Below are 56,517 nucleotides of genomic sequence, written 5' to 3' on the forward strand. Positions count from 1 at the left end.
GTATTCAGTTACCCGCGTTATTATGACAGGCCATACTATTATTACGACGGTATGTACTATTACGGCGGTGTGTATCGTGACGGATATTATATCTATAAGGGAAAAAGATTTAGAAATGGACACTACTACCATAATGGATACAGATACCATCATAGAAACCGTTATCGTGCACACGTAGGTAAGTATGGATACTATCAAAATAGAAGGCAATACGAAAACCGTCACAGATACAGATAGCGGATCAGCTTGCTTATAGTAGTAAGTAGGTTGGGTTAGATAGGATGTTTTATCTTAGATATGGCAGGGGGAAGGTTGTTTTCGTTGGTAGTCTAAACAACAATGTTTTCTAATAAAAGGAGGAAGAATAAAAAACCGCCATACCTAAGATATGTCTGAATTGTAACTAAATAAGATAAAATTAGTCTTAATTAAAAAATTATATATTTAATTTGTACAAATTATTTTTCCCAACCTAGCAAACCAGCCAGTTCTCCATCTTGAAGATCTCCTCTGTAGCAGGCATACCTTTCCATCCGTTCGACTCCAGATACATCAGTTTATTTCCAAAATACCCCACAATGTACTTCTCTTTATAGATAGGGAATGTGCCTGAATGCAGCATGGCAAAAATATCTTCATAGTTTCTGGCTGTCTCATAATAGGAAAAATCAAAACTGTGCAAAGCGATGAGGGCTGTCTGAAGCATTTCATTTTTATGCATCGCAGGGCTGAGCACATAGTAAGAGGGGTAGGGTACAGCCGGATCATCCAGAAGGTCAGAGATGTAGAGTCTTTCTTTTTTATTTTTATACATAGCGGTATTGTAAAATATTTTATAGGTATTCGCTAAAAATATGTCATATTGACATATTTATCAGGGAGGCGGCAACAGGCAGACTACCAGGAGCTTCCGCCTCCACCGCCGCCGCCACCTCCGGAGAAACCGCCACCACCCGAAAATCCGCCACCGCCGGTAGCACTTTTTGAAGGTATGGTGGATGCCGCGCTCATCGAAGAGGGGAAACGGGCGATATTGGAAATGTTTCCAAGGTACCAATGCGGTGCAGCAACATGAAGCATGTCATAAAAAGAGAGCCAGTGGTCTGTTTCGTCAAAAAGAACAGCATAGGGAAGCAGCTTCTCCAGATAGAGAGGGTCCATGGCCAAACGTCTCTTGATCTCATCTTCTTTGACCCGTCCGATAAACATTTTCAGACCTAAAAGATGGGTAGATGCATAGGCGCCTTTTTGGGTGAACTTTCCTATCTTTCTATAGGTAAAGACCAAGGCGGCAGCCAGGACGATCAGCACCCCCAGGGGACCTGCGATCAATTCATAGAGGCTGATACCTGCTTTCTGCACCGAAAGCAGCGGCATCGTACCGGCCAGACCGAAGATCAACCCGGTTATTTTTGCAAGCCAGTTTCTTTTCAGTGTCATCATGTTGAGGCCTACAGCGCCAAAAACAAGAGGAAAGAGAAGAAGGAAAATGACCGCTTCTCCGAACTTCATATAGAGGCTGTAAAGCACCAGTCCGACCACTGGAAGCAGCAGCAGGATACTCTTGGTCAAAAAATGCCTACGTACCCTTTGCGGGTTTTCAACCATGTAGCCGTCTGCGACAGACCACTTGTAAAGATGGGTATTGATATACTCAAACCCCTGCTGCAGTGCGGAAGCCTTTGATTCTGAACCTGCTGTCATGACAAAACGGTCTCTGCCTTTGAAGAGTACATGGTCAAGCAGGTACTTTTGATCCATTCTCAGACCTTCTGTATGTTTCTCTTTGCGTATCAAGACAGGATCAAGTGCTTTGGTGCTTTGGTCTATCTCGAGATAGCCCAACTGTGCCAGCTCCAGGACGGCTGCCGCAAAGTCTTTCGTATCGGCAAATTTATCCAGTACGAGCCCCGACTCCAGCACACTCAACCCTTTGGGAGCTTCGTACTGCACGGCGATGGAGCGTTTGTCTATAAAGCCGGTATTTTTTTTATATACATCAAGAAAGTAGAGTAAAAAACCGACCAAGGCAAACCAGTGAACGTGACCGATAATCCTCTGGAGGAACGATGGAGTGACATTCTCAAGTCCGTTTTGGTCCAGGATGTCCGCAGGGTAGGCCATCTCAACGGTGGCACCTTCATAGGGCGCAAGCTTTGCGATGCCGACCTGCAGGTGTCTCGGATCGATCCAGCTGCTTGCTGCAGAAGAATGTACGGTACCATAACGACCTGTATAGGTTGAAAGCGTGATATCCTGTTGGATCAATGAGTCAGGCAGGAAAAAGTTTGCCTCAACATTCTCTATGGGTATCTGCCATCCTGTGCCGATGATGTTCCAACGGACGGCATCGCTGTCTTCATCTTGTGCGGCTGGAAGCACACCTTTTTTGACGCGGTAGGCAATCGTATAGCGATGCTTCCCCGTCACATAGGTGGACGCCGAGCCGATCTTCAGACGTATGACATCGCCTGCTTGTGTGGAAGCCATAGTGGTCTGCTGCCACGGGACCATGCCGTCGTCCAGCTGTACAGAAAATGCATAGAGACCCAGGTCTTTTACGACGCCTTCTCTTTGGATGGTATAGGGAATATCGCGAAGAATACCGTGCTTGCTGTTTCCTTCAAAGTCATAGGTGATAGACTCCACGATAGCAAGTTCGCCGCTCTGTTCGACGGTCACATCTATCTTGTAGTGTGAGATCTTTTCTGCCAAGGCAGATGCGCCAAACCCTAAAAAGAGCAGGGGGATGAGAAGCAGTCTAAGCATACAACTAGAGGTTTATCTTTGGCATCTTTTTTGCGGCTTCCGCTTCACTTGCATCCAGTTCGAAATACTCACGTCCGGTGAAATTGAATTTGCGGGCCACATAGAGGTCCGGGAAGGATTCAAGTCTGTAATTATAGTCGCGCACGATGGCATTATAGTAGCGCCTTGCATTCTGGATGGCATCTTCAATACCCGATAGCTCATTTTGCAGTTTGATGAACGTGGTATCCGCCTTGAGATCAGGGTAGGCTTCTGCCAGTGCGAAAAGTTTGCCCAATGCACCGGAGATCATATTGGCAGCGGCTGCCTTTTCATCCATACTCTCTGCACTTAAGCCCTGTTGACGTGCCTGTATCACTTTTTCAAGTGTTTCTGCTTCATACTCTTTATACCCTTTGACCGTATCGACCAGTGCGGGGATCAGATCATAACGGCGCTTGAGCTGTACATCTATATCTGACCACGCTGCATCGATCCCTGTCCGCAACGATATGAACCTGTTATAGATGACCACCAGATAGGCCGCGACCGCTACAATGATCAGCAGAACGATATTTCCAAAACTCATGCTTTCCCCTTTGGTATGTGATGTTAAATTATAACAGAATAGTTGTTTTTTATTCTTCCAGACTCTCTTTATCTTCTTTGAGCACATAGATAAAGGTGTCTACGTCCATTTCATCGAATCGTTCCACCGTTACTTCGGTCCGTACAAACTCCTCTCCCTCAAACTCATCCAGGTATTCCCAGTGGTCATCGAGATTGCGCGAGTAGAACAAAAAACCGTGTACCGTATCGCCATGGGGATCGAGTTTGATCCCCGGATAGCCCATAGAGGCTGACCACCCCGCACCGATAAGATTTCCCTTTACCGTTGCAGGAACGAACTTACCGACGATATTTTCCAGTACATGCCCGTTGGGACAATTTGGCATAAGCGTACCATAGACAAAAAGTGTTTCCATCTGATAACCTTTATTGGGGTGCTGTTCAGTGAGAGAATTCTAGCATAGATTTAATTTGGAAGGCTCTTCTATCTATCTCATAAAGTAAAATTGACTACAATACAGCAAACACCTAAAGGAAACCTATGGCTTATGATCTACAGGATAAACTTGTCATTGCGATCTCTTCCCGTGCGCTCTTCAGCCTTGAAGAAGAAAACAGTATCTTTGACAAAGAGGGGCTCGAAGCCTATTATGACTATCAGCTCTCCCGTCTTGAGGATCCCCTGGCCAAAGGCTCTGCCTTCCGGTTCGTACAGAACCTGCTTGCCATCAACAAAAAATTCGATAACAAACTGATAGAGGTGATCATCCTCTCACGTAACAATGCGGCAACGGGGCTGCGTATAGGGCGTTCCATAGAACACTACAACCTGGACATAGAACGCACCGGATGGACCGCGGGGACTCCTGTTGCACGTTACCTGGATGCCTTTAAGGTGGACCTCTTCCTTTCTGCGCACGCACCAGACGTGGAAGAAGCGATAAACTCGGGTGTTGCTGCTGCCACCATACTGCCCCACACCCCCATCACTTCGGAAGAGAGCGACATGGTCAAGATAGCCTTCGACGGTGACGCCGTCATCTTTGGTGACGAGAGTGAAAAAGTGTATCAGGAAAAGGGGCTGGAAGCGTTCATCGAACACGAACGGGAAAACGCGAAACATCCGCTGAGCCAGGGCCCGTTCTTCAAGTTCCTCAAAACCATTTCGGAGATACAGGACAAATTTCCGATGGAAAGGTCACCCATACGCACCGCACTGGTGACCGCGAGAAACTTCTCTACCCATGAAAGGGTGCTCGGGACACTGGAAGGGTGGGGTGTGCGTGTGGATGAAGCCTTTTTCCAAGGAGGTGTACAGAAATACGAAGTGGTCAAAGCCTTCGGTGCGGACATCTTTTTTGATGACCAGGATACCCACCTGGTACATACTTCCAAAGAGACCCCTTCGGCAAAAGTGCCTTACAGGTGCTAGCTAAGAACCCACGATTATTTTTGGGATCTCTTGGCATAAAAATCCGCTTTGAATGCCGCAAAACGGTTTTCCAGTATCGCTTCTCTCATCTGTGACATCAGATCGAGGTAATAGTAGAGGTTATGGATCGTCGCCAGCCTGAAGTAGGTGATCTCTCTTGCACGGAAGAGGTGACGCAGGTAGGAGCGCGAATAGGTCTGGCAGACCATACAGCCGCACTCAGGATCGACAGGCCCTGCGTCCGTTGTATACTCAGCCTTCTTGATGTTCATTTTCCCAAAACTTGTAAAGAGTGTGCCGTTACGCGCATTTCTTGTAGGCATCACACAGTCGAACATGTCTATCCCGCGTGAAACGTTCTCTACCAGGTCTTCCGGCGTGCCCACACCCATAAGGTAGCGGGGTTTGTCTTCGGGCATGAACTGGGTGGTCCACTCTACCGTGTCATACATATCCTGGTTGGCCTCACCGACACTCAGCCCGCCGATGGCAAAACCGTCATAATCCATCCTGCAGAGCTCTTTGGCTGATTTCTCACGAAACACCTTGTCTGTACCACCCTGAATGATGGCAAAGATATTTTGGTCGACACCGATACCTTTTTTCTGATTCTCCCGATGATAGTCGATGGACTCCTGTGCCCAGCGTGTCGTACGCTCGATACTGGCCTTGATACGCTCCTGTGTCGCGGGTAAAGCAACGAGGTCGTCGAGTATCATCATGATATCCGATCCCAGGTTGTTTTGGATGTCGATGACCTTTTTGGGGGTAAAATAGTGTTTGCTTCCGTCCAGGTGGCTTTGGAAGGTGATACCGCCTTCATCTATCTTGACATTGTCAGAGAGGGAAAAAGCCTGAAATCCTCCGCTGTCGGTGAGAAAACTTTTGGGGTATTTGGTAAATCCGTGCAGTTTTCCCATCGTTTTGATCGTTTCATCTCCCGGACGGATATAGAGATGATAGGTATTTCCCAGGATGATCTCCGGCTTGATGAAGGTGGCAAGGTCTGTGGCATCGAGCGACTTGACGGCGCCTACTGTCCCCACAGGCATGAACACGGGTGTTCGTATCGTAGAGTGGGCGGTTTGTATGGTGCAGGCTCTCGCTTTGCCATCGGTTTTATCTATCTGAAATTCCATTGTGTTATAATTCCCCCAAAAATAATTGGGAAATTATACCTAAAAACGATACAAGGCATCTATTGAAAAATATACTTATTCTAGCCAGCGGCAGTATTGCAAAACATTTTATAGTCTGGGTGAGTAAAAACCGGGTTGCAGAAAACCAGTACTATGTGACCAGCTATAAAAAAGATACCATGCCTGAAAAGATCGGTACCAATATCAGAATAATAGATGCAGACCCTACCAGTTTCTCAAAACTGAGCCAAATTATGGAAAACACAACATTTTCTGATGTGTTTATCGTGATGGAGGATCGGGAAGATGCACACTATGTACTGAAGAACCTGGCACTGATGAAGATCAAAATACGTATCGTACTTGTCAATCAGTGGGATGATCCGAAGATCGGAAAAGATATGGACAACGTGGCCATCATAAACAGCAACGAGCTTATAGCGGCCCATCTCTATGACCATCTTCCCAATGTGCCGCTGGTAGCACAGAATGTCGGACTTGGCGCAGGAGAGATCATGGAGGTACATGTGCCATTTGGAAGCGCGTACGCCTACAGGCACATCGGTTCCATACTTCAGCGAAAATGGAAGATCGCTGCCCTGTATCGCAAGAGAAAACAGATACTTCCTACGAATGAAACCATGATACGGCCTAACGATACTCTGCTGATCCTGGGAAAACCTATGGTACTTGACGGTGTGTATAAAACCATCAATAAAAGGCTGGGGCTTTTCCCCGAACCGTTCGGTAAGAACATTTATCTTATTTTGGATTTCAGGCATGATCAGAAGAATGCACTGCTCTATCTCAAAGAGAGTATCTATCTGGTTGAAAAGTTGGATAATAAAAGACTGGTGGTCCGTGTTCTGTTCCCTAATGATTTCGAATTGCTGGATCAGCTTAAAACGTACGAATCAGAAAATGTGACCATCTCTATCTGCTATAAGGAAGAGGATACTACAGCACTGATAGAGTATGATATCCATGAGCATAATGTCGGACTGGTGATGAACAGTATTCCTACCTTTGAATCAGGTGAGCTGAAAGAGACCCTGTACCATATGAAAAAACTGGTCTTCCTTTTTGGTGAAAATCTGCTCTACAATATCAAAAGTACTGTGGTACTGATGGATGAGAATGAAAAAATGGAGTCCATCTCCTCATCTGCCTTTGATATTTCCGAGACCCTGGGTCTAGAGATGACCCTGGGGAACTTTGACCCGGAAGGTGACCTTGAGAGTAAACATATGATCATTGAGCATTATGAGACCCTGGCAGAGATCTTCAACACAGAGCTAAAGATCGAACAAAGGGTCTCCAACCCGATACGTGAACTTTCCAGGATGAAGAACGTGCTTCAGATCGCACCGTTTGAAAAAGATCTCAATACAGAGAGCTTTAAGAAGCTGATATCCAGCAAGATACAGGACTTCCTTCTTACGACACAAAAGCACCCGAAACTGCTCGTTCCCTTTGCCGTAGTCTAGCCCTCTTCGGGAGTATACACGCATTTAGGCCAAGGTTAAAAGATACTTAATGTCAAATAAGATAAAATAAAGCATTTAATAACGCAAGGTTTTACTAGATGATCGTTCCTATCGAATTAGCGCAGGCCCAGAACATTACTTATGACATCACGATTGATACATTACCCCAACTGACTTTTGATACCAATGTGGTGGTGGTCACCAACCCGACCGTAGCGGGATATCATCTGGAAACACTGCTTTCGCACCTGAAGGCTGCGCAGCTCCATGTGGTCACGATACCGGACGGAGAAGCATACAAAACCCTGGAAACGGTAGAAAATATACTGAATAAATGTTTTGAATACAAGCTTGACAGAAAATCCCTGCTGATCGCTTTCGGCGGGGGTGTGATAGGCGATATGACCGGGTTTGCCGCAAGCCTCTATCAAAGAGGTATTGACTTCATCCAGATACCTACCACACTGCTCAGCCAGGTCGATGCCTCTGTGGGTGGGAAAACCGGTGTGAACAACAAATACGGCAAAAATCTGATAGGGGCCTTTTACCAGCCCAAAGCCGTCTATATCGATCCGGCATTCTTGAAGACACTGCCTCCGAGAGAGTTCGCTGCAGGGATCGCGGAGATAGTCAAAATGGCTGTGATGTTTGACAGATCCTATTTCAGGTTCCTGCAGACTGCAGACCTTCACGATACGGAAACACTCAAAGAGGTGATCAGGAAATCTGTGGAACTCAAAGCATGGGTCGTCAACCAGGATGAAAAGGAAGCCGGCATACGTGCGGTGCTCAACTACGGGCATACCTTTGGACACGTCGTTGAAAATGAGACCAATTACACTACCTACCTGCATGGTGAAGCGGTAGCCATAGGCATGGTAATGGCCAATGCACTGGCTGTGGAACTGGGGCTGTTCACTGCAGAAGAGGCGCAGGAGGTGAAAGCACTTTTAGAAAAGTCCTCTTTGCCTACGGAGTACGTGATCAAAGACGTGGACGATTTTTATGATCACTTCTTTTTAGACAAGAAGTCTGCCAGAGGGAGTATTAAATTTATTCTGCCCAATGGTCTGGGTGATCATAAGATGGTGTCGGATATTGATGAAAGTACGGTCAAAAAAGTACTTCGAAGTTTTGGAGAGGGCAAATGAACTTCAAACATATCATTTTAGTTTTTTCACTTCTTTCGGCAAGCGGGGCCTTTGCTGAACCGACCGTTGTAAATACCGCGGTGAATGCAACGGTGGTAGAGGAAAATGAGACCAAAGAGGGGGATGCAAACACAACTGCTCTGGATATGGCAAAGATCAATCCGCTTCTTCTTCAAAAAGAAACGTTGGAAAAAGAACTGGGCGACAACAACATCTGGTCAAAGATCTACAGCAACTACCATATCTACCAAGAGCTGGAAAAACAGAAAGATGCCATAGAAGCAACGATCAGCCGTTTGGAAAAACTGAAAAAACGTACGAAAGAGCAAGAAGAAGAGCTGGAAAGTGCCAGAAACACGCATATTACGATCCTTGGTAAACTGCAACTGCTGCATGAGTATGAAAAGGATCCTTTCAAAAAGTTCCTGACGCCTCCGGTCATTGATGAGGTACCGAATGTGGAAAGTCCTTTTTCTGTCATCAGTGCTGTTTCCTATAGAGAAAAACTGCAGTCAGACATGAACGAGTATAACAGCAGGTTTGACTCGCTGCGCTCCATTATGGAAAAATTGAGGGAGAAACAGGTTATTCTCAATGAACTGCTCATATTGGACCCTCTTAACGAAGCCTACAGGAAAGAACTGATAGAGGTGGAGGACCAGATCAAGACATTCATCCCTGTCATGGAGATATTCAAAACCACCCAAAATGTCTATAGTAAAAAGATCGATGAGATCGAACTCGACCTGAAGAACAGCATTAAAAAAGAAATGGAAAGAACGATGGTCATCGGAGCGATCATTCTCCTCTTTCTCTTTCTTCTGTTCTTTATTAAACATTTTGTCAAAAAATATATGTCAGAGGATGAACGCTTTTATGCCATCAACAAAGCGCTCAACATCTCTTTTGTCACGATTCTGATCTTGACCCTGCTCCTTGCCTATATCGAAAATGTAAGTTATCTTGTTACCATTCTCGGTTTTGCCTCAGCGGGTATTGCCATTGCGATGAAAGACTGGTTCATGTCTCTTATGGGATGGGCGACCATTGTACTCGGAGGTGCCATCCATGTAGGTGACAGGGTCCGTTTTGTACGGGAAGGTGTGGAGTATGTAGGGGATATCGTGGATATTTCCATGCTTCGTATGACGATGCATGAAGATATCAACCTCACTTCCTATATGACCAACCGAAGAGCAGGGCGTATGATCTTCATCCCGAACAACTTCATCTTTACGGATATGATCGCCAACTACTCTCATGCGGGACTGAAAACCGTATGGGACGGGATAGACTTTGTCATTACGTTTGATTCTGATGCCCAGAAAGCCACACTGATCGCCAAGGAGATCACGAAAAAATACTCAAAAGGGTATACGGACATCACAAGAAAACAGCTCAACAAACTTCGAAGCAAGTACGGAATGAGAAATACGAACGTTGAGCCTCGTATCTTTACCCACATAGAACCCTATGGTCTGAAAATATCCGCATGGTATCTTACGAACTCGTACGCGACCATGACGCTCAGAAGTACGATATCCATTGAGATCATTTCGCGTATCCAGGCTGAAGAAGGCATACATCTTGCTTTCCCTACGCAGTCTATCTATATGGATAAGGACGTACCTAAACCGGTACCGAATCTGGAAGAAATGCCGCCAGAAGGGACATCACTCTAATGCAAAAAAAAGTCTATTTTAAAACGTTCGGATGCCGTACCAACCAGTTTGACACACAGGTGATGATGTCCAAGCTTGAAGACTATGAGCTGACGGACAACGAATTGAACTCGGATTATATAGTGGTGAACTCCTGTACGGTCACCAACGGTGCAGACTCTTCTGTACGCAACTACATCGCCTCTATGAAACGTAAGAACCCGAATGCCAAAGTGATCCTGGCGGGTTGCGGGTCGCATTCAAAAGGCGAGGCCTTGTTCGAAGATAAAAAAGTATTTGGTGTGATCGGGCATTCAGAAAAAGAGAACATCAATGCGGTACTCAAACATGAGCAGCCTTTTTACGAAATAGGCGACCTGGAGCACATAGATTCCACCATCGTTGAAGAGTTCGTAGGGAAAAGCCGCGCGTTCATCAAGATCCAGGAGGGGTGTGACTTCAGATGTTCTTACTGCATCATTCCGTCCGTACGCGGTAATGCACGTTCTCATAGAGAAGAGACCATACTCGAGCAGATCACCAAACTGGCCGCAAACGGATTTGGCGAGTTCATCCTGACAGGAACCAACGTGGGAAGCTATGGCAGGGACCACGATACCTCCATGGCCAAACTCCTTAAAAAAATGAGTATGATCCGCGGAGTGAGACGCATACGTATTGGAAGCATGGAGCCTATACAGATCGATGATGAGTTCATGGAGCTGCTCAGTGAGCCGTGGATGGCAAGACACCTCCATATAGCCCTGCAGCATACGAGTGACAAAATGCTCAAACTGATGAACAGACGAAATGAATACAGGACCGACCTGGAACTTTTCAGAAAGATCGCGGACCATGGTTATGCGTTGGGGACCGACTATATCGTAGGGCATCCCGGTGAAGATGAGAAGGAGTGGGCCGAGGCGATAGCAAGGGTCAAAGAGCTGCCGCTGACACACGTCCATGCTTTTTCCTACTCCAAACGTGACAATACCCCATCGGCAACGATGAAACCTGAGGTCAGAGGCAACATAGCCAAAGAACGCCATCGAGAGCTTACCGATATCATCAAAGCGAAGAACTTCGCATTCAGACGGGAACATGCAGAGAACCTTGAAGTGCTGCTTGAGAGCGGTACAGATGGTATCTATCATGGATTTGACCAGTATTTTAACAAAGTCTCTGTCAACAGTGATGAGGACCTGAGTTCGAACTGGGTCATTCTAAATAATGTGGAGGTATCCCATGAAGGCAATAAAGCAAAACTTTAGCTACGCATCTCTCAATACCAAAAATATAAAGGTCATTGCCGGACTGCTTGTCGCGCTGATCCTCCTTTTGGCATTTGCAACCCTGAGGGATACCGATACCTTCATCACGCATGATCAGGCCAATAAACTCTACACGGAAGACAAGATCCAAAAAGTGATCGTAGACGGAGAGCTGATACGGCTGAAGACCGCAGCAGAAAGTTACAAGATCTATAAAGATGCGATCAATACCACAGCATTTTTCACTAAATATCCTGTAGAAGTACGTGAAGACAAAAGCTATATTTACGATCTCTTTTCCCTGTTCATCGTCATCGGGGCATTTGCATTTTTCTACAGGGTTATGCAGAAGAACAGGCTGCAGCAGCTACAGCAGATAAGATCGGTCAGCAAAGAAAATGGTGCACACAAAGAGGAACCTGTACAGGCACTCACTTCCAATGTCACCTTCGCAGATGTAGCGGGGATCAAAGATGTGAAAGAGGAGCTTGAAGAGATCATCGATTTCCTGAAAGAACCGCAAAAATACCGTGATCTGGATATCCGTCTGCCCAAAGGGGTACTGCTCGTAGGCCCTCCCGGTGTAGGTAAGACACTCATATCAAAAGCGGTAGCGGGAGAAGCAGGGGTGCCGTTCTTTTACCAAAGCGGTGCCTCTTTTGTCCATATCTACGTGGGTATGGGTGCGAAAAGGGTTTCAGAACTCTTTAAAAAGGCCAAACAGATGGCACCGAGCATTATTTTCATTGATGAGATAGATGCGGTAGGTAAAAGCCGTGGCGAGTTCAGGAATGATGAAAGAGAAGCTACACTGAATCAGCTGCTTACGGAGATGGACGGGTTTGAAGAGAGTTCCGGTGTCATCGTGATCGGTGCGACAAACAAGATAGAGATGCTGGATGAAGCACTGCTCAGAGCAGGACGTTTTGACAGGCGTATACATATTTCACTGCCTGACCTGGAAGACAGGGCCAAAACCCTCGAACTCTATCTTGCCAATAAACCCAATGAAGTGGATGTCAACCATGTGGCACGTATGACGGTAGGTTTCAACTCTGCCGCACTCGATACGCTCACCAATGAAGCGGCCATCTATGCGATGAGAGAAGGGCGAAGCGTCGTGGAGACCTCCGATTTTGAAGCGGTGAAAGAGAAAGTGCTGCTGGGAAAACGCAAGATACTCTCTTTCACGGAAGAGGAAAGAGAGATCCAGGCGGTCTATCAAGGTGCGAAGGCGCTGATCGCTACGTGGCTGGATGTGGAGTTTGAAAAAATAGGTATTGTCAATACCAGACTCCTGAACCAGGAACATGAGCTGCTCTCCAAGAGCCAGCTGCTTGCACGCATCAAGGTCTACCTTGCGGGGAGCATCGCAACAAAAATGCATTACAATGAACAGTTCACCAATTCGAGTATAGACATTGCCCAGGCAAAAGAGATAGTCAGAAAAGTGGTCTACGAGTATGGTATGAGCGACAACTTCATCGTCACCCCTCAGCAGGAAGAGGAACTTTTACGCAAATCGGTCTCAGAAGTGACAAACCTTTTACAAACACTGGACAAAGCACTCAGCGAGATCTCCGGTTTTCTCTTGGCCCACGAGAACATTACGGCAGAAGAGTGCAGGGTCATTTTGCGAAAGATATTTTAGCCATGAAATACTTTAACGGATTCTCCCTTCAGGGAGAAGAAACACTCTTTGCACCGTATTTTATAGAGAGCGACTACTGTGTTGCAGGCTTTTCCTACGGGGCGCAGCAGGCATTTGAGTATGCCTATCATGCGAACAAGCGTATAGACAGAGTGATCCTTCTCTCTCCGGCTTTTTTTCAAACAGAAAAACCAAGCTTTGTCCGTACCCAGCTGCGCTACTTTGATGCAGGGCAGGAGGCCTATATCAAACAGTTCCTGGCCAATGCCGCTTACCCTTCCAGTATGGACCTTTCGGAGTATTTGAAGGTGGGTACCAAAGATGAGCTTGAAGCACTGCTTTCTTATACCTGGGATGAGAAGAAGATACAGGAAGTGCTCGACAGAGGCACGACGATAGAGGTCTTCCTTGGAGAAAAGGACAAGATCATAGATGCACAGCAGGCATTTGAGTTCTTCAAGCCCCTGACAACGACCTATTTCATGAAGGGTGTAGGGCATATACTGCAGGCTGAAATGGTTGTAAGCATTTCACAGAAACACTACCCCAAAAACATCCACTGAGCATCTTCACTGCTTCCGCATGTCTCCTCCTGTCTCATCTGTTTCCGTATAGAATAAACATATCATCATGTGTAAAAAGCCAAAAACAGGGTTTGATTCCGTTATAATTATCAAAACGTGAAGGGGACATTAAAAAATGAAAAAGATCTATCGTTGCCTGATTGTAGCTTTTTGGCTGATCAATTCAGGATTCGCTTCAAGCGTCAATCCCGCACCTGCAGTTTCGATCTCGAATGAGAATCTCAGAAATGATGTACTGCACTTTGCCCGTTCGATCGTCCGATCCCATTTTTCAGGCACACCCGTTTCTTCCCCGGGAGCGATCGCGCTTGAAGGCAACTGGACCGTATCTGTCACACCCTATTTGCATGGAGTGGCGAGCTGTACAGGCTTTGGAAAAAGTCCCATGCTTCACCAGGCAGTTAAAAATGCGGTTCAAAACCTCATAGCAGCTCGCGGCTATACGCATTTGAGTGAAAAGGATCTAAGGGATGCAAGATTCATGATCTCTTTTTCCCGCTCCGGGTCCCAGGAATATTCCCTGATCGAATACAGGGGTGAAGCCAAGGAGCTTATCAATGATGTAGTGGCCATTCAGCATCTGGACAAGGATATCATCTACAGCAAGATCAGGGATGCCAAAGAGTATCTTCTGCGTGCAATGGACAAAAACACCTATGGGTTCCATAAACTCTATAGTGCTATCAGCGGTACTTTTGACAATAGGGTCATCACCACCTACACTTCATCCAGTCTCTACAGCCTCTTAAAACTCAATGATCTGGAGAGGGATGAAAGGATCGTCGAACGTATTCCATTTATCGCCGATTTTATCTTGTCCATGCAGGTGCAGAAAGGAGAGCACAAGGGGGCATTTCACTACTCCCTCTCACTGGAAACAGGGGAAAAAGACCATAGATTTGTTGTCGGAACAGTATCGAAAACCATATTTACCTTATTGGAACTCTATGCACGGACGGAAGATAAAAGATATTTGGATTCCGCAGTATTGGCCGCTGACTGGCTGCTTGGCATGAGAAACCCTGATGGTACCGTGATCAGTCAGGTTAAGATCCAAAACGGAGAAGAGGTGTTCGACAGAAGATACTCAACCCTCTATACAGGAGAGGTGCTATCGGCCTTTTCAAGGATGTATGCGGCCACATCGGATGAACGCTATTACAAGGCCGCTGAAATACTGGCCGATCACTTTCTTAAAAGAGCGGAGCATGACGGATATTTTTTAAAAGATGATTATCGGACACCCACAGATTCGGTACCGACAAGCTGGGGTGTGATGAGCCTTCTTGATTTCTACAAGATCAGCGAAAATGAAGTGTACAAAGAAGTGTTGCTGAAGTGCCTCAACGAGATTCTGAAACGGCAGCATACTAATTCGAATGATCTGTATAATTATGGCAGGATCGGAACCGGGCAGCATACTAGCGGGATCGGATGGATCAATGAAGTCACTTCGGAAGTGTATCTTTTGTGCAAGAAAGAGAACTGGAAAGGTTGCATGGCATACGAAGAGCCTATGATGAAAATGATGCGCTGGCTGATACAGAACACCTATTCCGAAGCAAACACCTATTTTTTGAAACAACCCAAGAAAGCCATTGGCGGGCTTATCAGGAGCAATACAAAAGAGGAAGTAAGGACAGACGCCGTCTGCCATGGCGTCAATGGCTATATAAACCTGTTCAAGAGCAGCATCAGGTAATTTCATGCAGAATAAATGACCTTATCCTGATCCGGCAACCGTTGAAAATAGATTTTGATTCCGTTGTCAGGATCTATACATCTCGTCTGCTTTCAGAAAACACTACGTGGTTTCCTGATAGTATACTAAATAGCGATCAGCGCTCCCTTTAGATCACAGTACAAAAAATGATATAGGAAATGTTGATCTTAATTTGATATACACTTGGAGAATAGATCATGGATTTCAAAATGGATCATATTGTTATCAATGCTGTAGACATTAATACTTCTCTCCATTTCTATACGGAAATTCTCGAATTACATGGCGAACGTATAGAGGAGTTTCATAATGAGCAAGTGCCATTCCCATCTGTTCGCTTAACGAAAGACACCATCATCGACCTTTTCCCTAAAAAACTTTGGGAAAAGACAAATCCAGAAAATGTTTGCCGTCCAAACCTTAATCATTTTTGTCTTTCTACAAGTAAAAGAAATTGGGAATTGCTACAGGAAAAACTTAAAAAAAATGGAGTATCCATTGACGATGGTCCTGCTAAACGCTGGGGTGCACACGGTTCAGGTATGTCTATCTATTTTAGAGACCCTGATGAAAATGTGATTGAAGTTCGTTACTATGAAAATGAGGAGATTGATCGTCCCGGTATGCTCAGTTCGTAGTATGACATATAAGAATGTATTTGTTTTCTTGTTCCACTTCTCTGTAGGCGGTATAATAAGACAAAGAGCATATTAAAAGGATATTTAATGCCAGCTAAACCTATCATTATATGGCTCTACCTCTTGAACGCAGCAGTTCTTATTACGCACGAGATCGACTCTGCTTACTGGAATGAGTGGGAACTGTTCGGGATGCCTGGTGGCATCCAGTTTTTCCTTATTCTTAATTTACTATTGGTAGTGTTAGTATTTTATGGTCATCAGGCACTCATCCAGGGACGCGCAGTTGGCTTTGTTTTTTCTTGGCTATTGGTGGCTGGAGGACTATTCGCCGTAACGATACACTCATATTTTCTGTTGCAAGCCAGTGAAGTCTTCCGCTCACCTGTCTCACTTGGACTACTTGCCGCTACGTTTTTGCTTTCTTTGGCGCAAGCGTTTGCACTCTTTACGAGACAAAAGATGCCTTCTATGCCTTTTCGTCCCAAGACACCGTATCTGACGACGGACGGTATCATAGAGTTGTATGAGGGAGAGACATTCAAAGGTATTGTACTTATAGAGCGCAGCCATGATCCCAAAGGGCTCGCACTGCCGGGCGGTTTTGTGGATGTGGGTGAGCGTGTGGAAGAGGCTATGGTACGGGAGATGCAGGAGGAGACGAACCTGGAGGTCGAGATCAGCAGGCTGCTGGGTGTCTATTCCGATCCCAAGCGCGACCCGAGGTTCCACACGGCGAGTGTGGTCTTTGTGGCACAGGCACAGGGGGAGCCCAAAGGCGGAGATGATGCAAAAACGGCAAAGCTTTACGCATTGGACGAGATACCGATGGACAAGCTCGTCTTTGACCACGGTGCTATTTTGCAAGAGTATCTGTCCCAGCGTGCTGCGGACAGCTAAAGGCATCTCTTTTGGAAAGTAGTTATGATCTGCTGCATGCCCTTAAGAAGTTGGGCTATCTCAAAACGGCCAGGGATCCGTTATGGTGGCCCAACAGCGGTACCTTTGAGGTCATCGTCGGTGCGATCCTGACCCAGCAGACAAAATGGGAGAGGGTAGAAGCGTCTCTGGCAAACCTGAAAGAGGCCGGCCTGATGTCACTGGAAGCGCTCAGCCAAGCCGAGACCGGGCAGATCTCCAGTGCTATCAAGCCGAGCGGTTTTTACAATACCAAAGCCCAGAGGCTTCAAAGACTTTGTCAAAACATGCTCGATGAGTTCCATACCTTTGAGAGGTTCCAAGAGGAAGTGACACGGGAGTGGCTGCTTGGACAGAAAGGGATAGGGATGGAGAGTGCGGATTCGATCCTTTGTTATGGCTGCGGACGGGAGGTCCTGGTGATCGACAGCTATACGGCCAGACTGCTGGAGGCATTCGGCTACCATTTTGAGAGCTATATGGAGATACAGGAGTGGATGCAAGAGGGTATCGAAGCAAACTTTGATAAAATAACCCAACTGTTCGGCAGTGAATTGACACTGCATACGCTCTATGCACGTTTTCACGGAATGATCGTGGAGTATGCCAAGGAGCATATACGGGGTAAAGATGTCAATACAGACATACTCAAAAAGCAACTGGAAGGATAACACATGACCAACATCGTCATCACGGGATGCAGTACAGGCATCGGACTTGAAACGGCTAAGTATCTCAACGATACATTCATCAAGGTCTATCCTACTGCAAGAGACCCCAAAGATGTAGAGAGCCTGAAAGCGCTGGGGTTCGAAGATGCCATGCAGCTGGATGTGACCAGGCCGGAAACGATCACTGCAGTGATCGAAAGGGTATTGGAGCTGGATGGACGTATAGATGTCTGGTTCAACAATGCAGGCTACGGACAGCCCGGCGCGGTAGAAGACATTACCACAGATATACTGCGCGAACAGTTTGAAACCAATGTGTTCGGACTGCATGAGTGTACCAGACAGATCATCCCCGTGATGAGAGCGCAGGGGCACGGGAAGATCATTCAGCACAGTTCTGTACTCGGCATTATCTCCCTTTTCGGGCGCGGTGCCTACAATGCAAGCAAATACGCCATAGAGGGGCTGACAGACACCCTCAGGCTGGAATTGAAAGATACGGGCATCTATCCCGTACTTCTCAATACCGGACCCATCAAGAGCCATTTCAGGCAGACCGCAGTTGAAAAGCTTGAAGAGAACGTCGATATCGAACATTCTGTATTTAAAGAGAAATACCTCCGCAGTCTCAAAGAGAGAACACAAAAGAAAGTACCTTTTAAAGAGGGGCCAGATGCGGTTGCAGCTGTGGTCCACAAGATCATTTTGGCAGATCAGCCAAAACCTCGTTACTATATCACGAAAGCGACCTACCTGCTGGGATACTTCAAACGGATCTTGAGTACCTCTTACCTGGACAGGCTCTTGACGAAGATCGAGTAGTACCAGGCAGGATCACCAAAAAACTGTATTAAAAGAGTTTTGCTATAATCTGCGGAATAAAACAATAGGATAGTATATGGATAAGATAAAAATAGGTGTTGTCACCACAAGCGACAGGGCTTCACAGGGGATCTATGAAGATATCTCCGGTGTAGCCATTATGGATACCATGAAAGAGTATTTGCTGAATGAGTGTGAATATGAATACCGATGTATCCCGGATGAGCAAAGCCTTATCGAGACCACGCTCATAGAGCTTGCACGGGAAAGAAAGTGTGACCTGATAGTCACAACGGGCGGGACAGGTCCTGCGAAGAGGGATGTGACCACCGAAGCAACGGAAAATGTCTGCCAGAAACTGCTTCCGGGGTTCGGCGAACAGATGAGAGCGGTCAGTCTGCAGTACGTACCGACCGCCATACTTTCGCGTCAGACTGCAGGTATCTGCCACAATTCACTGGTCATCAACCTTCCCGGAAAGCCAAAGTCCATCCGTGAATGTTTGGATGCGGTCTTCCCAGCCGTGCCATACTGCATAGACCTGATAGGCGGAAGCTACATGGAAGCGAATGAAGAAGTGATCAAGGTCTTCAGACCTAAGGCAAAGTAAGCAGAACAAGGACATACTAATTAATATGAATGTAGATTTTATAGAAGCAAAGATCAATGAGATCATCAAAGAGCTCGAAAAAGAAGTGATGGATGTTCTGATGGACGAGAGTCTTGACAAGAAGCAGACCAACCTTCATATGAAGCCGCTTACTTCCACCAAAAAGATACTCAACAATGCGCTTGAGAGTATCAAAATGGTTGATAAACTGGGCAGAGAAGAGTTGGAGAAGAAGTAAGATGACCAACGCCGCCATCTTGACGATCTTTATCGTAAGTGTCATTTTGTTCTTCTGGGGTGCACAGAAAGCTGCAAAAACACAAAAAAAGATCTATCTGCTGGCCTTCATACCTTTTTTACTTCTTATCGCAGGAATGTTCCTGCTTTGAACCCTCTACCGCTGATCTCCACGTTAACATACGTGCCAGGTCATGCCGGATCTACTCTCTGGTGGAGGTCATGCCTGCAACCAGCCATGACTCCATACCTCCACGGTACCAGCTGATCTTTTCTGCAGGGTAACCGATCTCAAGCAGTGCCTGTATCATCGCTACTGACTGGCTGCACCATGGACCGTTGCAAAAAATGACAACGGTTTTTACGTGGGAAAAATCATGTGTCCCGTCCTTCTTTCTCTTCACACCCAGCATTTTCAAGGAACGTTCGAACTCAAATTCAAAACTTTTGCGCTCTTTAAAATGGTGAAAAGGCATATTGACCGCTCCGGGAATGGTACGGTAGTCATACCACTCCTGCTTTCGGCCATCAATGAGCATCATCGAATCATCGTTCTGCATCTGTTTCATAAAGGCAAGCACTTCCAGCTCACCATACGTCATGATATCTTCATGTAACTGTATGGGAAGCAGTTTTCCTACCGTATGTACATATGTGGACTTGCATGCTTCGGGCACTTTGGGATTGGCATAGTTCCCTGTCCATACCGTGGTATTGTCTATGGATACCTTTTTACATTCGGGAGGAATGTCCCTTTTGACCACAACAGTCTTGGTCTTGCCGTTTGCATCGACGGTCTCTACTGTGACACCTTCATATTCGAAACCTGTACGTGCCAGTACTATGGCAGAAGCTAAAAGAAAAGAGAAAGTGATATTGGTTGGTAACATAGCTTATCCTTTGTTTCGAGGGTTTTGCTATAGTATCATGTGGTTTGTAGAAAGTATGTGTAGCAGGAAAAAAGGGATCATCATTGCACTCTTTCCCGGTAAAAACCGGGAAAGTATCACTCTAGCCTCCCTGCCAAGTATCCGCTGGCAAAAGACCACTGCAGGTTATAGCCGCCGCAGGGACCGTCAAGGTTCATGACCTCTCCGCAGAAGTAGAGCCCTTTGATTTTCCTGCTTTGCATGGTGTAGGGATCGATCTCTTTGAGATGTATGCCCCCGCGGGTGATCATCGCCATCTTGAAACCGTCGTGCCCGTTGATGGTAAGCGGTGTCCATACCAGAAGTTTGATGAGTCTGTCTCTTGCGGCTCCCGACTGTTTGCCCAGTGTCAGGGCAGGGTCAGCCTCTGCGAGTTTGCAGAGTTCCAGACTTACAGACTCGGGAAGCAGGGTTTGAAGCAGCTGCAGTGTGTTTCGGTGGGGATCTTTGGCCAGTTCCTGCTTGAAATGGTCACGTATCTGCTCTTCGTTCATCCCTTTGGTAAAGTTCGCAAGTATGGGCACTTCATCAAATTTACTCAGCAGCGGGGTGATCTCCCTGGAAAAATCAAGGACCACAGGACCGCGTATGCCGTCTTTGGTGAAGATGAGATCCCCTTTGGCGGAAAGTTTTTTATATTTTTTCATATCAACATGCATGGAGACCTTTGCGATGGTATCTGCCCTGCAGTTTTTCACCCAGCTCTCTTTGGTCTTGAGCGGCATCATGGCAGGGTAGAGGTCAGTGACCTTATGTCCTACGGACTCAGCCATAGGGTAGCCGTCTCCTTCCGCTCCGAGCATAGGGTAGCCCATCCCTCCGGTGGCGATCACAACGGCATCGGCATGAAAGGTATCGGTCCGTGTCTGAACACCCGTAACCTTTATGCCGTCATGTGTTAACGTTTCTGCTTTTTGAGCACACAGGACCTTTACGCCGAGACGCTGCATCTCTTTTTCCATGGCATTGATGATAGTGGTGGAACTGTGTGTCACGGGAAAAACCCGGTAGCCGTCAGGTGCATGGCTCTCCACACCTATCTCCTTGAAAAATGCCATCAGCGCTTTGTGGTCCAGGGCTTCCAGTGCAGGGGTCATAAAACGGCCGTCCCGTCCGAAGCGGGCCATGAAATCTTCGTTTGAAAGTGTGTTGGTGAGGTTGCAGCGCCCGCCGCCGGTAGCTTTGAGCTTTGCGCCTATCTTGGAGAGTTTTTCCAGAAGCAGTACAGACTTGCCTGCACGTGCAGCAGTGATGGCAGCCATCATGCCAGCCGCTCCGGAACCCACTACTATGAGATCATACTTTGACACACGAGATCCCTTCGTTAAAAATAATCAACATCATAGCGAAAAATCGCATAAATCCCTCATCAGTTTCACACACAATACACATTTAAAGAGTATAATGAATTCAGTTTTTTTCTTGAAAAGAACAAACCCAATCCACAAAGGAATACGTATGAAAAGTTTATTGATGGTCGGACTATTGGCTACAGCGGTCTGGGCTGCGGACTATTCTCAAATGAGTACAGATGAGATGATGAAGATGCGAGGAAGTGTTCCTGCAGAGGACAGACCTGCTTTTCGTGCAGAGATGCAAAAGCGTATGCAGAGCATGAGTGATGAAGAGTGGCAAAACTATATGGGTCGAAGCATGTCAGGCAAGAGAAGCTCTTGTATGACAAAGCAGCCGACCTTTGAGGAGTATGATTTTAACAATGACGGCAAGATCACCGAAAGCGAATTGAATGAAGCGCGCGAAAAACGTATGGCTCAAAAGAAGGCCGAGGGGAAAATGCTGAGACATGCAAAAAATGCTCCTGCCTTTGCCGATATGGACAAGAACAAAGACGCGTCACTGGACCGTGAAGAGTTCCGTCTGCATCAGGAAGAAGAGATGAAAAAATGGACCAAAAGAGCTGGCGCATGCGGTTGTCCGAGTAAAGGTAAGAAACAAGGTATGGGAAAAAATGCACCCAGCTTTGCTGATATTGACACGGACAAGGACGGAGTCATAAGCCAGGAAGAGTTCCGTATACACCAAACGGAGAGAAAGAGCAACTGCCCAACAGGGAATTGTCCCTAATTTCTGAACCCAGAAGTGCACCCTGTTTTGTCCTTGCAGGGCAAGGGTGTACGCTTCACACCTCTTATCCCCTTCAATCCACATACTTTACACACACAGGTTATAGAATAGGGTAATTTTCTGATCAGGTCTGATCATAGAAAATAAACCAATAGATAGGAGAAAGCCATGAAAAAATTAATGATTGTGGCGCTGTTCGCCACGGGTGTGTGGGCAGCAGATCAACCTGCATGGGTTGCAGATAAACCTACGTTTTCAGAATTTGATCTAAACAAAGATGGCAAGATCATTAAAAGTGAACTGGATGAAGCAAGAGAAATACGTATGAAGAAGCGGGCGGATGAAGGCAGAATGCTGAGAAATGCAGGAGAGGCTCACTCGTTTAACCAGATCGATGTCAACAAAGACGGAGCTATCAGTGAAGAAGAGTTTCTTTTACATCAGAAAATGCATCATAACCAAGGCTGTGTCACTTTTGGTTGAAAGACAAAAGAAGCCGCAGATGAAGTTTGCTCCTCTATACAACATTCCCGCGAATGCGGGCATGTTGTAAGGTCCAATGCAACCCCCATTTTAACCAACTATGCTAAAATACCTCAAGATAAACCCGATAGTAATTTAATACTAAATAATATAATATTCCAGACAGGGAGTTCCTTTTTGCTGTTCAGCACACAATCCATGCAAGATATCATTATCGTACTCAGTGAAAAGGCAAAGGCATGCAAAGCGGGAGAACACTTCAGTTTTGAGATAGTTGATCCTGACCTTGGAGAGGGGTATGCAGGTGAGACCATAGAGATAGAGGGTACAAGCTACCTCTGTCGCAGCTACAAGTCATGGACCGACCTGGCGGAACTCCTACTATGCAAAATGATGACCCCTGAAAAAGGCAGCTATCCTTTGGTGACCATGCGCTTTAAGAAACTGGAAACACAAAGCTCTTTCCACACACGATCAGAGGGGATGAAAGAGGAAAAATATGGTACAGCTTCCCATTTTTCTCAGATACGCAAGATGGAGGAACCCGCTTTTCTTTACTACTACACCCAGGCCTTGAAGAATGCCAAACTCAACCAGAGAAGACGTATCCTGAACCTTGGCATCAACAAAGGGGATGAGTTTGCTGTGATCAAAAATACCCTGGACGAAGAGAGCTACGAAAAGACGGAACTGGTAGGTGTGGACCATTCCGGAACGGCTATCGCGTATGCCGAAGAGCGTTTTCCGGAAGCGCATGTACATTTTTATGTGCACGACATCAATGACCTTGAGAGTTTGAACCTCGGAAGGTTTGATCTGCTGATAAGCATCGGTACACTGCAAAGCCCGGGTATCCATTTCAAACCGTTCTTCATGTCACTGGTCCAGAACTGTCTGGAAAATGACGCTGCAGTGATCCTGGGCTTTCCCAACTCCAGATGGGTGGGGGGAGAGATGCTATACGGTGCGAAGGCGCCAAATTATGCCATGTCCGAAATGTCGCTGCTTTTTAATGATGTCATGTTCTGTAAAAAATATTTGCAGCAGAAGAAGTACCGGGTCACACTGACAGGAAAGCAGTACATTTTTTTAACTGCCACAAAGATTATTTGAGTAGAATTAAACATAGCACAAACACACAAAGGTATCGATATGAAATTAAAACTATGCATTACATCTTTACTCTGTACAGCAGGTATCTATGCGTCACAGGCCCATGGTACGCAGGCGCTAAGTGAAACACAAGAAGGCATCAAGTACATCAAGATGCTTGGCGGCACACTGAAGAGTCAGCTCAAATCACAGCTTCAGGCGGATCCAAGCGGCATGAGTGCCATCGGATTTTGTACCGCGGAGGCACAGCGTATCACTGACGAGGTCAATACACAGCTTCCGGACCACGCGAAAGTAAGAAGAACGTCGCTCAGGACAAGAAACAGCATCAACAAGCCTGATGCGAAAGATATCGAGGTGATGAAAGAGATCGAAGCGTCGTTCAGGAACAAAAGCGCGGCAGCCACGATGATCACAAAAGTGGAGACCGAAGAAGGCACACGCTACTATAAACCATTGATCGCAGAAGCAGCCTGTCTAAAGTGTCATGGAGAGAACATCTCACCTGAGATACAGACAGCGATCCAGACATCCTATCCCGAGGATAATGCAACGCAATACACATTGGGTGCCTTCAGAGGTGTCATCGTCTCTGAGATCAAAAAACGTTGATCTGCTAGCTATGCCAAGGTGCCGCTTTATCAAAGCGTCACCTTGGCATCTAGAGGCAGCCCTAGATCGAGTCACCCAGGTGCATCGCGGTCTCGGCATCCCATCTGGCGACATGCAGCACGAGCCAGCTTTTAAAATCGCCCTCCAAAAAGTCTTTTACCGCTTCAGGATCTTTGTTCTTTTCCCAGTTCTCATGCAGCTCTTTGACTTTTTTTCGCATAGAGTCATGTTCGGACTTATGTATCTGTGCCGCATAGAACTTGCTCTCCTCCATCATCTCTTCTTCTGTTGAGAAATGGTCTTCGATATCATAGAGCAGCACAGGGAAGAGCTCCTCGATCCTCTCCATATCTTTTGCCAAAACCGCATCATGAAAATCGTTTACGATCTCGATCTCTTCCGAATGCAGCATATTCATCATCGGATTTGCAACCTGTTGTACATCTGTTGGTTTGATAAGCATGATTCCTCCTTATAATATATGATTATAGCTTGAAATCTTTCAAGTTGTATTGATAAAAGTCAATCGATGTTTTTTTAGCGCATTGCCTCTCCTCAAGCAGCTACTGCTTTGTTTTTTGATACTCCTGAATGAACTCTTTTGCATTATCGCCTCTTAAAAACTCTGCAAGACCTATGAGACCATCTACAAGATATCTTGTATTGTAGCCCTTGAGCTTTAAAAAGGTGCGTGCCATGATCGCTCTGTCTTTGTGGGGACATGCCGTTACGATAAGTTTGGAGCGGTCAAGCTCATGGTAGCGCTTGGGAAGCTCATTGAGAGGAATGTTGATAGAAGCTGGCATATGCCATGCCTCATACTCTTCCTTGAAACGTATATCCACCAGCTGTGCCGTACCTTCTTCAAGCATTACCGTAAGCTCGACACTGTTGATCTTCATCTCTTTTCGCTCTTCATAGTCAAAGGCACTTAAGTAGCTCTCATGACTGAGTACCTGTGTTTCGGCAAACAGGGTGATACAGCTACCCAGCAGCAGTAAAACGGTTTTTTTCATTTTAGTCTCCTTTTTTTGTACACATACTGGTGCAATGTTGGTCTATAGCAGTCCCAGAAGCGCTACCAGCAAGACAGGAGGCGTGATGACCAGCCCGACCTTCATATATTCTCCCCAGCCTATCTTTACCCCTTTTTGAGCGAGAACATGCAGCCAGAGCAGGGTAGCAAGCGAACCGATAGGCGTCATTTTGGGTCCCAGGTTCGAGCCCAGGATATTGGCATAGACCAGTGCTTCATTCCCGACATACCCCACATGGTCGATCGCGATATCCATGATCATGATCGTCGGCATATTGTTCATCACGGAACTGATGAATGCGGATAAAAAACCGGTTCCTATCACTGCCACAGCCGTTCCCTGTGTGTTGAGACCGGTGATCCATGAGGCGATCACCTCTGTCAGGCCGGCATTTTTCAGTCCGTAGACCACGACATAGAGCCCGATACTGAACCACACCACCTGCCACGGTGCAGCTTTGATGGTCATGATGGGCTTTGTTGCTTTGAAATGTGTCGCGATAGCCAGAAAGATCAGCGCTCCGCCTAACGCAAAAACGGAAACAGGAAGATTGTAAAGGTCACCGACAAAGTAGCCGATCATCAGGAGCGCCAAAAAGAACCAGGAGAGCTTGAACATCGTTTGGTTCTTGATGACCGAAGAGGCTTCGGGCAGCGCAGTGACATCGACCTTTAAAGGGATGTCTTTTCGGAAATAGATCCACAGCACGGCAATGGAAGCGAAGATCGACAATAGGTTGGGTAAAAACATATTTTTTGCATATTCGACAAAACCGATATCAAAATATCCGACTGTGACGATATTGGTCAGGTTGGAAATGACCAGGGGATTGGATGCACTGTCGCCTATAAACCCTCCCGCCATCAAAAAGGCGAAAATAGCCAGCGGATCCATTTTGAGGTATTTCATCTTTGCAAGCAGGATAGGGGTGAGGATCAGTGCCGCACCGTCATTGGCAAAGAATGCCGCAACCAGCGCTCCCAAAAGAAGGATATAGACGAACATCCTGTTGCCGCTGCCTTTAGAGAGCTTTGCCATCTTTATCGCTGCCCACTCAAAAAAACCTATCTGGTCCAGTACCATCGAAAGAATGATGATCCCGATGAATGCCAGGGTCGCATCCCATACAATGTCAATCACTGTAAAAACATCCGTATAGCTGACCACACCGGCTATCAGTGCGATGATCGCTCCTATCACTGCCGTGGTACCGATCTGAAGTCCTTTAGGCTGCCATATCACAAAGATCAGGGTGACCAAAAAGACCGAAACTGCTAAAAACATACTAAACTCCCAATGAACAAATTTGTAGAACTATAGCGAAAATCAAATAAATATATAAAGATATCTTGATTTAATGATGAAAACCTGCTACAATTTTCTAAATTTTAAAGAGATGGAGAACATTATGAAGAGGTTGCATATACATATTTCAGTAGAGGATCTGGAGAAAAGTATAAAGTTTTATACGGCGCTTTTTGGCATGGAGCCTACAAAACGCAAAGAGGATTATGCACAATGGCTCGTAAATGATCCTGCTGTAAATATGGCGATATCTTCCGGCAGGGATAAAAAAGGTCTGAACCATTTAGGTCTGCAGGTGGACAGTGACGAAGCAGTACAGGAGCTTGAAGATAGACTTCAGGCTGCCGGTGTTTCAGGAGAAAAACAAAAAGAGGCCGTATGCTGCTATGCAAGATCCAACAAGTATTGGGTGCAGGATCCTGAAGGTATTATCTGGGAAAATTACCACACGATGGAGCAGGTAGAGGTTTTTGGAGGAGACAGCTTTACCGGGGGGACCGGATGCTGCGAACCCTCTTTCAGTGCAAAGGGACAGTGGTCAACAGATAAAAGCTGCTAGATCATGGATATTTTCTTAAAAAGTGTTGCGGCACTGAATGACGAAACCAGAGTAAAGATCCTGCGTTTTCTTGATACCTACGGGGAAACCTGCGTATGTGACATGCAGTCATCTTTCGATATGCTGCAGTCGCGCCTCTCACGTCACCTTAAGATCCTGAAGGATGCAGGATTTTTACGGGTGGAGCGTAAAGGGACCTGGGCCTATTACTCCATCAGAACACCCTTGGACCGCTTTCGCAGTGAAGCATTGGAAGAGATCCGTTGTCTGGATATCGAACTTCCTGCTTTGAACAAAATATCACAAACCGGGGGATGTAAAGTATGAAAAAAAATGTATTGATCTTATGTACGGGAAACAGCTGCCGTTCCATCATGGCAGAGGCACTGATCAATGCCAAGCTTGGTGACTGTGTCGTTGCCCAGAGTTCAGGTGTCAAAGCAAGCGGCAAAGTAAACCCGCATGCCCAGGCACTGTTGGAGTCAAAAGGCTACTGGAGAGATGACTATCACTCAAAGGTCATCGAAACCGTGCTGGATACGCCATTTGATCTTGTCGTCACCGTATGCGACCATGCCAATGAGACATGCCCTATGTTCCCTAAAGCGGTAAAGACGATACACGTAGGGTTTGAAGATCCGAGCGGCAAGGCAGTAGAAGAGTATGAAAAGACGCTCGATCTGATCGAAAAAGAGCTGCTGCCTGTCATCAAAGAGGAGCTTTGCTGAATTTGGTATGAAGTCTGATGAATAGATAAAAAGACCAAGTGGTCAAAAAGTATCTTTGATGCCATTCTCCTTGGGAAAATAGCTTAAAAACCTTGATTTCATCTTTAAGTGTTACAATACTTCAAAATGGTTGGATCTCTTTGATGATTCAGAGGGTTCCGTCTATTGGCATATGGCTGTAATACGAATATTTGAAGGATCTCCATGGAATACCTCACTGAATTTTTCACCGCACTGATAGAGCTGAGCAATGCGATGGCTCCCTACATACTTTTCGGTCTGCTTTTTGCGGGTATTTTGCATGAATTCGTACCAGATACCCTTGTCACCAGACATTTAGGCAAAAGCAATATATTCTCTGTCATCAAAGCCACACTCTTCGGCATCCCTCTGCCTGTGTGTTCATGCGGGGTGATCCCTTTGGCGACAAGCATCAAAAAGAGCGGGGCCAGCAAAGGCTCGACGCTTTCATTCCTGATCTCTACACCGATCACGGGAGTAGACTCCATTTTGGCGACCTACGGGATATTTGGATGGGTATTTACCATTTACCGCGTGATCACCTCCATGATCATAGCGATGGTGTCAGGTATTTTGGCCAACCTTTTTGATAAAGAGGAAAGAGTTGAAACACCAGCATTTTCAGCAGTGAAAGCTTCCACTGCCTTCTCTCCTGCTTTTTCCATGCAGAAAAAAGAAGAAACAGGTGAAAGCTGCTGCAGCACCGCAGCTTCATGCTGTGCAACAGAAGCAAAAAGCTTTTGGCTCACCAGTGCTTTACGCTATGCGTTCGTTACCCTCTTGGGTGACATTGCCAAGCCGCTTTTATGGGGATTGATCATCGGTGCCTTGATCACGGTAGCGATCCCCCAAAGTTTCAGTGAAATCCTGATCGAGTATTCGTGGCTCTCCTATCTTATCGTGATAGCCATTGCGGTGCCGATGTATGTCTGTGCGACGGCCTCTTTGCCTATCGCTGCGGGACTGATGCTTTCTGGGGTGAGTGCAGGGGCGGCCTTTGTATTTCTCTCTGCAGGCCCGGCAACCAATACGGTGACGATAGGCGTGGTGAAGAAAATGCTTGGAACACGCTCGCTTGCTATCTATCTGGGGAGTATCGTGGTGGGAAGCATCGTGTTCGGATTGGGACTGGATTACATTTTTTCCGCCTCTGAGATCGATCCTGCCTCGTTGGTCCATATGCATGAAGAAGCAGGCGTTGTGGCGATAGTGAGTTCTGTGATACTGTGGGGGCTTGTGGGGTATCTGCTGCTTAGACGAAAAGCCTAAACAAGAACGACAAAGGGTTTAAAGTCCGATAGTTGTACCCATGGAGACACTTCCATGGACACCTGTTTCGCTGTCCGCATACAATCCAGTCGCAGCCGCCTCATTTCCTGATACAGCTACTCCGCCTATACCTACACCGACCCTGGGAGTGCAGGCTGATAATACAAGCATTAGAAGCATAGACAGACCAAAGATTTTCATATCAGTTTCCTTTATTGAAAAGCAAAAAAATACCCAGCGACACAGCGGATACGATAATGATAGAGGCTCCGGAGGTCAGATCATAGGTATAGGAGAACCACAGCCCACCAAGAGTAAAGAGTGTCGCTATGGCTCCGGAAAGGAACATCATCGAAAAAAGAGAAGTGGAAAGTTTCTCCGCGATATAAACAGGGATGGTAAGCATGGCGATGACCAGAATGAGTCCGACGACCTTGATGGCGATGACGACCGTCAGTGCAGAGAGTATCAGTATCAGTGTATAGAAAAATCTTACATTGACATTGCGCAGCGCTGCGTACTCGCTGTCATACGAGACGGCGAGTATATCTCTGTACCAGAAGGTGATGACAAAGAGTATCAGGGCCAGCAGGAACCCCATGAAGTAGAGGTCTTCGGTCGTTACCGCCAAAATGGAGCCAAAAAGGTAGCTCATAAGGTCGACATTGTATCCGGGTGTAAGGTCCACGAAGATCACCCCGATGGCCATCCCGACAGCCCAGATAAGTCCGATAAAGGTATCGATACGGTGACGTTTCTTCAGGGTAAGTGCCGCTATCAGCAGGGCAGCCCCCACGGCAAATATCGACGCACCCAGGAAGATCGGAAGTCCGAAAAAGACTGCAAGACCGATCCCGCCGTAAGAGGTATGGGCAATGCCTCCTGCCAAAAATACCATGCGGTTCACTACGATCAGCGATCCGATGATACCGGCAGCAAAACTGACAAGCAAGCCTGCAAGAAGGGCATGCTGCATAAATTCGAACTGTAAGGCTTCGATCATTTCACCGCCCTCCATTTGACCGTTTCTTCCTCTTCACAGGTATTGCAGTTCTCGGCACTGAGCATTTGAAGCAGTTCCACTTCACAGAAATGCTCATCCTCATCGTGGGTATGGAACGTATGTTTCTTGTCAGATATATCGTGGTAAGCGAGTATTTTATTGACATGGGCCGCTTTGTTCGCATATTGCAGGATGACCGATATATCATGACTGACCACAATGACCGTGATGTTCCGATTCAGTACTTTCAGCAGTTCATAGATCTCTTTCTGTCCCGTCTGGTCGATGCTGGAGGTCGGTTCATCGAGTATCAGTATCTTCGGGTGGGCACAGAGCGCACGTGCGATCATCACCCTTTGGCGCTGCCCGCCTGAGAGTGCACCTATCTTTGTCTGTGCAAACTGCTCCATTCCTACCTGTGCAAGGGCACCCATGGCACAGTTCATTTCATCTTTGCCATAGCCAAAGAGAGGTCTTTTCCCTTCTACATGCCCCATCATCACCACTTCGATGACCTTGATAGGGAAATCCGTATTGATGTTGGTGTTCTGAGGCACATAGCCTATATAGGAAAGACTTTTGGACGGTTCTTTACCCAGTACAGAGATGCTGCCTTTTTTAACTCTGTACATACCCAGGATAAGTTTTATCAGGGTCGATTTGCCTCCGCCGTTGGGACCGATGATCGCTAAAAAATCTTTTTCCTCTACGGTCAGATTAATGTCTTCCAGGATCATCTGCTTGTCGTAAGCAAATGAAAGATCTTTTACCTCTATGACAGACATGCTAGTTTTTGCCTGCTATGGCATTGGCAATGTTTATCAGGTTTTCAGACCAGTTCGGCGCCAGCGGGCTCACTTTTACCACAGGGATCTGCAGCTCTTTGGCGATGACCGTGGCCGTAGTGTCTGAAAACTCCGGCTGTGTAAAGATGGCTTTGACCTTCTCTTCTTTTGCCTCTTTCAGCAAGTGTATCAGTTCTTTGGGTTTAGGCTCTTTCCCTTCCACCTCCACAGCTATCTGTGTGAGATGATAGGCTTTGGCAAAGTATCCCCAGGAGGGGTGGAATACCATAAAACTTTCTCCGTCGGCTACAGAAGAGAGGATATGTTTGATCTTTCTGTCTGTTTCATCGACGGAAGCCAAAAAGAGCTCCAGATTTTTTTGATAGTACGCTTTGTTCTCCGGGTCTTTTTGTATCAGGGCTTTATAGATATTCTCTGCGATGATCTTCACGTTCGCGGGAGCGGTCCAGATATGCGGATCTTCTCCCTTATGGTCATGCGCATGTGCATCTTCACCATGATGTGCCTCATCCGCATCTTCTTCATGATGTTCTTCTTCCCCGTGATGCTCCTCATGCTCTGCTTTGGACTCCTCACAGTGTTGTACCTGCATCTGCATTTTGGTAATGTGGTCTGCAAGATCGATGACCTGCATTCTCGGATTCAGGTCTTGGAACTTGGGCAGCCAAACCGCTTCGAACTCTACATCGATAGCAAAGTAGAGATCCGCCTTGGTGATGTCCACCATCTGAGAGGGCTTTGGTTCATAGTTATGCGGTGAGTTTCCGGGCTGTACCATCAGCGATACATTGACCTTGTCGCCTCCGATGGCCTTGACAAATGTCTGTTCAGGCAGGATGCTGACCACAGCGTTGATGTTTGAGAAGACATAGCCGGTTGTTAGTAAGAAGATAAGTGTAATTTTTTTCATGCAGATATTATAGCGCAAGTGTAATGATAGATGGACTATGTATCCTAAATATTTTTTATCATCAACAGGTAGTACAGATCGTATCTGGAGCGTGATGGACCGTGTTAAAAGGATACGCCCACTCCATCATCTTCAGAAAGTATGATCTCGCTTTCATTGAAGACGATGGATGTCTTGGCCGGATGAGATGCCAGGAGGCTTACTGCATCGAGGTCAAGCATCGTGATGACATCCGCTTTGGCGGAAGCCACATGAACACCGGCAGCAACAGAAATGGGACCTTCCAGCATGCAGCCTATCATGCATTTGACCCCGAATTCCTTGGAAAGATCGGCCAGTTCCAGTGCCTGTGTGATACCTGCGGTTTTTGCGAGTTTGATGTTGACATAGTCTACGGCCTGCATCTCAAGGACTCTTCTGGCATCTTTGACCGAAAAGATCGACTCATCCGCAAGCAGGGGAGTCTGCACCCTCTCTTTGATGTATTTGAGCCCCTCTATGTCCTCTGCGGGGACAGGCTGTTCTATGAACTCGGCGATGATGCCCTGTTTTTCCAGAGCATGCAGGAGTGTGACGCTCTCTTTGGCTGTCCATCCCTGATTGGCATCAAGCCTCAAGGCTATATGGGGATCCAGTGCATGGTGGATGGCGACGACACGTTCTATATCTTTTTTTGGGTCATCGCCTATTTTGATCTTCAGCGTGTCATAGCCAAGTCTCACGGCATTCAGGCTGTCTGAGATCATCTTGTCTATGGCACCCATACTGATCGTGATGTCGGTGCGGAACGCTCTTTTTGCCCCGCCCAGCATTTGATAAAGAGGCTGTTTGGCAGCCTTGGCCTTCAGGTCGTAGAGGGCTATTTCCAGTGCGGATTTGGCGGTGGTGTTTTTAAGGATCCGGGCATGTATATTATTTAATATAGTATCGAACTCCCCGATCTCAAGACCCAGGATGAAAGGCTTGAGATATTCGATGGCAGAGATCATGGACCCCATGGTCTCACCTGTGATGACAGGGGTAGGTGCACCTTCACCGTACCCTACAGAACCATCATCGCATTCGATGATCACCACAAGGTCTTCAAGAGTATCTACACGCCGCAAAGAGGTGATGAAAGGAGTTTTAAGCGGGGCTTTTAAGGTGGCGGTTCGTATGTTGGCTATTTTCATATTGTATTGTATCTAAAGATCTTTATTTATATTGATATTTGTACGATCTATAAAGCTTTCTATTTCTTTGCAGACACGCTCAAAATGTTCATGCAATATCCAATGTGAGGCATCACTGATATGTACTGACTTGAAGGTACCGGTAAAAAATATCTCCATATTGTCAGTGAGACGTCGATCCAACGGTGGATCTTGGTCACCCCAGAGCAACAGGGAAGGAACAGGAATTTTTCCGAATTGTTTCCTGCCCATAGCAGCACGCACTACGCCCATACCGAATTCTCCGAATGTATTGGCACGGTAGTAGTTTATGCTGCTTGTCAGTGCTCCTGGCTTTCTTAATGCAGCCTTGTAATGCTCAATGTCTTCGTTACTGAAGGCATCTTTTTTTCTTGCCCATGAACGGAAGTTGTGTTCCAGCCATGCGAAGTTGCAGCAGCGCATCGCCCATTCCGGAAGCAGCGGAAGTTGAAAAAAATAAATATACCAGGATCTAAGCATCTGCCTGAGATTGAGGAGGGGATTTTTTCGTATATTAGCAGCATAGCTGCCACGGTGCGGTGAGTTGATAACGATGGCTGCATCGATCTTTTCAGAGTAGTGTTCCGCAAGTTCCCATACAACCGAACCGCCCCAATCATGTCCGACAACGATGGCTTTTTCATACCCGAAATGATGTATAAGCTCCAGTACATCGTTCATCAGATATTTCATTTCATAGGATGATCTTGCATGGGGTTTGTCAGAATCGTTAAATCCACGCATATCAGGCGCGACGACATGAAAACCCTCTTTTGAAAAATGGCTGAGATAGGGCTTCCAGACATACCAATATTGGGAAAATCCATGCAGGAAGATCATCAATCCTTTTGGATTGTCGGGTTTTTCTTCCATATAGTGTATGCGGAGATCTTTTTCATACGAAGTTTTTGATGAGATGGTCAGAAATGATCGTTGCATAGAATCCTCTCAAGTGTGTATCAGCCCTGCAATATATTCAATGAACATCATATCTCAAATATTGTACAAAATCAAAATCAGCGGACCACTTTTGTATCTGTTTATTGATAAAAGTCTGTCAAGATGACATACTATTGCCTTGGGTTAACGTCTGCTATGAAACTCCTGCGATCATCTCCAACACTTTTCCCACCATCAGACCGCCAAAGGTCCCTACGATGTATCCCATCATCGCCATCAGTACACCTATGGGGATGAGCGCCTTTGAGTAGGCAGAGGCGAGGATAGGGGCAGAGGCTACGCCGCCTATATTGGCTAAAGAGGCGACACCCAGAGAGAAGAGGTCCAGCCTGAAGAGTCTGGCAAAGAGTACCATGATGGCTAGATGGATCGCTATGATGACAAATCCGGCCAGGATGTAGAGCGGTGCCTCTGTCAGTTCTGTAAAGTTCGCACGTGAAGCGATCAGCGCAACGATGAGATAGAGCATCATGTTCCCCAGCAGCGCGCTTCCCGACAGTTTTGCCAAAGGGGTCATCGCAAAGAGTATTCCTGCAAGCGTCGCAAGGATGACGACCCAGGTGGTAGCGGTGAGAAAGGATGTCACAGGGAGATAGTCTGCGCCATACTGTGCCAAACGGGAGATGATCAGGGCGGAGATGAGCAGAAGGAAGAGGGAAACAAAACTTAGGGGCTTTTGATGCCTTTCTTTCAGTGCCAGCCTTTTGCCCACCTCGTCTATGACCGAAGTATCGGCTCTGCTCCAGAGATTGAATGTGTTGGCAAAAGGAACAAGAGCCAAAAGTATCATCACCCAGATGGCGTAGTCTATGGAGTCTATCAGCAGGGTATACCCCATGGCAGAGTCGGGCAGGTCCAGCGCGCCCTGTATCGCGACCATATTTCCGGTACCGCCCATCCAAGAGCCTGAAAGTGCGGTAAAAGGCTTCCATGCACCGGGTTCAAAATAGCTGTGGAAGAGGGTAAACATGCCGATGAAACCTATGGCAATGCTCAATGATGCCAGAAAGAAGGTCAGCAGCATTCTCTTACCGAGTTTCAAGATCTCCCGCATATCGGCAGAGAGCAGCATCAGGAAGATCATCGCAGGTAGGAGGTTGGATTTCAGCAAGGTGTAGGCAGCGTTCACCGGCTCGCTTTTTTGCCATACACCCAAGGTGGACATCAGCATGACAGCAAAATAGAGGATGACAATGGCAGGCAGGTACTTGAAAAGTTTCGCCTGTGTCCGTTTTTCCAGAAAGACGATAGCCAACGCGGTCAAGGCCAGTACAGTGACATACAGTGCTCCGTTCTCTATCATCCTCTTCCTTGATATTATATAATATATTAATTGCCCATATGGGGGTATTATAGCGTATTACAAGAGATAAGAAAGAGGATTGTTAAAAATCGATTAACCAACATTTTTTATAATTTTTTTCAAAAAATGACTGACAGAATTTTACACTAAGGAGCAGAGCATGTTCAGCAAAAAAATATCTTTTTTGATCCTGCCTCTACTGGCAGTGAGCGCACTTCAGGCTGAAGATCCTTTTTCGGCGGATCCGTTCGGAGATGAGATCTTTAAAGAGATGTATCAGATGCAAAAGGAAATGGATAAGATCTTTGAGCGTATGCATCAACGGATGGAAGAACGTACGAAGCAGTGGAACTATCCGCCAGGAACGCGTCTGATACCCGATGACAGAGGTCTAAACCGGAGCACACTGGTCGATAAGGGTACCTACTATGAATACAATACGCAGATTCCCGAAGGCAAAAATAACCAGATCGATATTTCGATAGAAGAGGGAATATTGCATTTCAAAGCAAAGGTGGACAGGGTAAACCAAACAGAGCAGGCAGATAGAAAAACGCAGCAGCGTTTCGTCAGTATGGTACAGCGCAGTGAGACCCTGCCCGAGGATGCAGACCCGAGCAGTTTAAAAAGTGAATATCAAAACGGTGTGCTTGTCCTGACACTGCAGAAAAAGAAGCATCTTAAATATCCTGCTTTGAAAGAAGAGAAGCAAGAGGTATCCCCGCCAGTGCAGAAGGTACCTGAAAAAGAGGAAACAAAAGAGACCAATGGGAAAAAAGAGAACAATCGAACGAAAGTGGTGGTACCGCACACCAGTTCACATGTCTAGGAGAGTAATCCAAGCCCCAACGCACGTATCTCTTCATATTTGTGAAACTGAAAGGTCTTGTACGCTTTGGTTTCTGGCTCTATGAGGTATATTTGATCCTGCAGATGGGAGAGGTTCGTTTTCGTCTGGTTATAAATTAGCAGCCTGATGGATTTTTCAAACATTTCCAGCACATTGACCGTTTTGAAAAAGTTGTCCGGCAAGGAACTGTCGAAAGCATTTTTCCCCTGGACATCGACGGCAAGAATGGTATCGAACGTGGCCTCAGTGACACCCAGATTTTCACAAAGAAAGCCATCACCATAGGTGTCTGCGCTGATCGTATGTTCCTTGAATATGCCCGGTATCGCCATCGTACAGAGCAAGGCCTCTGTGATGGTGACATCATCGGAGGCGTCAAATACTTTTTTATCACCGTTATGCAGGTTGGTGGCGATCAGTTTGAGCGGTATGTCCGTCTCTTTCATTTTTCTGTCCTGGAAGATACCATCGAATATTTTGGCCACCTTTGCATTGTCTATCACCGCATTGCCCGAGAAAGAGAACTTGACCCAGCTAAAAACATCCGCAAAACGTTTGATATGCCCGTAGATCTCTTTTTCTTTCATCCCTATGGACAGACAGGCACCGATGATGCCTCCCATACTGGTACCGACGATCTCGTCAGGTACCAGGTGGGCTTTCTCAAGATCATGCAGCACACCCAAATGCGCAATGCCCAGTGCACCGCCGCCTGAGAGCACCAGTGTGAAATTTTTGTCTTGTAATTCCTTGATCATGAAAGCATTATAACGTAACTCTTTTTGACATGCGTGTGATTTTTCGTTTCCCATTTATGTTATAATCAATGTAGAAAGTATTGTGACAGAGGAGTTTCCCATCGACGTGACGCCTTTACAATTCATAAGTACCTACTTTTTGGTCATCCTTACGGGTATTTTTGTCTTCTCTGCCTTGAGCCATATGCTCTATCAGAAACGCTCCCCCACCAGCATGATCTCATGGATGCTGGCCATTTTCCTTTTTCCTTTCGTAGTCGCGCCGCTCTATTTTATCATCGGTATACGCAAACGTGAATCGAAACACAAAAAAGGGTATGTCACGTTTGGCCAGGTTCCTGAACATCTTCCTTTTCAGCTGGATGATCCCCATCATGCTTTTCAGAATATTTTGAATAAGAACGGTATTCCTTTGGCAACGAAAGGAAATACCTTTGAACTGATCACTGACGATACCGAAGCCTACCATCGCATACTCAAGGAGATCGATGATGCAAAGCAGAGTATCTATATCTGCACCTATATCTTTGAGTTCGACCGAACGACCAAAGAGATCCTCGATGCTTTAACGAAGCGGTCCAGAGAGGGAGTTAAAGTGAGACTGCTTATGGACCTCGTAGGTTCTTTTGGCGCAAATATGAACCCACAAGGTTTCAAGGCATTGAAAGAAGCAGGGGGAGAAGTGGCATTTTTTACCCCCATTTTAAAAAGGCCGTTCCAAAACTATATCAATCTCAGAAATCACCGGAAGATCTATCTTTTTGATCATGATACCGTGCTAAGCGGGGGCATGAATCTCAGTAATGACTATATGGGAGAGAAAGACGGTAGCAAACGCTGGCAGGACCTTTTGTACTGTCTGAAAGGGCCTTCGGTAGATCATTTTTATCACATTTTCCACAATGACTGGGGCTATGCAAGCAAAGAAGAAGATAAAGATGCCCATCGGTACACTGGTGCCTATGAAGGTGAAAGCGTAGTGCAGGTGGTCCCTTCAGGACCGGATATTCCCAGTGATGCACTCTATGAAGCGCTTTTAAATGCCATCTATAACGCCAAAGAGCGTATCTGGATCGTCACTCCTTATTTCGTACCGGATGAAAATATCATACAGGCACTGGTGATCGCACAGCATAAAGGTGTGGATGTGAAGTTGATCACGCCAAAAGATTCGGATCATCTCCTGGCAGATATGGTAAGAAGTTCCTATATGCGCGAACTCGATGAGATGGGTGCCGATGTCGTTCTGTATGAAGGAGAAATGCTGCATGCCAAAGCCATACTCTTTGATGACATAGGAGGCATGGTAGGGTCGGTCAATCTCGATAACCGCAGTCTTTTCCTTAACTATGAAGTGGTAAGCTTTGTCTATTCTTCTGAGTTCATAGAGAGCATTGAAGGGTGGATGAACACCTTGATGCAGGATTCAAGCAGGGGGATGCAAAAGCCTTCCAAGGGCCGTGAAGCGCTGGAAAATATCCTGAAAGTCTTTGCCCCTTTACTCTGATGTTCGTACCTTCCATCCTTCAGCACCGTTCCTGTCGTCTGAGCTGCAGCCTCTTTGTGCCTGATACCTTTGGCGTGCTTTGCTGGAATGTCTACAAGCAAAATACAAAACATCCGGGTTTTCAGCCTTTCCTGCAAAGACTGACCAAAGAACAGCAGATCGATTTCTTGCTTTTTCAGGAAGCCAACTTCAGAGAGGACCAGCACTTCATACTGCCTGATTTCTCTTTTGATGCTGCCGCCAATTTGGAAATCCGCGGAGAGTTCTACGGTGTCCTGTCTGCAAGCAGGGTAGAGTCCAAAAGCGCGCAGGCGTATCTTTCTGAAGGAAGAGAGAGTCTGATCGGTCCTCACAAGAGTCTGCTGTTAAGCACGTACCATTTTGAAGATGGAGGCACGCTCCTGATACTCAATATCCATGCGATCAATTTCCGGGAGAACAAACACTACTACAGAGAACTCGAACGCTTTTTGGAATTGATAAAGGACCATGAGGGGCCGATGATCATCGCGGGCGATTTCAACAGCTGGAATAAAAGACGCCTGCGAAGGCTGCATGAGGTCAGAGAAGCGTTAGGACTCACTTCGGTACCGTTCGAGCAGATAGACAAGGTAAAGTCCTTTATGGGGAACCATCTGGATTTCATCTTTTACCGCGGTGTCGAACTGATGAACTTTTCTTTGCATAAATACCATAAGGTCTCTGACCACCATCCGCTGGTTGCAGAGTTCAGGAAGATAGGTTAAGTTCTACTTCTTGCCTTTTGCGGGTTTTTTATTGGCAGAAGGGTGTGTGTTCTGTCCCCTTCTTTTCTGTATTTTCTGTTTATGGTAGTCAAACCCGCCTTTTCTTTCGATCAGTGATTTTTTCTTTGGCTGTTTTTGCCTTGGCTGTGTGTCTGTCAGCTCAAATCCCGGATAGATCTCCCGTTTGATATTGAGCTTCAGGTCTCTCTCCATCTTTGAAAAAACATTGTAGTCTTTGGTGGTCAGAAGAGAGATGACCGAGCCTTTGTGGTTGGCCCTGCCGGTTCTTCCTACACGGTGGGTAAAGTCGTCTGTACCTTCAGGCATGTCGTAGTTGATGACCATGGCAAGCTCTTTGATGTCTATGCCGCGTGCTGCGATATCCGTAGCGACCAACACCTGTGTCTTTCCGCTCTTTAAGAGTGCCAGGGATTTTGCTCTGGCCCCTCTGGTGAGGTCCCCATGTATGATGGAGGTACGTATGTGATGGTCTTTGAGGTATTCATAGATATGGTTGGCAGATTCTTTGCTGCTGGCAAACAAAAGCACCTGCTCCATATCCATATCCTGAATGAGTCTGACCAGCAGTTCCGCTTTCCTCTTTTTGTCCACTTTATAGGCACGGTGTGCGATGAAGTCGACCACATCCCGTCTCTGGCTCACTTCAACGACAGCAGCATCGCGCATGAACTCTTTGCCGAGCTTTTTGATATTCTGTGAAATGGTCGCAGAGAACATCATCATTTGTCTGGGTTGTTTGCAGTGCTTGAGTATCGTCTTGATCTCATCCAGGAAGCCAAGGTCCAGCATGGTGTCGGCTTCATCCAGTATGACCGTGTTGATATGTTCCAGGTTGATCTTTTTGTCCTCTATGAAACTTTGCAAACGGCCGGGCGTTGCCACAACGATGTCTGCGCCTTGCGAAAGCCGGGAGAGCTGGGTACTTTTGGGTATGCCGCCCAGTATCTTTACATTGGTGATGTCCAGGTATCTGCTGAGTTCACTGATCGTTCTTGAAACCTGATCCACCAGTTCGATGGTAGGCACGATGATCAGCGCTCTTAGGACCTTCTGGTCCTTTTTAACGATCTTGTTCAGTTTGTTGAGCAGGGGAAGTACATAGGCAGCGGTCTTCCCTGTCCCGGACTTGGATGCGCCCAGCAGGTCCACACCTTTGAGTGCCAGGGGTATCACTTTATTTTGTATGGCAGTGGTCTGTTCGTACTTCGCGTGCTTGACGGCTTTTAAAATATCAGGGTGTAAATTGAGTTGTTCAAATGATTTGATGGTAGTTCCTTTGGTGCAAACGCTTCCCGGGCAAAGCCCAAAAAATGACGCTAATGCGGTGTTACCTTCAGCAGGCAACTATACGATTGATCGTATTTGATGCATATTTGTACGTATTATAGCGTATTAGTTCAAAAGCGTGTAAAAATCTTCGGGAGCATCACTTTCAAAGCGCATGGGTTTTTGAGTGACAGGGTGGATAATGGTCAGCTTTTTTGCATGCAGTCCCATTCTCTCCCCCTTGGTTCCATAGCGTTCATCTCCGATGATGCTGTGTCCCAGCCAGGCCAAATGGGCACGTATCTGATGCTGTCTCCCCGTTTCTATGCTAACCTCCAACAGGGACCTGTCAGGAGTGGTTTGTTTCACGCTGTAATGTGTCACGGCATGTTTGGCCTCAGGATGCCTGCCTACATGCATACGGTACTCTTTCTCATCCGGTCTCAACGGCTGATCAATGGTACCTGTTGTTTCTTTCGGACACCCTTCTACTATCGCCAGGTAGACCTTCTCGGAGATACTCCATTTGTCCATCACCGCTTCTCTCATTGCTTTGGAGGTGGCAAAAAGCAGAACACCCGATGTCTCTCTATCGAGCCTGTGCACAGGCCACAGCTTCACATCCTTTTTCCCGCGTGAGAGTTGATTTCTGAGTAGGGCAAGCGCATGCTGTTTGTTCTCTGTGGCGTTGGCCACAGACAAAAGACCCGAGGGTTTATGGATAGCGATGAGATCTTTGTCCTGGTAGAGGATCTCTAATTTTTGTATGGTTTGTGCCTGCGTGGAAGTTTTTTGGATGACACCCACTTCCACCATGTCCCCCGGTCGCAAAAGGAGATCATGTTTGGTAGTGATCTCGCCATTCACGCGGATACTGGAGCCCTGCAAACGTTGTTTGATGGTTTTTTTGGACCAGCCTTGAAGATGTGCAAAAAGAAACTCAAGAAGCTTGCTTTGGTCTTTTACTGTGAATTTCTCTGCCATAGGCCGGTCCCTTTTTTGTGGAGTGATCTTGCTGTGTTGCTTTGAGAGACATGCTTTCATCTCTTCTGACCCGTTGACAGTAGAAATCATCTAATTATTGGTGCCATTATACCATAGGTAGGAGTCGGACGTCTACCTTCTCTTACGCCCTCTATATCCCCCGTACGTTGCTGATCCCGATCCTCTTTTGTTTTGAACATGGCACTCATCACAAATGGAGAATCTGTAGGAAAAGTCCAGTACTTTTCCGCATCTTCGGCATTTTTTGGTGAAGTGTCCCTGTCTGAGCGAGTTTTCTATGAACTGGTTCAACCTCGCTCTGGCTGCGATGGCTTTCTCCGTATCTTCAAAAATGTCCGGAAATTTGAAGGAGAGCCACAGATAGAGGGAGATCTCTCTTACTCTGTCCTCGGCATTGAGCAGCATGTCGTTCGTCTGTGCAAATGCAGGGAGGTCGCGGGGAGGGATGTAGAGTACTTTCCCACCTGCTTCGATCTGGCGGATGTAACGGTGAAATACCGATTCTATGTAAGGGGACGAAATACTTGCCGGTGCACAGGAGAGATAAAAACGCGTTTTAAGGTCCAGATCATATTCGCTGACGATCGCGGCGATCTCAAGCATCGCATCAATGTTCGCTGCGACAAAAGGACCTTCAAACTCCATGTTCTCTGCAAAAAAGGCAAGGATCTCGAGTATATTTTCTGTTTCGAGTATCTCTCCTATCAGCATGACATGGTCCAGACTTGCCATTACAGAGACAGGGAGTTTGATGTCAGGTAGCGGAGCGTCAAAGGCAGCGGCGATGGTGGTCAGTGCATTTTCATCCAAAGCGCCTACATATCCTTTTTCCTCAAAACCGTAACGTCCTGCCCGTCCTGAGATCTGCTGTACTTCCGTAGGAAGCAGTTCGCGTCTGCGCAAGCCGTCAAATTTGTTGTCTTTGGAGAAGAGCAGGGTCCTGATGGGAAGGTTCAGTCCCATGGCTATGGCATCTGTGGCAACGAGTATCTGGCTTTCACCTTCCCTAAAACGCCTTGCTTCCTCACGTCTGACCTCGGGAGAGAGGTTGCCGTAAACCACTGAAACAGAGTACTTTTCGCTGAGCTGCTGTTTCAGGGAGAGCACGTCACGTCTGGAAAATGCCACGAGCGCCGTCTGCGGTTTGATCTGTTTCAATGAGGTAGGGGTGTCTAACATGACCAGTTCATTTTTACGCTCGAAGTGGATGACCTCCAGCTCTTCTCCCAGATAGTCACAGAGCTCTTCTATGGCATGCAGCGCATCCCTGGAACCTGTGAGTATCACTTTTTTTGCCGGTACACCTATCAGTGCGTTCGCCCACGCCCAGCCTCTGTCCCTGTCACTGATCATCTGGATCTCGTCTATGACACAGACATCAACATCCACAGAAGTATTCATCATCTCTATCGTAGAAGAGATATGGGTGGATTCTTCGTCTATGATCTCTTCCTCTCCCGTGATCAGAGAGACGCCTACGCCGGCACTTTTAAGGTTTTCATACCCCTCCAGTGCAAGAAGACGCAGTGGTGCGAGGTAGTAGCCTGTTTCGGCAGCTTCCAAAGCTTTAAGCGCAGCATAGGTTTTTCCTGAGTTCGTCGGACCGACATGGAAGATTATCTTGCGTTTGAGCTCACGCGCAAGAGGGAAAAGGTTCTTAAAGTCACGGATGGTCTTGGCCAGAAGCTCTTCACGCTTCTGCTTCTCAAGCAGGGGTCTGATGTATTCTCCAAAATGGAAGAGTATGCGCCGTTTACTTTTTTCTTTAAATTTCAGTACCCTCGAAGAACGTATCTGCGGCTCGATAAAACGAACGATGAACTCATAGAAGGTCTCTTCGTCTATATCGAGCTTGCTGCTCTCTTCGTGCATTTCATAGAGCACATCCTCTATGGCGACCCTGAAGTGCTCGAGCAGGTCATCATTGACCCTGTTGATATCTTCTTTGACAGGAGGTTCCTCTCCTCTCCATATGAGATTGTAAATGAAAGGTTTTTCGTACGAAACCGAGGTCATATAATAGAGGGTCGTACCAAAAAGCTCATGGTTCTTCTCCTTCTCTATCATGATATGGTCCGTACTTTCAAACACCTCGTATTTGTCACTGATGCCGGTCAGTATTCTTTCGATAGTGTCAAACGCAATGGGCGCATGGAAGAGCAGTGATTCCGGAGGCATGCTTCGAAGGGAGGCATTGATCTCTTCCTCACTGAGATAGGGGTGTTCGGTCTCTTTGATATGGCTGAGAAAATGTTCGATCTCTGCGGCTTTCTTTTCGATGGTCTGCGCTTTGATGTCCTGGAGTCTGCTGACGATCTCTTCGTCGTTCAAATGCCACAGTTCATCCATCGGCAGGGTACTGGTGGTACATAGAAGCAGTTTATTGAAGTCGAAGCTGTTGAGCGCGAACGTGAAACTGTGGTAAAACTCCATTTCATTCAGCGAATTAAATTCCACATCCAATGACTTCTCCAGGCTCTGGAGCTTCTCTTTCATACGTAGGTAGGCAAGCTTGTTGAGGACCTTCTCTTCGGTGATCTTGGCACTTTTCACATCTATAAATGCTTCGAGCAGCAGATTTTCCTCATGCTTGCTGTAGGGGACATCCCCCAGGAGCTGAAGGATCTTTTCCACTTTATCCAAAGGGCGTTTATGGATATCCCCGCTGTAAGGAATGGCTTTATAGCTCTTTGTAAGGTACGAGACTATCATTTCTCTCGATCTGGCTTCGCCTTCGCTCCATACACGTCTGAGTGCACGTACCATCTCTTCTCTGGTGTGTGAGGGAAGGGTGATCTCCAGCAGCATGATAAGCTCTATCAGTTTATCCTCGTCCAGCGTGTCCACTCCTTCGTCAAAGGGCAGTCCGTTAAAATAGTTTCGTATTTTGTTGTTGAGTTTTATAAGGTATTTTTTCTTTTTCTTTGCCATAATATTTTGCTGTTCTTTATCTTTTTCTTTAGTATAGCATGAAAAATCGTTCCTTGTCTCTAGTCGATGGTTAAAATATCGACGAGTTCCACCCCATCACACTCTTTTTTGAGACGTTTGTGCTTACGCGCATCCTCTTCCGCCAGTACCACCAGGTCTGCAAAATCATTTTTGCTGACGGTCATTTCATACACGACCTTGCTTGTTTTCATATAAACCTCTGTATCCTCTTTGCAAGAGAGAGCAAGGTTTCTGAGTCCCTTGGCAAACTCGCTCTTAATGGTCTTTTGCACTTTGTCATTCGCCAGTATATCAGCCAGACTCAGCGTTTCATTGACATCATTTTTACACATGACCGTGTACATCACTTTTATCATACCGTCCACCATTCACTCCTTCTTTGTATAGGTGTATCATAGTCTATTATATAGAAAGTCGCTAAAAAGATGTCATATTGTCATATTTTCCGCTCAGTAGGGTGATCAAGTGATGATGTGATATGTGTTATAAAGATGATAGATGGTATCCCCACGAGGACTCGAACCTCGAGCTAGGCCTTAGGAGGGCCCTGCTTTATCCTGTTAAGCGATGAGGACGCAGTAGTAATAGTTACGGAAGTCTAACATGAAATAGATAAATCTATCTAAGGGAAATGCTGAAGAAGCATTTCCCGGGGAGGTTTTGTATATTTTACTGCAGTACGTTTGACTTGATGACCATCAGCTTGTCTTTGCTCATCTCTTCCATAGAGTAGGGGATACCTCCCAGACCAAGCCCTGAAGCTTTGGCCCCGCCAAACGGCATCCAGTCCACTCTGAACGCCGTATGGTCATTGACCATCACAGTGGTGCCGTTCAGACGTCTGACAGCGTGAAGCGCCATATCTATGTTTTTGGTGAAGACAGAAGCCTGGAATGAGACTTCGAGGCTGTTTGCGGCGTCAAAAGCCTCTTCGACATCTTTATAGCTGTAGATGCATGCCACCGGCCCGAAGACCTCTTTGGTGCTTACCTTGGCATCTTTCGGAGGATTGAGCAGGATCGTTGCCGCATAACAGCTCTCTCCTATTTTTTCACCCCCACATAGCAGCGTAGCACCGCCATCTACCGCTTCTTTTACCCAGGTATCTATGCGGTCCACTTCCTTATGGCTGATGATCGGCCCGATCTCTGTCTTCGGATCGAGCGGATCACCCACCACCATCTTTTGGGCTGCAGCACTGAGACGTTCGGTAACCTCTTCAGCGATGCTCTCATGCACATAGATACGCTGCACCGAAACACACACCTGCCCCGCATGGTAAAATGCACCTTTGGCCAAGGCAGGGATGAGATCATCAATATCCGCATCCGGCTCGACGATGACAGGTGCCACCCCTCCATGTTCCAGCCCGACACGTGTACCCGGAGATACCTTTGAGTTCAGATACCAGCCTACCGGGGCCGAACCGATAAAGGTCAGGTAGTCTATCTTCTCATGGGTCGCGAGGTATTCGCTCTCAGGTATTTCGCCTATGAGGACCTGGCACCATGCCTTGGGAAGACCTGCTTCATACAGAATATCCACAAAGTTCAGTGTCGACATCGGGGTCAGCAGAGAGGGTTTGATGATCACCGGCGAGCCAACCGCAATGGCAGGCACCGTTTGGTGTACACAGAGATTTAAAGGATGGTTGAAAGCAGAAATAGCCGCTACGACACCGATAGGCTCTTTCATCGTGTAGGCCATGCGGTTCGCAGAACTTTTGGTATGTCCCATGGCTATCTCTTTACCTTCAAACACCCCCATGTGCTCTATGGCAAGTTTGACCCCGTTAATGGCACGCTCTACTTCAACCTTTGAATCCATATACGGTTTCCCGCCTTCGCTGGCAGCAATCCTGGTCAACTCTTCGATACGTGAGGTCATGATCTCCACGGTTCTTTCCAGGATAGCGACACGTTCGTATTTGGGAAGCCATTTGCTTTGGTCCTCATACACTTCCCGAGCAAGGTCGAGTGCCGCATCAACATCCTGTTTGCTCATCAGTGTCAGGTCTTGTAAATGACGCCCGTCATAAGGCGATGTAACAGTAATAGTTTCCATGATTATCCTCCAAATTTAAATTGAACCTTCTGTATAACCCAAAGGTCTATACCAGACAGGCTTTGTTCTTCAGCAGTTCGGTCAAGATGGCATGGTTCAGCGAATAGTCCACTGCCAGATCGATCAGGTGAACCCCTTTTGAGTCCAACACTTTACCCAAAATTTCAATAAACTCTTCAGTGGATCCCGGACGATGACCGTTGGCACCGTACGATCTTGCATAGCTGATAAAGTCCGGGTTGTTATATTCCAGGCCGTAGTCATCGAACCCCATACCTTCCTGTTTCCATCTGATCATGCCGTAAGCGCTGTCATTTAAAATAATGACCACGAGATCCAGACCCAGGCGAACTGCCGTTTCAAGCTCCTGGGAATTCATCATAAAGCCGCCGTCACCACACACGCTCAGGACCTTTTTTTCAGGGTGTACGAGTTTGGCAGCGATAGCAGAAGGAAGTCCTGCACCCATCGTGGCCAGTGCATTATCCAGGAGCAGGGTGTTGGGTTCATAGCACTTATAGTTTCGTGAAAACCAGATCTTGTATATGCCGTTGTCGAGTGTAACAATACCGTCTTTAGGCATAAGATCACGAACGCATTTGACCGCACGCTGCGGCAGAATGGGAAAGCGGTCATCTTTGAAATACTTGGTGATATGCGATCGTGTTTCCTCGATGACACGTTTGTAGTATTCAAAGTCCCAGTGCTCAGGCACTACAAGTTCTCTGTGCAGGGCAGTGATCGTGCCGGCGATATCACCGACCAGGTCCATCTGGGGAAAATAGGTCGCATCGACGTTGGAACTGCCGAAGTTGATGTGTATCACCTTTGTACCGCCTTTTTTCATAAAAAACGGCGGTTTTTCGACCACATCATGACCGATGTTAATGATCAGGTCCGCTCTGTCAATGGCACAGTGCAGGTAGTCATTCTCTGACAGCGCAGCGGTCCCCAGACATAAAGGATGGAACTCGTTGATGACACCTTTACCCATTTGTGTAGTGAAGAAGGGAATGCCCGAGCTGTCTATAAAGTCTTGCAGGGAAGTGCAGATCCGTGTCCTGTTCGCACCGGCACCTATCAGGATCAGCGGCCGTTGCGCACTTTGGATCATCTCTAAAGCTGCATCAATGCTTGCTTTGGAAGGTATGGGGTAGCGTACCCTCTGCACTTCAAAGATGTAGGTATCGCACGTTTCTCTGGCAATATCCTCAGGCAGTTCTATATGGACAGCACCGGGACGCTCCTCCTGTGCCAGCTTGAAGCTTTCGCGTACCATGGAAGGGATGTTGTTCCCGTTTTGGACCGTTTTGGTGTATTTGGTAAGCGGCCTCATCATCTGCACGGTATGAATGATCTGGAAACGGCCCTGTTTGCTTTTTTTGATCGGTTTTTGTCCCGTGATCATCAGCATGGGCATCCCGCCGAGATTGGCATAGGCAGCTGGGGTGACCAGGTTGGTGGCCCCGGGTCCGAGCGTTGACATGCAGACGCCGACCTTGCCCGTAAGCCGTCCATAGGTAGCAGCCATAAAACCGGCTCCCTGTTCATGGCGTGTCAGGATGAGTTGAATGGAAGAGTTCTTTAAAGAGTTCAACAGGTCCAGGTTCTCTTCTCCGGGGATACCGAAGATATATTCTACCCCTTCATTTTCCAATGCTTTCACAAACAGGTCCGATGCTTTTATATCCGATGATTCTTTATCAAATGATTTCATGGGCTACCCTTTCGTTTGAAACTGTTTCACCTGCAGCGCAGGCCGGATCTCTACTCATGCACTTGTTTACTACATAGTTGCAGTATATCAAATAACTTTGTTTTTTTCAAAATAGTCCTCCAAAAGGTAACAGAGACAGTCCTGGACGATAATTCTCTTATCCAGTGTGATCATGGCCGGCATCAGAGGCTTCTTCAGAGAGATGGCACCGTTCACGTTACGGATCAGTGCATCGGTGACATCCGTACCGTCTTCCAACGTCGCGACAATAGGTTTGTCCAGCGTAGTATGTGCAAAGACTTCAGAGGTTTCCAGTCTGGTAAAGTTGTGACGGTCAAAATGGTCTACCAGAGTGAGATCAAAGTTTCCCTCCTCCCCCTCAAATCCGAAATGCACATTGTCTGCGATCTTCAGTACCGCACTGTTCTTCACCAGCTGGAGGTCATGGGAAGGCAAAGGTCTCTCCGGAAAATGATCCATATGCATCAGGTCATCGATCAGTGCTACGGCCTTTTCTATGCCAAGCTGGTTTCCCGGGGTGGAACACTCCAGTGTAATGGCGGGGCAGATTGTATCAAATGCCATGGTCGAAACCCCTTTGGGGGTATGAAACACCATCGCGATATGGTTAAAGAAACTGCTTAGGTATTTGTTCTTTTCATTGACTACGGAGATACAGCCGTAGGGAGGGTTCTTGCCTGTATTGTTATGTAGGTCGATCGCTGCAAAGAGTCCATCCTCCGTGATCTTCTCCATCACTTCGGAGATCAGTTTTGACGTAGGTGCGTCCGGCTCAGATGTTCCCGGCCAGGCACGGTTGAAGTCAAGTTCATCATCTAGCCTACGAAGTCCCTTAGATGCCGCTTCCACATTGCCTACAAACATCCACATTGACCTTGGAAGTGCATATCCCTGTGTCTCTTTGTACTTTTTGAGTATCTCCTGCATGATGATGAGGCCGCTATACTCATTTCCATGCAGTAAAACAGATACAAAGAGTGCAGGATTTTTTTCGCCTTTTAAATGCACCAGAGTGGGAGTGTCAAACACTTTTTTGATATCTCGGTAAGAAATATCCAAAAACGCATCGGGAATATCGTGTCGTAGGGTTAAACGGTTCATTTAGAGGCTCCACTTGTGTACGGGAATATTTTGTGCAGCATAATTCATGTAATCCTCCATCAGATCAGGGATACTATGATACTTTTTAAAATGTGCAAGCTGCCATGCTGCGCCATTTTGTTTGGTCAAAGTTCTCTGTTCGATGATATCGAGGTACTTCTCGGTATGCTCAATGCCGAATGAATCAAGGCCCAGTTTTGTAAGTCTCAGCCCTTCCGTAAGGATCCACTCCTTTAATGAGGTCTTTTCTCTGTGTATCGGTTCATGGAATTCGCTTCCCAATCCTCTTTTGGCTACCGTGTAAAAATCATTTTTCAGTGTTTCAAACGGTATATGTGTAAGGTTGATCTTTGATCCCACCAGCCCTTGGATCAGACCAATGAAAAACCACAGGTTGGCTTGTGTATCTATCAGGCTCGGTCCGGAGGGGAGGGCACGAAGCTCCAGTCTCAGTGTGTACTTCCCCTCTTTCTCCCTACCTAAAATAGGGCGTATCCATCTCCATATCGTACCGTTATGGAGATTGAAATGATGCAGGTCGCTTACAGGGGACTCTTTTACATCGGCAAAAATAATTTTAAATGCGTTGTTCTGCTCAAAGAGATCCATCCAGGAATCTATATAATCATGGGCAAAATGGACCCTTTTTTCATCACCCTGTTCTCTTCTGCGTTTATTCCTTGTGTCGACAGATTGTTCAAAGATAGCGATACGCGATTCATGCCAGGCTCTTTTGCCCAGGACCAAAGGGGAATTTGCGGCAAACCCTAGCAGTACCACAGAGGCATGCAGCGCAGCATGATAATACTCCACAGCTTGATCAAAAGGAATTTGAAGGTGGATCTGCAGGGAGGTACCCAGCGCTTCGAACATCACATCATCTTTTTGCAGTGAAACTTCATCCTCCCCATGAAACAGAATTTTTACGTTCTCATGCCGCAACTTTTTGATACGCTGAGATACGACGGTATACCTGTGCATATCTGACTGGTAGAGCGCTTTGTTAAAGTGTTCATGTTTCAGACTGGGAAGTACACCGAAAAGTCCGAGTTTGGCATTGAATTTTTTTGCAGACGCTTCTGCCTCTTTCCAAAGGGAAAGGAGATCCTTTTCCAGCTTCTCAGGGGCTCCATCTTCAAGCTCAAACACATTTCCATTGATCTCCAGGTCATATTTTGCAAGCTCATTGGTAAAAAGAGGGGAGTCCAGATCATCCAGTATCTGCTTGTTGATAGGGTTGGGCAGATTGCTATCGGTAAGTATACATACTTCCAGTTCATAGCCTACACGGAATACGTTCGAAAAAAGATCTGCGCCTTTTTCAAACAATCTTTTGACATACATGTTCTCATTCGACAATGCCTTTTCAAAGGCTTTAAAGTCCTGTTCTGTAAACGTTCGGTCGCTTATCTCACTGCCCATGGGAACCCTTAGTCTGTATGATCTTCTATATAGTATAACAAAAACATCCAAATAGTATTTAAACAGATACAAGAGGTTCACGCTCGCTTCATACTTGTTTTTTATAATAGCCATATAAACAAAAAGGATGACTACCATGAGTATAACTATCAATCCATCTACTGAACTATTGACAGAAGAACAAAAAGAGATGCTTTACTTCATCTATCAAGGGAAGAAAGCGGCCAGAGATATCTTTATCACATTTGCTGATATCTATAAAGATGAAAACCGTTTTACACTGATACAGTTTTCCAGACAAAGACATATGGATTGTGCCAAAGAGCTATGCGAGATCTATGGCGTTTCAACCACACAGATCGATGAAGCACGTATAGGAGAACTTGAGTCTCCGGTACTGCAGACAGTGTATGATGTATGTATAGAAAAAGGAAAAAGATCGATCGACGATGCACTGGAGGTAGCTGCTTTCATACAGGATGCCGAGATCCAGGGGCTTGAGCATGCTTCTATCGGTATGCCGGAGCATGTGGTGAGCGTGTATGAAAAATTGAAACAACGTGATCTTAGACAGTTAGGTACCTTCCAGGCAGCGCTTTCAGACGCTGCCTAAATGGTTGGGTGTGGGTGTAACATCATTTAAATTTACACTCATCACGGTCTAATACACAGTTGTAGTCACAATCCTCTTTCTCTACTTGAATGGTCGTATGTGCAATGTTGAAATGGTGATGGAGATGCTCCTGTATCTCTTCCAGAAAACGGTTGTCTATCGTGTCACTGGAGCTCACAAGATGCACCGTTAATGCCGTTTCTGTGGTGCTCAGTGCCCAGACATGGAGGTCATGCAGATCTGATACATCTTTGAGACCCTTGAGGTAGTCCTGGATATGTTGAATGTCTATCCCCTGAGGTACGGCATCGATGGAGAGATCTATGGAGTCCCGAAGAAGATCCCAGGTGCTGACCAGAATAACGACGACGATAAAAAGACTGATCACTGGGTCCAGCCAGAGCCAGCCGGTCACCATAATGGCCAACCCCGCAAGCACCACACCCAAGGAGATGGCTGCATCCGCCGCCATATGCAAATAGGCTGCCCGAAGATTAAGATCATGTTTCTGACCCTTCACAAACAGCAGGGCCGTCGCAGTATTGATAACGACCCCGATGCCGGCCACGACAATGATGATAACGCCATCTACAGGCTTCGGTGAGGAGAGCCTTTCTATGGATTCCCAGGCAATACCACCCAGTGCTACAAAAAGCAGGACCGATGAGACCAAAGAAGCCATAATGGTCACTTTTCTCAGCCCGTAGGTCCGTTTGCGTGTAGGGTACTTTGTCGCCAGATAGCTTGCACCCCATGCAAGCATCAGGCTCATGACATCGCTCAGGTTGTGTCCCGCATCTGCGATCAGTGCCAGAGAGTCCGCAGCCAGTCCATACCCTGCCTCGATGATGACAAAAACGACATTGAGGGCAATACCAATGGCAAAAGATCGGTTAGTGTTGTTGACCTCATGGTGGTGATGGCTGTGCGTATGGGACATCTTGCTTTTCCTGATCTAACGAGTTCTTGGTATTATAATATCCTGATATATTTAATCTAACGTATTATGCGTATTATTACGCTATAATATCAAACAATTTAAGCGTACATCGGTCAACGACTTCTATTTACCCTGACAGCAGGGAACAATACCCTTGGGGTACTACAAAAAAATTAAAACAATCAACTTAGCCTAAGACCGACCTCAATATCCATCGATGGTAGGCTCGTTCATAAGGGTTAAAACATGTCATTTACAAATCTGGGGCTATCTGAACCTCTATTAAAAGCGATCAAAGAGCAGGGCTACGATACGCCTACACCCATACAGCAAAAAGCCATTCCTGTCGTGATAGAAGGAAAAGATGTACTCGCCGCGGCGCAGACGGGTACCGGGAAAACGGCAGGATTTACGCTTCCGTTGCTGGAGAGGCTCTCCCGAACAAAACCAAAGATGCAGAAAAAACAGATCCGCGCTTTGGTGCTTACCCCTACACGCGAACTTGCAGCCCAGGTTGCTGAGAGTGTCAAAACATATGGGAAAAATCTTCCTTACAGTTCTACCGTGATCTTCGGCGGGGTCGGCATCAACCCTCAGCTGGCGGCTATCCGCAAGGGTGTGGATATCGTTATCGCTACACCGGGAAGGCTGCTTGATATCGCGGGCCAAAAAGGCATTGATTTTTCTGCCCTTGAGTGTCTCATCCTGGATGAGGCGGACCGTATGCTGGACATGGGGTTCATCCATGACATCAAGAAACTGATGAAGCTCATGCCCCAAAAGAGACAGACACTGCTTTTTTCGGCCACTTTCTCACCGGAGATCAAAGCCCTGGCAGAAGGGCTTCTGAACGATCCTGTACTGGTGGAGGTCGCACGCCAGAACGAGACGGCAGATCAGATCACGCAGGTGGTCCACTTTGTCGATAAAAAACGAAAGAGAGAACTGCTTTCCCAGCTGATCAAGGCAAAAAAGTGGAAACAGGTTCTGGTCTTCACACGTACCAAACACGGTGCCAACAAGCTGACCAAAGAGCTGGAAGAGTCTGGTATCTCCGCAGCGGCGATACACGGAAACAAAAGCCAGGGAGCAAGGACGAAAGCACTGGCTGCTTTCAAGGCCAATGAGATCCGTGTACTGGTGGCTACGGACATCGCAGCCAGGGGGATAGACATAGACCAGCTACCGCATGTGGTGAACTACGAACTGCCCAACGTACCCGAAGACTATGTACACCGCATAGGCCGTACCGGGCGTGCAGGGCAGAGCGGTGAAGCGGTTTCCCTGGTCTGTATCGATGAGCATGAACTACTGAAAAATATCGAAAAGTTCATCAAGTTCAAGATCCCGAAAGTAGATATACCGGCCTTCAGACCGGACCCGGATATCAAGGCTGAACCGATACAAAACGGCAGAGGCGGCGGAAAAGGACGGGGAAACAGTGGAAGAAATGCACGTAATAAACCCCGCAGCAGCAGTGACGATGCCAAAAGTGCTAGAAGAAATAGAAATAACAAGGATAAAAAATGAAAAAAGTATTTAAACTGACCGATGAGAAGAAACATGAGGACCGTGTACTCGAAGGCGTAAAGCATGAAATACGAAAGTATGTAAAACGCGAAAAGAAAAAGAAACTTCCCGATGCAAAAACAATGTATTGGGATTTTGACTGTAAAGTAGGGGCGACCGCGGAGTCAGCAAAAGCAGTTGCGTTCGAGGAGCTCATCAAAGCACTGGATGCCGTCAAAGCAAGCGGAGCAACAGAATGCTACGTGGAGATACTGGCAAAAATGGCAGAAAAACCGCTCAAAGAGGAAGCTGGGTCTTTGGAAGATGACATGGAGTCATAAAAACCTTATGGTGTTTTGATATAATTTTGGAAAAAAAGGATCAGTCTATGAAGAAAATGACACTCATGGCACTCTTGTTGACTTTAGGTATGATCATGTCTGGATGCTCAAAAACGTGGAGTGGTATCAAGCAGGATACAGGCGAAGCCTGGGATGCATCTAAAAAGGCAGTGCACAACGCAACTGCCTAGAAGATACTTTTTTGTACTTTAGGTACATATAGTATCTTTGTTTTTTTAATGTTATGTAGTGGTAGGTTTTTCTTCTATAATTTTAAGATTGAGCCAGGACGGTGGATGGTCAAAACCCAGTTCACTTTCGTTCCATACAGCTCTTTCACTATTGCGGGCATGCAGTATATTATTGATCAGAGTGTATTGCAACCCTGTGATACTGCTAATGAGATCTTTGCCTTCCTGTAACGCTTCTAAAACAGCTTCTCTACTTTGCATACGTTTTCCTTTAAGGCTTGATAAAAAGACCGGTCGGTCTCTTTATGAAACTGCTTAAAGGGTGGACAGATCGCTCTGCCCACCGATGGTCTTAAAGACCGGTAACGTTTTCAGCCTGTAAGCCTTTTTCGCCTTTACCGATCTCAAAAGTTACCTTTTGACCATCATTAAGAGAGACACGGTCGTAACCGTTGCTGTTTATTTGACGATAGTGTACAAATACATCATCTCCGCCTTGTTCTTGTTCGATAAAACCGAAACCTTTTTCACTGTTGAACCATTTTACGGTTCCGTTTACTAATGTTGCCATTGTTATTCCTTTGTTTGTGTGTACACATCATCACTGAAGTGTTTTTAAAATCTAAATTGGAGTGTTCTTTCGGAGAGGATGATACTGGAAACTAAAGGTTAGCAATAAAAGTCAAGCCAAAGATGAAACTCTAAATCATCTTTCAATAGGGGTATTATAACTGAATATTTTAATAATAGCAAATAATAATTATATTTTATGAAAAATATAATTAGTGAGTCGGGACATATATCCCAACTTACTTAACTTATATTTAATCAAGAGTAATGGTTTTTGTATCTGTAGAGATAGTCTCATAGCGATTCGTGGTACTAGAGTCAAGTGCTTTCATCAAGGCAACTTCAGGCAACTCAGCATTTTTGTAGAGATCTTGAGCGAAACCATAAGAGAGTGATTGGTAGTGTAATGTCGCAGTAATCGTATAATCATCTGCCTCTAGCCCTTTGATCTCGTATTTTACTGTATCGCTTCCTCCGATAAAGTCACTGTCATTTTCAGCATTCCCATGCGGATTGATAGTTTCAGGTAAATTTACATCATCTTTATCAAGTCCCTTTGGCAATATACGGTTGTCTTTAAAATAATGCAATGCATGCAGCAGTATGTAGGTCATATTATCGTCTGTATCCTGTAAGATCGTTTCATAGATCTGCACCTGTGAAGGATGAGTGATCTTATCATAGTGGGGTTCAAAGGTATTGGTTGCTGTATCGTATACCACACCAGCGATCTGACCTTCACTGTTAATGGCACCAGATTCAAACACAATCTGATCGTCATTGTTCTTTACTGTTACATGAAGCCAGGCACGGCGTGATGGAAAACCTGTCGGGAACTTGTGCCCACTGTGGTTTGTAATCTTCACATCAAAATTGAGCAGACCATTCTCAACGCTCGATTGTGTGATATTGACATCAGCCGCAGCTTGAAGAAATGCTCTGGTATCAGTAATACTCTCATTAAATCTTGCTTCATCTGCCAAAACACCTAACTTTTCACGGTTGTTCTTGAGGATATCCAGCATGTAGGTGTTCGCACCAAGGAATTTATGTTGAAAGAATGGAGACCTTCCTCCTACATTACCTTTTGTAGAAATGATCACACTCCCTTCAGCTTTTGGCATATGACAGTCCTGGCAGCTTTGTGTCGCATTGAAGTCACTGTACTCCCATTCAGTGTAAGCTGCCTGTTCCGGAAAGGTAAAATCAGTGAGATTTCCATCGGTAGCGATGACGGGAGTCTCAAGGTTATGGCAGGTGGCACAGTGTTTTGATTCATTGATATGGGGACTGT

At 46.4% G+C, this 56,517-nt stretch carries 60 protein-coding genes, 1 tRNA gene and 1 pseudogene (1 of these 62 only partly in view); 31 read left to right on the top strand and 31 right to left on the bottom strand.

Features of this window, described 5'->3' with window-relative positions; translation table 11 throughout:
• A pseudogene (locus tag VIM88_RS05320) lies at positions 1–237 on the top strand (hypothetical protein); the annotation flags it as partial.
• Positions 238–472: 235 nt separating this feature from the next.
• Here VIM88_RS05320 and VIM88_RS05325 read toward each other — a convergent pair.
• From VIM88_RS05325 to VIM88_RS05340, 4 genes are all read right to left on the bottom strand, one after another.
• Positions 473–814, bottom strand: coding sequence for a hypothetical protein (locus VIM88_RS05325; RefSeq protein WP_331861848.1), 342 nt, complete (start codon positions 812–814; stop codon positions 473–475).
• 83 nt (positions 815–897) lie between these two features.
• Positions 898–2,769, bottom strand: a complete 1,872-nt coding sequence (locus VIM88_RS05330; RefSeq protein WP_331861849.1) for a DUF2207 domain-containing protein — start codon at positions 2,767–2,769, stop codon at positions 898–900.
• 4 nt (positions 2,770–2,773) lie between these two features.
• Positions 2,774–3,337 (bottom strand): LemA family protein, encoded by a 564-nt coding sequence (locus VIM88_RS05335; protein ID WP_331861850.1) that lies wholly within the window; start codon positions 3,335–3,337, stop codon positions 2,774–2,776.
• Between the two features lie 49 nt (positions 3,338–3,386).
• Positions 3,387–3,734 carry a gamma-glutamylcyclotransferase family protein gene (locus tag VIM88_RS05340; RefSeq protein ID WP_331861851.1) on the bottom strand — a complete coding sequence of 116 codons (348 nt, stop codon included), beginning with the start codon at positions 3,732–3,734 and terminating at the stop codon, positions 3,387–3,389.
• Between the two features lie 125 nt (positions 3,735–3,859).
• Between VIM88_RS05340 and VIM88_RS05345 the strand changes: the two genes are divergently transcribed.
• Positions 3,860–4,750, top strand: coding sequence for a 5'-nucleotidase (locus tag VIM88_RS05345; RefSeq protein ID WP_331861852.1), 891 nt, complete (start codon positions 3,860–3,862; stop codon positions 4,748–4,750).
• Between the two features lie 14 nt (positions 4,751–4,764).
• On the opposite strand, the gene tgt is transcribed toward VIM88_RS05345, so the two are convergent.
• A complete protein-coding gene (gene tgt / locus VIM88_RS05350; protein WP_331861853.1) occupies positions 4,765–5,889 on the bottom strand; it encodes a tRNA guanosine(34) transglycosylase Tgt in 1,125 nt (374 codons plus the stop codon).
• A 62-nt stretch (positions 5,890–5,951) separates the two neighbouring features.
• Between tgt and VIM88_RS05355 the strand changes: the two genes are divergently transcribed.
• The 14 genes from VIM88_RS05355 to VIM88_RS05420 all read left to right on the top strand — a co-directional run bounded on the left by VIM88_RS05355 (position 5,952) and on the right by VIM88_RS05420 (position 19,465).
• Positions 5,952–7,376 carry a COG3400 family protein gene (locus VIM88_RS05355; RefSeq protein WP_331861854.1) on the top strand — a complete coding sequence of 475 codons (1,425 nt, stop codon included), beginning with the start codon at positions 5,952–5,954 and terminating at the stop codon, positions 7,374–7,376.
• Positions 7,377–7,474: 98 nt separating this feature from the next.
• Positions 7,475–8,527, top strand: coding sequence for a 3-dehydroquinate synthase (gene aroB / locus VIM88_RS05360; protein ID WP_331861855.1), 1,053 nt, complete (start codon positions 7,475–7,477; stop codon positions 8,525–8,527).
• Positions 8,524–10,209, top strand: a complete 1,686-nt coding sequence (locus VIM88_RS05365; protein WP_331861856.1) for a mechanosensitive ion channel domain-containing protein — start codon at positions 8,524–8,526, stop codon at positions 10,207–10,209. The genes aroB and VIM88_RS05365 overlap by 4 nt, the downstream gene beginning before the upstream one ends.
• On the top strand, positions 10,209–11,459 hold the full coding sequence (gene mtaB, locus VIM88_RS05370; protein ID WP_331861857.1) for a tRNA (N(6)-L-threonylcarbamoyladenosine(37)-C(2))-methylthiotransferase MtaB: 1,251 nt from the start codon (positions 10,209–10,211) through the stop codon (positions 11,457–11,459). The genes VIM88_RS05365 and mtaB overlap by 1 nt, the downstream gene beginning before the upstream one ends.
• Entirely contained in the window at positions 11,434–13,110 is a 1,677-nt protein-coding gene (locus tag VIM88_RS05375) for an ATP-dependent metallopeptidase FtsH/Yme1/Tma family protein (protein WP_331861858.1), read from the top strand. The genes mtaB and VIM88_RS05375 overlap by 26 nt, the downstream gene beginning before the upstream one ends.
• Positions 13,111–13,112: 2 nt before the next feature.
• Complete coding sequence (gene bioV, locus VIM88_RS05380) at positions 13,113–13,673, top strand: pimelyl-ACP methyl ester esterase BioV (protein ID WP_331861859.1); 561 nt, start codon at positions 13,113–13,115, stop codon at positions 13,671–13,673.
• A 136-nt stretch (positions 13,674–13,809) separates the two neighbouring features.
• Positions 13,810–15,396, top strand: a complete 1,587-nt coding sequence (locus tag VIM88_RS05385) for a glycoside hydrolase family 76 protein (RefSeq protein ID WP_331861860.1) — start codon at positions 13,810–13,812, stop codon at positions 15,394–15,396.
• A 218-nt stretch (positions 15,397–15,614) separates the two neighbouring features.
• Positions 15,615–16,055, top strand: a complete 441-nt coding sequence (locus VIM88_RS05390; RefSeq protein ID WP_331861861.1) for a VOC family protein — start codon at positions 15,615–15,617, stop codon at positions 16,053–16,055.
• Between the two features lie 87 nt (positions 16,056–16,142).
• The gene (locus VIM88_RS05395) at positions 16,143–16,955 is read left to right on the top strand and encodes an NUDIX hydrolase (protein ID WP_331861862.1); all 813 of its coding nucleotides are present in this window, start codon (positions 16,143–16,145) and stop codon (positions 16,953–16,955) included.
• 11 nt (positions 16,956–16,966) lie between these two features.
• Complete coding sequence (locus VIM88_RS05400; RefSeq protein WP_331861863.1) at positions 16,967–17,644, top strand: 3-methyladenine DNA glycosylase; 678 nt, start codon at positions 16,967–16,969, stop codon at positions 17,642–17,644.
• 3 nt (positions 17,645–17,647) lie between these two features.
• Positions 17,648–18,466 carry an SDR family NAD(P)-dependent oxidoreductase gene (locus VIM88_RS05405; protein ID WP_331861864.1) on the top strand — a complete coding sequence of 273 codons (819 nt, stop codon included), beginning with the start codon at positions 17,648–17,650 and terminating at the stop codon, positions 18,464–18,466.
• Between the two features lie 76 nt (positions 18,467–18,542).
• Positions 18,543–19,076: a molybdopterin adenylyltransferase gene (gene mog / locus VIM88_RS05410; RefSeq protein WP_331861865.1), complete on the top strand. Its 534-nt coding sequence runs from the start codon at positions 18,543–18,545 to the stop codon at positions 19,074–19,076.
• Between the two features lie 25 nt (positions 19,077–19,101).
• On the top strand, positions 19,102–19,314 hold the full coding sequence (locus VIM88_RS05415; RefSeq protein WP_331861866.1) for a hypothetical protein: 213 nt from the start codon (positions 19,102–19,104) through the stop codon (positions 19,312–19,314).
• 1 nt (position 19,315) lies between these two features.
• Positions 19,316–19,465, top strand: coding sequence for a hypothetical protein (locus VIM88_RS05420; RefSeq protein WP_331861867.1), 150 nt, complete (start codon positions 19,316–19,318; stop codon positions 19,463–19,465).
• A 51-nt stretch (positions 19,466–19,516) separates the two neighbouring features.
• Here the strand turns inward: VIM88_RS05420 and VIM88_RS05425 are convergent, their stop codons facing one another.
• Together VIM88_RS05425 and VIM88_RS05430 are read right to left on the bottom strand one after the other, a co-directional pair.
• A complete protein-coding gene (locus VIM88_RS05425) occupies positions 19,517–20,203 on the bottom strand; it encodes a rhodanese-like domain-containing protein (RefSeq protein ID WP_331861868.1) in 687 nt (228 codons plus the stop codon).
• 116 nt (positions 20,204–20,319) lie between these two features.
• A complete protein-coding gene (locus tag VIM88_RS05430) occupies positions 20,320–21,552 on the bottom strand; it encodes an NAD(P)/FAD-dependent oxidoreductase (RefSeq protein ID WP_331861869.1) in 1,233 nt (410 codons plus the stop codon).
• 148 nt (positions 21,553–21,700) lie between these two features.
• On the opposite strand from VIM88_RS05430, the gene VIM88_RS05435 reads away from it, so the two are divergent.
• The 4 genes from VIM88_RS05435 to VIM88_RS05450 all read left to right on the top strand — a co-directional run bounded on the left by VIM88_RS05435 (position 21,701) and on the right by VIM88_RS05450 (position 24,535).
• On the top strand, positions 21,701–22,327 hold the full coding sequence (locus VIM88_RS05435) for an EF-hand domain-containing protein (RefSeq protein ID WP_331861870.1): 627 nt from the start codon (positions 21,701–21,703) through the stop codon (positions 22,325–22,327).
• 168 nt (positions 22,328–22,495) lie between these two features.
• A complete protein-coding gene (locus VIM88_RS05440) occupies positions 22,496–22,810 on the top strand; it encodes an EF-hand domain-containing protein (RefSeq protein ID WP_331861871.1) in 315 nt (104 codons plus the stop codon).
• Positions 22,811–23,008: 198 nt separating this feature from the next.
• Entirely contained in the window at positions 23,009–23,923 is a 915-nt protein-coding gene (locus tag VIM88_RS05445; RefSeq protein WP_331861872.1) for a class I SAM-dependent methyltransferase, read from the top strand.
• Positions 23,924–23,962: 39 nt separating this feature from the next.
• Entirely contained in the window at positions 23,963–24,535 is a 573-nt protein-coding gene (locus tag VIM88_RS05450; RefSeq protein ID WP_331861873.1) for a DUF3365 domain-containing protein, read from the top strand.
• 61 nt (positions 24,536–24,596) lie between these two features.
• On the opposite strand, the gene VIM88_RS05455 is transcribed toward VIM88_RS05450, so the two are convergent.
• From VIM88_RS05455 to VIM88_RS05465, 3 genes are all read right to left on the bottom strand, one after another.
• A complete protein-coding gene (locus VIM88_RS05455) occupies positions 24,597–24,998 on the bottom strand; it encodes a hemerythrin domain-containing protein (protein WP_331861874.1) in 402 nt (133 codons plus the stop codon).
• A 100-nt stretch (positions 24,999–25,098) separates the two neighbouring features.
• Positions 25,099–25,551 carry a rhodanese-like domain-containing protein gene (locus VIM88_RS05460; protein WP_331861875.1) on the bottom strand — a complete coding sequence of 151 codons (453 nt, stop codon included), beginning with the start codon at positions 25,549–25,551 and terminating at the stop codon, positions 25,099–25,101.
• A 42-nt stretch (positions 25,552–25,593) separates the two neighbouring features.
• The gene (locus VIM88_RS05465) at positions 25,594–26,856 is read right to left on the bottom strand and encodes an arsenic transporter (protein ID WP_331861876.1); all 1,263 of its coding nucleotides are present in this window, start codon (positions 26,854–26,856) and stop codon (positions 25,594–25,596) included.
• A 124-nt stretch (positions 26,857–26,980) separates the two neighbouring features.
• On the opposite strand from VIM88_RS05465, the gene VIM88_RS05470 reads away from it, so the two are divergent.
• The 4 genes from VIM88_RS05470 (at position 26,981) to VIM88_RS05485 (ending at position 29,454) form a co-directional block, all read left to right on the top strand.
• Positions 26,981–27,436 (top strand): ArsI/CadI family heavy metal resistance metalloenzyme, encoded by a 456-nt coding sequence (locus VIM88_RS05470; RefSeq protein ID WP_331861877.1) that lies wholly within the window; start codon positions 26,981–26,983, stop codon positions 27,434–27,436.
• 3 nt (positions 27,437–27,439) lie between these two features.
• Complete coding sequence (locus VIM88_RS05475; RefSeq protein ID WP_331861878.1) at positions 27,440–27,763, top strand: metalloregulator ArsR/SmtB family transcription factor; 324 nt, start codon at positions 27,440–27,442, stop codon at positions 27,761–27,763.
• Positions 27,760–28,164, top strand: coding sequence for an arsenate reductase ArsC (locus tag VIM88_RS05480; protein WP_331861879.1), 405 nt, complete (start codon positions 27,760–27,762; stop codon positions 28,162–28,164). Before VIM88_RS05475 ends, VIM88_RS05480 begins: the two co-directional genes overlap by 4 nt.
• Before the next feature lie 204 nt (positions 28,165–28,368).
• A complete protein-coding gene (locus tag VIM88_RS05485; RefSeq protein ID WP_331861880.1) occupies positions 28,369–29,454 on the top strand; it encodes an SO_0444 family Cu/Zn efflux transporter in 1,086 nt (361 codons plus the stop codon).
• Between the two features lie 18 nt (positions 29,455–29,472).
• Here VIM88_RS05485 and VIM88_RS05490 read toward each other — a convergent pair whose 3' ends face one another.
• The 7 genes from VIM88_RS05490 to VIM88_RS05520 form a co-directional block, all read right to left on the bottom strand.
• Positions 29,473–29,655: a hypothetical protein gene (locus VIM88_RS05490; protein ID WP_331861881.1), complete on the bottom strand. Its 183-nt coding sequence runs from the start codon at positions 29,653–29,655 to the stop codon at positions 29,473–29,475.
• A 1-nt stretch (position 29,656) separates the two neighbouring features.
• Positions 29,657–30,457, bottom strand: coding sequence for a metal ABC transporter permease (locus VIM88_RS05495; protein ID WP_331861937.1), 801 nt, complete (start codon positions 30,455–30,457; stop codon positions 29,657–29,659).
• Positions 30,454–31,242 carry an ABC transporter ATP-binding protein gene (locus VIM88_RS05500; RefSeq protein WP_331861882.1) on the bottom strand — a complete coding sequence of 263 codons (789 nt, stop codon included), beginning with the start codon at positions 31,240–31,242 and terminating at the stop codon, positions 30,454–30,456. The genes VIM88_RS05495 and VIM88_RS05500 overlap by 4 nt, the downstream gene beginning before the upstream one ends.
• 1 nt (position 31,243) lies before the next feature.
• Positions 31,244–32,173: a metal ABC transporter solute-binding protein, Zn/Mn family gene (locus VIM88_RS05505; protein WP_331861883.1), complete on the bottom strand. Its 930-nt coding sequence runs from the start codon at positions 32,171–32,173 to the stop codon at positions 31,244–31,246.
• A gap of 104 nt (positions 32,174–32,277) precedes the next feature.
• Positions 32,278–33,345, bottom strand: a complete 1,068-nt coding sequence (locus VIM88_RS05510) for a dipeptide epimerase (RefSeq protein ID WP_331861884.1) — start codon at positions 33,343–33,345, stop codon at positions 32,278–32,280.
• Between the two features lie 12 nt (positions 33,346–33,357).
• A complete protein-coding gene (locus VIM88_RS05515; RefSeq protein ID WP_331861885.1) occupies positions 33,358–34,305 on the bottom strand; it encodes an alpha/beta hydrolase in 948 nt (315 codons plus the stop codon).
• Positions 34,306–34,459: 154 nt separating this feature from the next.
• Positions 34,460–35,629, bottom strand: coding sequence for a DUF819 domain-containing protein (locus tag VIM88_RS05520; RefSeq protein WP_331861886.1), 1,170 nt, complete (start codon positions 35,627–35,629; stop codon positions 34,460–34,462).
• Positions 35,630–35,789: 160 nt separating this feature from the next.
• On the opposite strand from VIM88_RS05520, the gene VIM88_RS05525 reads away from it, so the two are divergent.
• Entirely contained in the window at positions 35,790–36,458 is a 669-nt protein-coding gene (locus VIM88_RS05525) for an Hsp20/alpha crystallin family protein (RefSeq protein ID WP_331861887.1), read from the top strand.
• Here VIM88_RS05525 and VIM88_RS05530 read toward each other — a convergent pair.
• Positions 36,455–37,237 (bottom strand): patatin-like phospholipase family protein, encoded by a 783-nt coding sequence (locus VIM88_RS05530; protein ID WP_331861888.1) that lies wholly within the window; start codon positions 37,235–37,237, stop codon positions 36,455–36,457. The two genes, VIM88_RS05525 and VIM88_RS05530, sit on opposite strands and share 4 nt — an antisense overlap.
• Before the next feature lie 82 nt (positions 37,238–37,319).
• On the opposite strand from VIM88_RS05530, the gene VIM88_RS05535 reads away from it, so the two are divergent.
• Positions 37,320–38,744, top strand: coding sequence for a phospholipase D-like domain-containing protein (locus VIM88_RS05535; protein ID WP_331861889.1), 1,425 nt, complete (start codon positions 37,320–37,322; stop codon positions 38,742–38,744).
• The gene (locus tag VIM88_RS05540) at positions 38,744–39,490 is read left to right on the top strand and encodes an endonuclease/exonuclease/phosphatase family protein (RefSeq protein ID WP_331861890.1); all 747 of its coding nucleotides are present in this window, start codon (positions 38,744–38,746) and stop codon (positions 39,488–39,490) included. The genes VIM88_RS05535 and VIM88_RS05540 overlap by 1 nt, the downstream gene beginning before the upstream one ends.
• 3 nt (positions 39,491–39,493) lie before the next feature.
• Here the strand turns inward: VIM88_RS05540 and VIM88_RS05545 are convergent, their stop codons facing one another.
• The 9 genes from VIM88_RS05545 to VIM88_RS05585 form a co-directional block, all read right to left on the bottom strand.
• Positions 39,494–40,855: a DEAD/DEAH box helicase gene (locus VIM88_RS05545; RefSeq protein ID WP_331861891.1), complete on the bottom strand. Its 1,362-nt coding sequence runs from the start codon at positions 40,853–40,855 to the stop codon at positions 39,494–39,496.
• A 48-nt stretch (positions 40,856–40,903) separates the two neighbouring features.
• Positions 40,904–41,851: an RluA family pseudouridine synthase gene (locus VIM88_RS05550; protein WP_331861892.1), complete on the bottom strand. Its 948-nt coding sequence runs from the start codon at positions 41,849–41,851 to the stop codon at positions 40,904–40,906.
• Between the two features lie 42 nt (positions 41,852–41,893).
• Positions 41,894–44,713 (bottom strand): helicase-related protein, encoded by a 2,820-nt coding sequence (locus VIM88_RS05555; RefSeq protein WP_331861893.1) that lies wholly within the window; start codon positions 44,711–44,713, stop codon positions 41,894–41,896.
• A gap of 59 nt (positions 44,714–44,772) precedes the next feature.
• The gene (locus VIM88_RS05560) at positions 44,773–45,090 is read right to left on the bottom strand and encodes a hypothetical protein (protein ID WP_331861938.1); all 318 of its coding nucleotides are present in this window, start codon (positions 45,088–45,090) and stop codon (positions 44,773–44,775) included.
• 143 nt (positions 45,091–45,233) lie between these two features.
• Positions 45,234–45,309 (bottom strand) — tRNA-Arg (locus tag VIM88_RS05565).
• Between the two features lie 94 nt (positions 45,310–45,403).
• Positions 45,404–46,798, bottom strand: coding sequence for an aldehyde dehydrogenase family protein (locus tag VIM88_RS05570; protein WP_331861894.1), 1,395 nt, complete (start codon positions 46,796–46,798; stop codon positions 45,404–45,406).
• Positions 46,799–46,844: 46 nt separating this feature from the next.
• On the bottom strand, positions 46,845–48,515 hold the full coding sequence (locus tag VIM88_RS05575; protein ID WP_331861895.1) for an acetolactate synthase large subunit: 1,671 nt from the start codon (positions 48,513–48,515) through the stop codon (positions 46,845–46,847).
• An 87-nt stretch (positions 48,516–48,602) separates the two neighbouring features.
• A complete protein-coding gene (locus VIM88_RS05580) occupies positions 48,603–49,637 on the bottom strand; it encodes a M14 family metallopeptidase (protein WP_331861896.1) in 1,035 nt (344 codons plus the stop codon).
• The gene (locus VIM88_RS05585; RefSeq protein WP_331861897.1) at positions 49,638–51,059 is read right to left on the bottom strand and encodes a hypothetical protein; all 1,422 of its coding nucleotides are present in this window, start codon (positions 51,057–51,059) and stop codon (positions 49,638–49,640) included.
• A 136-nt stretch (positions 51,060–51,195) separates the two neighbouring features.
• On the opposite strand from VIM88_RS05585, the gene VIM88_RS05590 reads away from it, so the two are divergent.
• Positions 51,196–51,672, top strand: coding sequence for a DUF2202 domain-containing protein (locus VIM88_RS05590; RefSeq protein ID WP_331861898.1), 477 nt, complete (start codon positions 51,196–51,198; stop codon positions 51,670–51,672).
• Between the two features lie 22 nt (positions 51,673–51,694).
• On the opposite strand, the gene VIM88_RS05595 is transcribed toward VIM88_RS05590, so the two are convergent.
• Positions 51,695–52,612, bottom strand: coding sequence for a cation diffusion facilitator family transporter (locus tag VIM88_RS05595; protein WP_331861899.1), 918 nt, complete (start codon positions 52,610–52,612; stop codon positions 51,695–51,697).
• 246 nt (positions 52,613–52,858) lie between these two features.
• Between VIM88_RS05595 and VIM88_RS05600 the strand changes: the two genes are divergently transcribed.
• From VIM88_RS05600 to VIM88_RS05610, 3 genes are read left to right on the top strand one after another with little or no spacing between them, the layout of a single operon-like run.
• Positions 52,859–54,142 carry a DEAD/DEAH box helicase gene (locus VIM88_RS05600; RefSeq protein ID WP_331861900.1) on the top strand — a complete coding sequence of 428 codons (1,284 nt, stop codon included), beginning with the start codon at positions 52,859–52,861 and terminating at the stop codon, positions 54,140–54,142.
• Positions 54,139–54,462, top strand: a complete 324-nt coding sequence (locus tag VIM88_RS05605; protein WP_331861901.1) for a DUF6172 family protein — start codon at positions 54,139–54,141, stop codon at positions 54,460–54,462. Before VIM88_RS05600 ends, VIM88_RS05605 begins: the two co-directional genes overlap by 4 nt.
• A gap of 47 nt (positions 54,463–54,509) precedes the next feature.
• Positions 54,510–54,653, top strand: a complete 144-nt coding sequence (locus tag VIM88_RS05610) for an entericidin EcnAB (RefSeq protein WP_331861902.1) — start codon at positions 54,510–54,512, stop codon at positions 54,651–54,653.
• A gap of 51 nt (positions 54,654–54,704) precedes the next feature.
• Here VIM88_RS05610 and VIM88_RS05615 read toward each other — a convergent pair whose 3' ends face one another.
• The 3 genes from VIM88_RS05615 to VIM88_RS05625 form a co-directional block, all read right to left on the bottom strand.
• Positions 54,705–54,914: a hypothetical protein gene (locus VIM88_RS05615; RefSeq protein WP_331861903.1), complete on the bottom strand. Its 210-nt coding sequence runs from the start codon at positions 54,912–54,914 to the stop codon at positions 54,705–54,707.
• Between the two features lie 91 nt (positions 54,915–55,005).
• A complete protein-coding gene (locus tag VIM88_RS05620) occupies positions 55,006–55,224 on the bottom strand; it encodes a cold shock domain-containing protein (protein WP_331861904.1) in 219 nt (72 codons plus the stop codon).
• A 253-nt stretch (positions 55,225–55,477) separates the two neighbouring features.
• On the bottom strand, positions 55,478–56,517 hold the 3' portion of the coding sequence (locus tag VIM88_RS05625) for a multiheme c-type cytochrome (RefSeq protein ID WP_331861905.1). 658 nt of this gene lie beyond the right edge of the window; only the last 1,040 of its 1,698 coding nucleotides appear in the window; its start codon lies off the right edge, out of view; it ends in the stop codon at positions 55,478–55,480.

The organism is Sulfurovum sp., from assembly GCF_036568385.1.
Classification (GTDB): domain Bacteria; phylum Campylobacterota; class Campylobacteria; order Campylobacterales; family Sulfurovaceae; genus Sulfurovum.

What these genes read in the sequence shown, in the direction of transcription:
- VIM88_RS05525 (WP_331861887.1), top strand. Translation starts at nt 35,790, where the DNA reads ATGTTCAGCAAAAAAATATCTTTTTTGATCCTGCCTCTACTGGCAGTG.
- VIM88_RS05420 (WP_331861867.1), top strand. Translation starts at nt 19,316, where the DNA reads ATGACCAACGCCGCCATCTTGACGATCTTTATCGTAAGTGTCATTTTG.
- aroB (WP_331861855.1), top strand. Translation starts at nt 7,475, where the DNA reads ATGATCGTTCCTATCGAATTAGCGCAGGCCCAGAACATTACTTATGAC.
- VIM88_RS05375 (WP_331861858.1), top strand. Translation starts at nt 11,434, where the DNA reads ATGAAGGCAATAAAGCAAAACTTTAGCTACGCATCTCTCAATACCAAA.
- VIM88_RS05455 (WP_331861874.1), bottom strand. Translation starts at nt 24,998, where the DNA reads ATGCTTATCAAACCAACAGATGTACAACAGGTTGCAAATCCGATGATG.
- VIM88_RS05485 (WP_331861880.1), top strand. Translation starts at nt 28,369, where the DNA reads ATGGAATACCTCACTGAATTTTTCACCGCACTGATAGAGCTGAGCAAT.
- VIM88_RS05585 (WP_331861897.1), bottom strand. Translation starts at nt 51,059, where the DNA reads ATGGGCAGTGAGATAAGCGACCGAACGTTTACAGAACAGGACTTTAAA.
- VIM88_RS05405 (WP_331861864.1), top strand. Translation starts at nt 17,648, where the DNA reads ATGACCAACATCGTCATCACGGGATGCAGTACAGGCATCGGACTTGAA.
- VIM88_RS05600 (WP_331861900.1), top strand. Translation starts at nt 52,859, where the DNA reads ATGTCATTTACAAATCTGGGGCTATCTGAACCTCTATTAAAAGCGATC.
- VIM88_RS05470 (WP_331861877.1), top strand. Translation starts at nt 26,981, where the DNA reads ATGAAGAGGTTGCATATACATATTTCAGTAGAGGATCTGGAGAAAAGT.
- VIM88_RS05395 (WP_331861862.1), top strand. Translation starts at nt 16,143, where the DNA reads ATGCCAGCTAAACCTATCATTATATGGCTCTACCTCTTGAACGCAGCA.
- VIM88_RS05340 (WP_331861851.1), bottom strand. Translation starts at nt 3,734, where the DNA reads ATGGAAACACTTTTTGTCTATGGTACGCTTATGCCAAATTGTCCCAAC.
- VIM88_RS05570 (WP_331861894.1), bottom strand. Translation starts at nt 46,798, where the DNA reads ATGGAAACTATTACTGTTACATCGCCTTATGACGGGCGTCATTTACAA.
- VIM88_RS05435 (WP_331861870.1), top strand. Translation starts at nt 21,701, where the DNA reads ATGAAAAGTTTATTGATGGTCGGACTATTGGCTACAGCGGTCTGGGCT.
- VIM88_RS05510 (WP_331861884.1), bottom strand. Translation starts at nt 33,345, where the DNA reads ATGAAAATAGCCAACATACGAACCGCCACCTTAAAAGCCCCGCTTAAA.
- VIM88_RS05335 (WP_331861850.1), bottom strand. Translation starts at nt 3,337, where the DNA reads ATGAGTTTTGGAAATATCGTTCTGCTGATCATTGTAGCGGTCGCGGCC.
- VIM88_RS05575 (WP_331861895.1), bottom strand. Translation starts at nt 48,515, where the DNA reads ATGAAATCATTTGATAAAGAATCATCGGATATAAAAGCATCGGACCTG.
- VIM88_RS05325 (WP_331861848.1), bottom strand. Translation starts at nt 814, where the DNA reads ATGTATAAAAATAAAAAAGAAAGACTCTACATCTCTGACCTTCTGGAT.
- mog (WP_331861865.1), top strand. Translation starts at nt 18,543, where the DNA reads ATGGATAAGATAAAAATAGGTGTTGTCACCACAAGCGACAGGGCTTCA.
- VIM88_RS05445 (WP_331861872.1), top strand. Translation starts at nt 23,009, where the DNA reads ATGCAAGATATCATTATCGTACTCAGTGAAAAGGCAAAGGCATGCAAA.
- VIM88_RS05505 (WP_331861883.1), bottom strand. Translation starts at nt 32,173, where the DNA reads ATGAAAAAAATTACACTTATCTTCTTACTAACAACCGGCTATGTCTTC.
- VIM88_RS05520 (WP_331861886.1), bottom strand. Translation starts at nt 35,629, where the DNA reads ATGATAGAGAACGGAGCACTGTATGTCACTGTACTGGCCTTGACCGCG.
- VIM88_RS05530 (WP_331861888.1), bottom strand. Translation starts at nt 37,237, where the DNA reads ATGATCAAGGAATTACAAGACAAAAATTTCACACTGGTGCTCTCAGGC.
- VIM88_RS05425 (WP_331861868.1), bottom strand. Translation starts at nt 20,203, where the DNA reads ATGTTACCAACCAATATCACTTTCTCTTTTCTTTTAGCTTCTGCCATA.
- VIM88_RS05540 (WP_331861890.1), top strand. Translation starts at nt 38,744, where the DNA reads ATGTTCGTACCTTCCATCCTTCAGCACCGTTCCTGTCGTCTGAGCTGC.
- VIM88_RS05605 (WP_331861901.1), top strand. Translation starts at nt 54,139, where the DNA reads ATGAAAAAAGTATTTAAACTGACCGATGAGAAGAAACATGAGGACCGT.
- VIM88_RS05610 (WP_331861902.1), top strand. Translation starts at nt 54,510, where the DNA reads ATGAAGAAAATGACACTCATGGCACTCTTGTTGACTTTAGGTATGATC.
- VIM88_RS05555 (WP_331861893.1), bottom strand. Translation starts at nt 44,713, where the DNA reads ATGGCAAAGAAAAAGAAAAAATACCTTATAAAACTCAACAACAAAATA.
- VIM88_RS05415 (WP_331861866.1), top strand. Translation starts at nt 19,102, where the DNA reads ATGAATGTAGATTTTATAGAAGCAAAGATCAATGAGATCATCAAAGAG.
- VIM88_RS05475 (WP_331861878.1), top strand. Translation starts at nt 27,440, where the DNA reads ATGGATATTTTCTTAAAAAGTGTTGCGGCACTGAATGACGAAACCAGA.
- tgt (WP_331861853.1), bottom strand. Translation starts at nt 5,889, where the DNA reads ATGGAATTTCAGATAGATAAAACCGATGGCAAAGCGAGAGCCTGCACC.
- VIM88_RS05450 (WP_331861873.1), top strand. Translation starts at nt 23,963, where the DNA reads ATGAAATTAAAACTATGCATTACATCTTTACTCTGTACAGCAGGTATC.
- VIM88_RS05440 (WP_331861871.1), top strand. Translation starts at nt 22,496, where the DNA reads ATGAAAAAATTAATGATTGTGGCGCTGTTCGCCACGGGTGTGTGGGCA.
- VIM88_RS05490 (WP_331861881.1), bottom strand. Translation starts at nt 29,655, where the DNA reads ATGAAAATCTTTGGTCTGTCTATGCTTCTAATGCTTGTATTATCAGCC.
- VIM88_RS05460 (WP_331861875.1), bottom strand. Translation starts at nt 25,551, where the DNA reads ATGAAAAAAACCGTTTTACTGCTGCTGGGTAGCTGTATCACCCTGTTT.
- VIM88_RS05560 (WP_331861938.1), bottom strand. Translation starts at nt 45,090, where the DNA reads ATGATAAAAGTGATGTACACGGTCATGTGTAAAAATGATGTCAATGAA.
- VIM88_RS05620 (WP_331861904.1), bottom strand. Translation starts at nt 55,224, where the DNA reads ATGGCAACATTAGTAAACGGAACCGTAAAATGGTTCAACAGTGAAAAA.
- VIM88_RS05390 (WP_331861861.1), top strand. Translation starts at nt 15,615, where the DNA reads ATGGATTTCAAAATGGATCATATTGTTATCAATGCTGTAGACATTAAT.
- VIM88_RS05465 (WP_331861876.1), bottom strand. Translation starts at nt 26,856, where the DNA reads ATGTTTTTAGCAGTTTCGGTCTTTTTGGTCACCCTGATCTTTGTGATA.
- VIM88_RS05345 (WP_331861852.1), top strand. Translation starts at nt 3,860, where the DNA reads ATGGCTTATGATCTACAGGATAAACTTGTCATTGCGATCTCTTCCCGT.
- VIM88_RS05580 (WP_331861896.1), bottom strand. Translation starts at nt 49,637, where the DNA reads ATGAACCGTTTAACCCTACGACACGATATTCCCGATGCGTTTTTGGAT.
- VIM88_RS05385 (WP_331861860.1), top strand. Translation starts at nt 13,810, where the DNA reads ATGAAAAAGATCTATCGTTGCCTGATTGTAGCTTTTTGGCTGATCAAT.
- VIM88_RS05500 (WP_331861882.1), bottom strand. Translation starts at nt 31,242, where the DNA reads ATGTCTGTCATAGAGGTAAAAGATCTTTCATTTGCTTACGACAAGCAG.
- bioV (WP_331861859.1), top strand. Translation starts at nt 13,113, where the DNA reads ATGAAATACTTTAACGGATTCTCCCTTCAGGGAGAAGAAACACTCTTT.
- VIM88_RS05615 (WP_331861903.1), bottom strand. Translation starts at nt 54,914, where the DNA reads ATGCAAAGTAGAGAAGCTGTTTTAGAAGCGTTACAGGAAGGCAAAGAT.
- mtaB (WP_331861857.1), top strand. Translation starts at nt 10,209, where the DNA reads ATGCAAAAAAAAGTCTATTTTAAAACGTTCGGATGCCGTACCAACCAG.
- VIM88_RS05515 (WP_331861885.1), bottom strand. Translation starts at nt 34,305, where the DNA reads ATGCAACGATCATTTCTGACCATCTCATCAAAAACTTCGTATGAAAAA.
- VIM88_RS05550 (WP_331861892.1), bottom strand. Translation starts at nt 41,851, where the DNA reads ATGATTTCTACTGTCAACGGGTCAGAAGAGATGAAAGCATGTCTCTCA.
- VIM88_RS05495 (WP_331861937.1), bottom strand. Translation starts at nt 30,457, where the DNA reads ATGATCGAAGCCTTACAGTTCGAATTTATGCAGCATGCCCTTCTTGCA.
- VIM88_RS05595 (WP_331861899.1), bottom strand. Translation starts at nt 52,612, where the DNA reads ATGTCCCATACGCACAGCCATCACCACCATGAGGTCAACAACACTAAC.
- VIM88_RS05480 (WP_331861879.1), top strand. Translation starts at nt 27,760, where the DNA reads ATGAAAAAAAATGTATTGATCTTATGTACGGGAAACAGCTGCCGTTCC.
- VIM88_RS05590 (WP_331861898.1), top strand. Translation starts at nt 51,196, where the DNA reads ATGAGTATAACTATCAATCCATCTACTGAACTATTGACAGAAGAACAA.
- VIM88_RS05365 (WP_331861856.1), top strand. Translation starts at nt 8,524, where the DNA reads ATGAACTTCAAACATATCATTTTAGTTTTTTCACTTCTTTCGGCAAGC.
- VIM88_RS05330 (WP_331861849.1), bottom strand. Translation starts at nt 2,769, where the DNA reads ATGCTTAGACTGCTTCTCATCCCCCTGCTCTTTTTAGGGTTTGGCGCA.